Source organism: Ruegeria sp. SAZA006, from assembly GCF_059613465.1.
The window spans coordinates 1-55554 of sequence record NZ_JBXWSO010000016.1; the positions used below are offsets into that span (position 1 = coordinate 1).

Sequence of the window (55554 nt, forward strand, 5' to 3'; positions counted from 1 at the left end):
TTCGGCTTCGGCTTCGGCTTCGGCTTCGGCTTCGGCTTCGGCTTCGGCTTCGGCTTCGGCTTCGGCTTCGGCTTCGGCTTCGGAAGGGCTTTGTTCAACCCGATCTTCCGGGTCAAGCGTGTAGGCGTCAGTCTTGGCGTCGACCGCTTCGGGCACCTCATCGACCTTGGGGTCGTCGGCCGGTTTCTGGTCTGTGTCTTTCTTGGCAGCCACCGTCACTTCCCCCTGTCGATTCCCATAAAACCTGACGCGCAGACGCGTCCAAGTTAATCCGCGCCCATCGCACCCTCAAGCCGGATCGCGTATTTAACGAGTTTTTTCACGGCTTTCCGCATTTTCTTGGGCGTCGGGCGTTTGGCAATCCGCAAACGGGCAATCGCCAAGTTTTCAAGGGGCTCGGCGGTCGGGCCGCTCATCGCGGCGACCAAAAGCGCTGCCGGTCCGGGCCAAAGGTCGGCAAATTGTCGCGCGGTCCGCGGCGAGAACAAGGGCGCAATCACCGGGGCCGATCCGGCCGCAGCCGCCTGGGCCTCGGGCGTCAAAGGCAGCAGCTGCTGGCGATAGACCGGCTGTTCCCGCACGGTCAGGCCCAGTTCGGTCAGCCGGGCCGCGATGTTTCCCCGGCTGTGTTCGCCGCGCAAATGCAACAGCGGGCTGTCCGGGCGCTCTTTCAGCAGTTTGGCGACCAGTTCCTCGGCGGTTTCGCCGGCCATCCGGGCCGCCCACCCGGCCTGGCGGGCCGTTTCCGTGGTGGCCGGCCCCACGCAATAGGCAGGCAGATCCCGACGCACATCCTGCGCCGCGGCGGCCGCCACGCCATTTGCCGAGGTGAAGATCAGTCCCCGGATTCCGGTCGTGTCCACCGCCTGTTCCATCGGTCGGATATCCAGCAGCGGGGAATAGATCACCTGAACCCGCGACCGTACACGTTCGGGCAACTGCGCCACGAACCTCTCCGAGGCGGCGCGGGGGCGGGTCATCAACAGGTACACGGGCGGGCGTTCGGGCCTTGAGGATTGTTTGCTGCGGCGCGGGGTGATACCCCGCGACCAGATCATGATGCAATGGTTCAGGCCGATGGTGCAAACACTTACCGTTCTGGGATTGGAAAGTAGCTGCGATGACACGGCGGCGGCCGTGGTGCGGCAGACCGAGGGCGAACCGGCGCAGGTTCTGTCTTCGGTCGTGCATGGCCAGACGGAGCTGCACAGCGCCTTCGGCGGCGTGGTGCCCGAGATCGCGGCCCGCGCGCATGCCGAAAAGCTGGACGTCTGCGTGCAGCAGGCGTTGGAACAGGCGGGCCTGACCCTGCAGGACATGGACGCCGTGGCCGTGACCGCCGGGCCGGGGCTGATCGGCGGGGTCATGTCCGGCGTGATGTGCGCCAAGGGGATCAGCGCGGCCACCGGCCTGCCGCTGATCGGCGTCAACCACCTGGCCGGCCACGCGCTGACCCCGCGCCTGACGGACGGGATCGCCTTTCCCTACTTGATGCTGCTGGTGTCCGGCGGGCATTGCCAATACCTGATCGCCCACGGCCCCGAGCGGTTCACCCGGCTGGGCGGCACCATCGACGACGCCCCGGGCGAGGCATTCGACAAGACCGCGCGCCTGCTGGGCCTGCCCCAGCCCGGCGGCCCCTCGGTCGAGGCCGAGGCGCACGATGGCGACCCCAAACGCTTTCGCTTCCCGCGGCCGCTGCTGGACCGGCCCGGATGCGATCTGTCCTTTTCCGGGCTCAAGACCGCCTTGATGCGGATGCGCGACCAGATCGTGGCCGAAAAGGGCGGGCTGACGCGTCAGGACCGCGCCGATCTGTGCGCCGGGTTCCAGCAGGCGGTCGTGGATACGCTGGCCGAAAAGACCCGCCGTGCCATCGCCTTGTATCTTGAAACCAACCCTGCCGAGCCAGTGATCGCAGTGGCCGGGGGCGTTGCCGCCAATACGGCCATTCGGTCCGCGTTAGAGTCTGTTTCTGCGGATGCCGGCGCACGGTTCACCGCCCCTCCGCTGCACCTGTGCACCGACAATGCAGCAATGATCGCCTATGCCGGGCTGGAACGGTTCCGGCTGGGCGCGCGCGACGGGCTGGACCTGACCGCCCGGCCCCGATGGCCGCTGGATCAAACCAGCCCGGCCATGCTGGGCGGCGGGCGCAAGGGGGCCAAGGCATGAGTGTCTCGGTCCTTGGGTCGGGCGCCTTTGGCACCGCGCTGGCGATCTCGCTGGCGGGCAAGGGTCCGGTCGCCTTGTGGGCCCGGTCGGGCGAACAGGCGCAGACGATGCAGGCGACCCGCCGCAATGACACCCGCCTTCCGGGTGTCACCCTGCCCGACGCCATCACGGTGACCGCTGAAATCACGCTGGCCTGTCGGAGCGACGTGGTGTTGTTGGCTGTGCCCATGCAAAAGCTGCGCGATGTCCTGTCGGACCATGCGGCGGACTTGCAGGGTCGCACCCTTGTGGCCTGTTGCAAGGGTATCGAGCTATCCACCGGCCTCGGTCCGATTGCCGTGATCGAACAGGTGCTGCCCAGCGCCCGCACTGCATTGCTGACCGGGCCCAGCTTTGCCGATGACATCGCGCGCGGGTTGCCCACGGCGCTGACCCTGGCCTGCGGCGACGCAAAGCTCGGCGCCCGGTTGCAACAGGCGCTGACCACCGCCAACCTGCGGCTCTACCGGACCACCGACGTGACCGGGGCCGAGTTGGGCGGGGCGCTGAAGAACGTGATGGCCAACGCCTGCGGGGCCTGCATCGGCGCCGGTCTGGGGGACAGCGCCCGCGCGGCCCTGATGACGCGCGGCTTTGCCGAGATGCAACGCTTTGCCGCAATGCGCGGTGCCCGGCCCGAGACCCTGATGGGCCTGTCGGGTTTGGGCGATCTGGTTCTGACTTGCTCGTCCGAGCTGTCGCGCAACTTCCGGTTCGGCCTGTCGCTGGGCCGCAACGAGTCCTTTGACGCCGCGACCACCGTCGAAGGCGTGGCCACGGCAAATGCCATGGCCGCCATCGCGTCGGCCGAAGGGCTGGACATGCCCATCTGCCAGACGGTGGCGCAGCTCAGCCGTGGCGCCTACAGTGTTGCCGAGGCCCTGCAATCCCTGCTCAATCGCCCACTCAAGGAGGAATGACATGCTTATCGCCCTGATCGCCCGCGACAAGGACGGCGCCCTGCAGACCCGGCTGGACAATCGCGCCGCGCACCTGGCCTATATCGAAGAAACAGGCGTAGTCGCACAGGCCGGGCCGCTGCTGGACGGCGATGCCATGATCGGGTCGCTGGTCATCCTGGATGTCGAGAATCTGTCCGCCGCACAGGCCTGGGCCGACAACGACCCCTATGCCAAGGCCGGTCTGTTCAAGTCGGTCGAACTGATCCCGTGGAAGAAGGTCATCGGCTGATGGCGTATTGGCTGTTCAAATCCGAACCCTCGACCTGGAGCTGGGACCAGCAGGTCGCCAAGGGCGACGCGGGCGAGGAATGGGACGGGGTGCGCAACTATCAAGCCCGCAATTTCATGCGGCAGATGAAGCTGGGCGACCGGGGTTTTTTCTATCATTCGCAGAAGGACAAGGCGATCGTCGGCATCGTCGAGGTCTGCGCCGAGGCCCATCCCGACAGCACCACCGTCGACGATCGGTGGGACTGCGTGGACATCAAGGCGGTACGCCCCTTCGTCAAACCGGTCACGCTGGACCAGATCAAGGCCGATCCACGGCTGGCCGATATGGTGCTGGTCAAGAACTCGCGCCTGTCGGTGCAGCCCGTCTCGGATGCCGAATGGGCGGTGATCTGCGAACTGGGCCAGGCCCAGACGGATTGAGAAAAAAGGGAAGGCCCTGACGCTGCAGAACCTTCCCTACCCCGCGTGCTCCCTACTCACCACACGCAAAGAAATCTCTGGTTCTGACCGTCCTGGTCACGGGTTGAATGTAGCCCAAGGCGCCGCGGTTTTTCAAACATGAAATCAATAGATTATGATTCAAATGCAAAACGCCCGCCGAACCAGTCGGGCGGGCGTTTCCGAATGTCGCGGCGGGATCAGCCGTAGACGGACTCTTTGCCGAAATGCTTGGTCAGCATGTAATAGACCACCGCGCGGTATTTGTTGCGCTCGGACATGCCATAGGTCTCCATGACCTTGTTAATCGCTGCCATCAGCTCGGGACCATCCGACAGGCCCAGTTTCTTGATCAGAAAGTTGTTCTTGACGGTCTCCAGCTCACCTTCCTGGCTGGCGGCCACGGTCGCGGCATCCGCGTCATAGATGGCCGGGCCGCATCCAATGGTAACCTTGGTCAGCAGGTCCATGTCCGGCGTCACGCCGCATTTATTCTTCAGATCATCCGCGTATTTGGCGATCAACTCGTCACGTTTTCCCATTGTCCTCTCCTGTGTGGGTTGGGTTCCGGCCTTTGCGGCGCTGGCTGAACGGTAACGGCTGACAGCTTTTCAACAAAGGGAAAAATCCGACGGTTTCCCCCCAAGGCAGGGATACGCGCACCCGCGGGTTGATCATTGTTTCACTTTTATTTAACATTTTAGTTAATCATTGAGTCGAGGAGACCGCCATGACCATCGCCCTACCGAACGAAAGCGCCGAGTACCGAACCGCCCGAAATGCCCTGGTGGCCGCCGAAGCCGATCTGCGTGCGCGGGTCGAGGAAGTGGCCGCGCTGCGCCGGACCTTGCCCAAGGGCGGCCAAATCCCGCAGGATTATGCCTTTCGGGACCTCGAGGGCAATATTGCCCCGATTTCCAGCCTGTTCGGTGATCATGACACTCTGGTCGTGTATTCGCTGATGTTTGGCCCCAAGGCGCAGGACCCCTGCCCCATGTGCTCGGCCTTTCTGGACGGGCTGACCGGGCAGGTCGCACATCTGACCCGAAAAACCGCCTTTGCGGTCGTGGCGCAGAATACCCCGGATGCCATGGCTGCGCTGAGCCAGCGCATGGGCTGGCAGGATCTGCCGCTGTATTCCGCGCTGGATACAACGTACCAGCAAGACTATCTGGCCGAGACCGAGGACGGAAACCAGTTGCCGATTCTGAACGTGTTTCAACGCGATGCGCAGGGAATCCACCATTTCTGGAGCTCCGAGCTGTTCTTTCAGCCCAGCGACTGGCATCCACGCCATGTCGATACAGCCTGGCCCCTGTGGAACATTCTGGACCTGACGCCGCAGGGGCGCGGCGATTTCGTTCCGCCGCTCCGCTGATCGCAACAAAAAAGGCGGCCCGGATGGCCGCCTTTTCCGCGAATTTCTGACGGATCAATACCGGTAGTGCTCGGGCTTGAACGGGCCTTCGGGCGTGACGCCGATGTAGTCCGCCTGTTCCTTGTCCAGCTTGGTCAGCTTGACGCCGATCCGGTCCAGATGCAGGCGTGCGACCTTCTCGTCCAGATGCTTGGGCAGGATATAGACCTTGTTCTCGTACTGGTCGCCTTTGGTGAACAGCTCGATCTGGGCCAGGACCTGATTGGTGAACGAGGCCGACATCACGAAGGACGGATGACCGGTGGCATTGCCGAGATTCAGCAGACGGCCTTCGGAAAGCAGGATGATGCGGTTGCCCGAAGGCATCTCGATCATGTCCACCTGGTCCTTGATGTTGGTCCATTTGTGGTTTTTCAGGCTGGCCACCTGAATTTCGTTGTCGAAATGGCCGATATTGCCGACGATGGCCATGTCCTTCATCTCGCGCATGTGCTCGATGCGGATCACGTCCTTGTTGCCGGTGGTGGTGATGAAGATGTCGGCGGTCGAAACCACGTCTTCCAGCAGAACCACCTCATATCCGTCCATGGCGGCCTGCAGGGCGCAAATCGGGTCAACCTCGGTCACTTTCACGCGGGCACCGGCGCCACGCAGGGACGCGGCCGAGCCTTTGCCCACGTCGCCATAACCGCAGACCACGGCAACCTTGCCGGCCATCATCGTGTCGGTGGCGCGGCGGATGCCATCGACCAGCGATTCCTTGCAGCCGTACTTGTTGTCGAATTTCGACTTGGTGACGCTGTCGTTCACGTTGATCGCCGGGAATGGCAGGTGGCCGTCCTTGACCAGCTGATACAGGCGGTTGACGCCGGTGGTGGTTTCCTCGGACACACCCTTGATCTGATCGCGCACCTTGGTGAACCAGCCCGGGCTTGCGGCCATCCGCTTCTTGATCTGCTCCTTGATGACCTCTTCCTCTTCCGAGGACGGGACGGGGATGATGTCCTCGCCCGCTTCGGCGCGCGCGCCCAGCAGGATGTACAGCGTGGCGTCGCCGCCATCATCCAGGATCATGTTCGGGCCATCTTCGAACAGGAAAGACTTGTCGAGATAGTCCCAGTGCTCTTCCAGAGTCTGACCCTTGATGGCAAAGACCGGAATGCCCGCCTCGGCGATGGCCGCCGCCGCGTGGTCCTGGGTCGAAAAGATGTTGCACGACGCCCAGCGCACGTCCGCGCCCAGCGCGACCAGCGTCTCGATCAGAACGGCGGTCTGGATCGTCATGTGCAACGACCCGACGATGCGCGCGCCCTTCAGCGGCTTGCTGTCGCCGTATTCCGCACGCAGAGCCATCAGGCCCGGCATTTCGGTTTCCGCGATATCCAGTTCCTTGCGGCCGAACCCGGCCAGTGAAATGTCTTTGACGATGTAGTCGCCAGCCATCAGATGCTCCATTCCGATCAACAACGGTTTGGGCAGCCCCTAACACCGTTGGGGAAAAGTGGCAACGTGGATGGCGATTGGGGCGTGGGCGTCAAATCAACTGGGCGCTCCTTCGGCCGGGGCCCTGGGCGTCACTTCGAAGAAATCGGTGCCAGCGGCGACAATGCAACTGATTCCGTTGGCGTGAGTCATCAACACGGTATAGGTGCCGCTTTCGCGCGAGGCCCATACCTCCATGACCGTCTGACCGCCCCGCGTGTTCTGCAATCCGCCAAAGGCCAGCTCTTCGGAATAGATCTGCTGCAGCTTGGCGATTACATCCGCGCGCAGGGCGCAGTTTTGGGCCAGTGCAGGCGGCGCGGTCGCAGCCATTCCAAAGACAAGGGCCATTCCCAATAAACGCTTGAACATGACAAGCTCCTTTCGGTTCGGGTTTCGATCCGAGAGGGGCATGCTGGGAGGAGCACGCGCCCCCCTCAGACCTAATGTCGTGATCCCTGGCTGCCGGTTCAAAGCACGATTGCTCAAGAAACTGTTGGCAGCCGGTGATCAGGATGGCTTAAGCATAGCACAAAACCGTGTTTCAGGCACGTTCGGCACAAGGGGGCATGGCAGAATGGCAACACGACCCAGGGCATGGCAACGGATGCTGTCAGGCCGCAGGCTGGACCTGCTGGACCCGACGCCGGTGGATATCGAGATCGAGGATATCGCCCATGGGCTGGCTTTCGTGGCGCGCTGGAACGGCCAAACGGCGGGTGATTTCGCCTATTCCGTGGCCGAGCATTCCCTGCTGGTCGAAGAGCTGTTCGGCCGGATCACCCCCAAGGCGCCGGTGAAATGGCGGCTGGCGGCGCTGCTGCACGATGCACCGGAATATGTGATCGGCGACATGATCTCGCCGGTGAAGGCCGCGGTCGGCCCCGGCTATGGCGCGCTGGACGACCGACTGGCGGCGGCGATCCACATCCGCTTCGGCCTGCCCGCCGCGGTGCCGAAAACGGTGAAACGTCAGATCAAGAAAGCCGACAAAATCAGCGCGTGGATGGAGGCCACCCAAATCGCGGGTTTTTCCGAGGCCGAGGCAACCAAGTTCTTCGGCCGACCGGACGCGGCGGTGATAGAGGGATTGCAGATCACGCTCAGGCCACCGGTTGAGGTTCGGCAGGCATATACGGCGCGGCATGCGGAGCTGCTGGCGGAGCTTTGAAACTCGAATGGCAACAGAATCTTACTTGCCCCCAGCCGCATATTTGCCTCTGCGGCGCCCACGCAGTCCGTGTGTCTAAACTCCGAAGAACGGCCACATTTACTCAATATCGTACCGCAGAGAAGACACTGCTTGAGCCAAAAAGAGCGGCTCCAGCGTTCGTCGGTTGACAGAAGAACGGCACCGTCAGTCTAATGAGGCGCAACCGAGCCGAGTGATCGTCGTTGTATGAAACGCCTCAGAATTGGAACTTCGGATCTACCGCGCGCATTCCGGCTTCTGTGTTTATCCACGATAATGTTGCTGGGAGCGGCTTCATGCGGCCGCCCGCCGGAATTGGTAGGGATCGATAATCCAAGACTTCCTGCATCTGAGGTAGAAGAGGCCAAGCGCCAAACAGTCTTCATTGCCACGACGCGTCAAGCGTCCGGTGCAGAAGGGGTCTTCTTTTCCGGTGACCGCGGTGAGGGCTTGGGCTTGGCTTCAGTAGTCGTCACCATCCCGCCAATTCACAAAGCAGGGAAAATTGAAAGAGCCAGCTCTCTGCCACCTATTGCCTCAAAGCACTTCACCATAGTTGAACCAAAAGTCTATGTTTCAGAAGCCGCCTTTGTTTCTGAAATTGACAATCAATTACTGAACCTCAGCGTTTCCGACAGAAACGTTCTTGTCTTTGTGCACGGCTACAATACGACCCTGAGCGATGCCATCCTTAGATTGGCGCAGTTTGTCGAGGATACCGAGTATGACGGGATCCCCGTATTGATGTCATGGGCGTCTGCTGCAGAGACTCTGAAATACGTCTACGATATCAACAGCGCCCTGGCTGCCAGATCAGACTTTTTGAAAGCCGGTGAGATCATTTCGCGATCACAGGCTCAACAATTTGACATACTCGCGTTTTCGATGGGAGCGTTCCTTACGATGGAAGCCATCTCGCAAGCCGAAATTGCTGGCGAGTTCAATCCCAACAAGAAAATCCGAAACATAATTCTGGCGGCACCCGATATCGATTTGGCGGTATTCGAAAGCCAGCTCTCAACTATCACCCACGACAATCAGAAGATCTTTGTTCTCGTATCCTCGGACGACGGAGCCTTGAGTTTTTCGAAGTTCATTTCTGGCGGAGTCGACCGTGTTGGCGCGGCCGATGCCGCCGAACTCGCAAGGTCAGGAGTCACCGTTATTGATCTCAGCCAAGTCCAGGACTCTCAAAGCACAAGTCACTCGAAATTTGCTGCGTCCCCTGAGGTTGTTCGAATTGCTGGTGAAGCAATCCGCACAAGCAGACGGACCGGTAGGCGTTCCACTACAGAACTTCAGGACCTTATTGGCGAAGGTTCAGTGGAGGTTGTAGGCGAACCTTAATTTCTTGATTTCCCAAGCCTGTTGCCAGAACAGTGCCGATCGGCAAAACGCTACCGCGGGCTGCGTTTCGCCAGGATCCGCTGCAAGGTCCGGCGGTGCATGTTCAGGCGCCGCGCGGTTTCCGAGACGTTGCGGTCGCACAGCTCATAGACCCGCTGGATGTGCTCCCACCGCACCCGGTCGGCGCTCATGGGGTTTTCGGGGGGCGGGGGCAGTTCGTCGCCCTTGGCCAGCAGCGCGTTGGTGATGTCGGTGGCGTCGGCGGGTTTCGACAGATAGTCGGTCGCGCCGATTTTCACCGCCGCCACGGCAGTCGCAATTGCACCGTATCCGGTCAGAACCACCACCCGGCTGTCGGGGCGCTTTTCCCGCAGCACCTCGACCACGTCCAGCCCGTTGCCGTCCTCGAGCCGCAGGTCCACCACGGCAAAGGCGGGCGGGCGGGCGGTGGCGATCGCGCGGCCGGCGGCGACGGATCCGGCGGTTTCCACCTCGAACCCGCGCTTTTCCATCGCCCTGGCGAGACGTCTCAGAAACGGCTCGTCATCATCCACCAGAAGCAGGGATTTGTCGGGGCCGATGTCAAGCTGAGCACTGTCTGCCATAGTGTGGTCTTTCTGCTATTTCATGCCGATATGCTTTGAGATGAGTAATAGCAGCGCCACACCAAAGGTCAAACCGACGGTTACTCTGCCGCTTGGTCCACAAAGCAGGCAACGGTGTCGGCCATCTGCTCGGCCGTCGCGTCGCGTTTGAAAAACTCGAGGAACCCGTCCTGCGGCGTGACGAGGTAGGTAAATGTCGAATGGTCGACGAGGTAATACTCGTCGCTCTTGTCCTGGGCCTTGTAATAGGTCTTGTAGGCCTGGCTCGCGGCCTTGACCTGTTCCGGCGCACCGGTGAGACCAATCATCTTTTCATGCAGGTTGTAGGCAAAATCACCCACAACGTCGGGGGTGTCCCGGTCCGGGTCCACCGAGATGAAGATCGGAGTGACCGAATAACCGCGCTCGGTCAGCAGGTCGACGGCCTCGGCGTTGCGGCTGGTGTCCAGCGGACAGACGTCGGGGCAGAAGGTATAACCAAAATAGATCAGCGAGGGCTCGGTGATCACGTCTTTGTCGGTCACGATTTCACCCTTGGAGTTGATCAACTCGAACGGGCCGCCGATGGTTGCGGTGCCGCCTGCAATCTGGCTTGACCGGCACTGGGCAAACTTGTCGTCCGAACCGCCGCCGCGCGTCATCAGCCACATGGCGCCCAGGCCCACGGCCAACACGACGGTTGCAAGAATGGCATAAAGGCGGGTCATGGCGAAATTCCTGACACATGGGGTTGTTGATCGGTTCGGCCGGGACACCTATCAAGTTGACCAGCGGACGCAACAGGACATAATCGCCCGATGACGGATTCCAACACCAGCCTCTGGCGCGGACAGGAACGCAGCAGCTGGATCCGGCTGCGCACGCTGATCCTGCTGCGGTGGGTGGCAATCATCGGCCAGATCACGGCCATCACCGTGGCCCAGCAGACCTATCACGTCCAGCTGGAGCTTGGGCTGTGCTACCTTGCCATCGGTGTTTCGGTCATGGGCAACCTGACTGCCATCCTGCTGTTCCCGCAGAACAAGCGCCTGTCGGAATTCGAAAACTTCCTCATGGTGATGTTCGACCTGCTGCAGCTGGCTTTCCTGCTGTATCTCACAGGCGGTCTGAACAACCCGTTTGCCCTGCTTTTGCTGGGTCCGGTGACGATTGCGGCCAACGTCATGAGCACCCGGTCGACCCTGATCATCGGGGGCGCCGCAATCGTGCTGGCGACGCTTCTGGCCCAGTTTCACCTGCCGCTGCGCACCGATCTTGGCCTTGTGCTGGACATCCCCGACATCCTGCTGTTCGGCAACTGGGCCGCCATCGTGATCGCGATCGTATTCATCGGCGCTTACTCGCACCGCATCAGCGCCGAGGTGCAGTCGATGTCCGAGGCGCTGGCCGCCACCCATATGGCCCTGGCGCGCGAGCAAAAACTGACCGACCTCGGCGGCGTTGTCGCCGCCGCCGCGCACGAGTTGGGGACGCCACTGGCCACCATCAAGCTGACCAGCTCGGAACTGATCGAAGAATTGGACGACCGCCCGGACCTGAAAGAAGACGCCGCCTTGATCCGCGAACAGGCCGACCGGTGCCGGGACATCCTGCGCGACATGGGTCGGGCCGGCAAAGATGACCTGCACCTGCGCCAGGCACCTTTGTCCGCCGTGATCCACGAGGCGGCCGAGCCCCATATACACAGGGGCAAACAGGTACATTTTGACGAAGGCCCCGGGCCTGACGGGGATGTCCAGCAGCCCTCGATCCTGCGCAAGCCCGAGATCATTCATGGCCTGCGAAACCTGATCCAGAACGCCGTGGACTTTGCCCGAGCGCAAGTCTGGGTCGAGGCCGAATGGACGCCGGACCGGATCACCGTCAGCATCATGGATGACGGGCGCGGTTATCCGTCACACATCATTGGCCGTATCGGTGACCCGTTCATGCGCCGCAGACGCGCCGAAAGCGATCTGCGCACGCGCCCCGAATACGAGGGTATGGGGTTGGGCCTATTCATCGCAAAAACGCTCTTGGAGCGCAGCGGCGCCGAGTTGAAATTTGCAAATGGGTCCGACCCTTACCAGGCGGTGACGGACCAGGCCGAGCGACGCGGTGCGATCGTGCTGGTGACATGGTCGCGCAAGCTGATTGATGCACAAACAGGCGACAACCCGGTGCCGTCCGGCGTGAACGAACGGTTCCAGGTCTGAGTTAAGACACCGTTAACCATTTCGGCGCAAAGTCGGGTCCGGTTTGTTTTTGGGGTAGGCGGCACTGTGGCCGACTGGATCATGCTTGCGGCGATCAGCCTGGTTTCGTCGGGCTTTGCCCTGCAGTGGCTCATGCCGCGCCGTCCGCGGCGCGGTGACAATTTCGGTTTGTCTGCGCCGGCTTCGTTGCTGGATGCGGTGTTTCTGTTCAACGGAAGCCGCCTGATCAGCCACTCCGACATCGCCCTGTCCGGGTTCGAGGCAGTGAATGACTGGGATGATCTCAGGCGCCTGCTGCAGCGCGACTTTCCGGCCTTCCCCGAGACTTACGAAACCGTCCGCCAGCAGGGCAATATCGTGGTTTCGGCCATAGATTGTACGGTCGAGCGCGAGGTTCGGTGTGAATGGATCGACGGCATCGTCCGGGTGCAGTTGCGTGATTTGACCGGCATCACCGAACCGGCAAGGAGGGATCCGAACGATCCGATCCGCCTGGCCATGGACCGCGCGCCCTACCCCGTGTGGCTTCTGGATCATGCCAACAAGATAAGATGGTGCAACGCCGCCTATGTTGCACTGGCCCGCAAGGCGCGTGGGCAGGACACGGATCTGACCCAACCCATGTTCCCTGAACTGACCGAAGAAGCGCGGCCCGGCAAGAAGACCCGCGTCTCAATTCCGGTGAAGGATAGCAGCAACAAGCTGTGGTTCGATCTGACGCGTGTGGAACTGGACGAAGGTCACCTGCATTATGCGGTCGACGTAAACGCCATTGTCGAGGCCGAGACCGCCCAGCGCAAATTCGTCCAGACGATGACAAAAACCTTCGCGCAGCTGTCGATCGGCCTGGCAATCTTTGATCGAAACCGCCAGTTGGCACTGTTCAACCCCGCCTTGATCGACCTGACTGCTTTGCCGCCCGATTTCCTCAGTTGCCGGCCGAATATCTCAAGCTTTTTTGACCGCCTTCGGGATCAGCACATGATGCCCGAACCCAAGAACTACCGCAGTTGGCGCCGGCAGATGAACGATCTTCTGGAGGCGGCCGAGGACGGAAACTACCGGGAAACCTGGTCACTGCCGTCGGGCTCAGTCTATTCGGTCAGCGGCCGCCCCCATCCCGACGGCGCCGTCGCCTTCCTGTTCGAGGACATTACGGCCGAGATCACCCTGACCCGCCGGTTCCGATCCGAGATGGACCTTATGCAGTCAATCCTCGACAAGCTCGCGGATGCCGTCGCCGTGTTTGCCGATGACGGGACGCTGGCCTTCACCAACTACGCCTACCAGCTGCTGTGGGGCGACTCGGACGAGGTCGGCTTTGAACCAGCCACGGTTCTGGACGTTACACGCCAGTGGCAGTCGCAATGTCAGGCCAATCCAATTCTGGGTGACATTCGGGACTTCGTGGAAATGCGCAACAACCGGGTCGAGTGGAGCTCGGATCTGTACAAGCGCGACGGCACCCGGCTCTTGTGCACGGTCAGCCCAATCCAGAACGGCGCAACCATCGTCCGGTTCACGATCGAACACGCGCTTGGAGAAACGCCGGGTATGTTGCAGATCACCGCCTGAACCGGGTTGCAGAGGGTTCGGGCCCCGTTCATTGTGGCGCCATGAATTCGCCCGCTTCGATCACTCTGACATCACCGGAAGAAACCGCCGATCTGGCCAGCCGCCTGTCCGCCCATTTGGCGCCCGGGGACATTATTTTGCTGGACGGCCCAATCGGCAGTGGCAAAACCCATTTTGCACGCAATCTGATCCAATCGGCACTGCCTGTGCCCGAAGATGTGCCATCGCCCACATTCACGCTGGTTCAGGTTTACGATGGCAAAGTCGGCGAAATCTGGCACTCCGATTTGTACCGGCTGACTTCGGTGGATGAGATCGAGGAATTGGGCCTGACCGAGGCCTTTGACACGGCGATCTGCCTGGTGGAATGGCCTGACAAGCTGGGTCCGCTGCAGCCGGCCTCGGCCCTGTTGGTGCAGTTTCATGCCGACCCTGCTGCCGAAGAAACCCGACACCTGACCCTGACGTGGTCCGACCCCAAGTGGACCGAAAAATTGAAGAGGATCGCATGACCAACCGCGCAGTTCTAGCCGAGGCGCTGATCGCACGGACCCCTTGGGCCAAAGCCTCTCGCGCACCGCTGGCCGGAGACGCCTCGAACCGCCAGTATGAACGTCTGACCGACCCGGACACGGGGCAAACCGCCGTTTTGATGGACGCGCCCCCGGACAAGGGGGAAGACGTGGAGCCCTTTGTCAGGGTGGCAAAATACCTGCAGTCCGTCGGTCTGAGCGCGCCCGAGATTCTTGCCGAGGACGCCGAGAACGGGTTCCTCCTGCTGGAGGATTTCGGCGACGATCTGTTTGCCCGCCTGATCGAGAAGCAACCGGAGGTCGAGCGTGAATTGTACGAGGCTGCAACCGACGTTCTGGTCCATCTGCACTCTGGGCCCCTGCCCTCGTTGGACAGCTATGACCCGTCCCTCATGGCGGAATTGTCGGCCCTTGCCTTCACCAAATATGCCCAAGGGATACAAGGCGCCTATGACGTAGACGTCCGCGATCGTTTTCAGCATCGGTTCGCTGACATATTGCTGCAGGAAACCTCGGGTACGCGGGTGGTGACCCTAAGGGACTACCATGCCGAGAACCTGATCTGGCTGCCTAAGCGCGACGGGGTTCGCCGGGTCGGCCTGCTGGATTTTCAAAGCGCAATGCTGTGCCATCCCGCCTATGACCTGATGTCGTTGCTGCAGGATGTCCGCCGCACTGTCCCGGCCGCAATCGAGATGAGCATGGTCAACCGCTACATCACGGCAACAGGTGTGGATGACCACGATTTCCGCACGGCGTACAGTGTCCTCGGCGCCCAACGCAACCTGCGGATACTGGGCGGATTTGCCCGCCTCGCCACCGACTATGGCAAACCGCATTACGTGGATCTTATCCCGGCGGCCTGGGGTCATCTGATGCGCGATCTCGAGCATCCGGCGCTGGTCTCGGTCGCGGATTTGGTTCGGCAGGCGCTGCCATCCCCAACGCCCGAAAACCTTGCAAGGCTGAGGGCCGGATGACCGATACACCCGAGGCCATCATGCTGTTTGCCGCCGGTTTCGGAACCCGAATGGGCGCGTTTACCCGCACCCGGCCCAAGCCGCTGATCCCGGTGGCCGGGCGGCCGCTGATCGACCATGCGCTGGACCTAGCGGGCGCGGTACGGCCGCGCCGGGTGGTCGCGAACCTGCACTACATGGCCGATCAGCTGACCGATCATTTGGCGCCACGTGGTGTTCTGCTGTCACACGAACAGCCGGAAATCCTGGAAACCGGCGGCGGGTTGCGGGCGGCCTTGCCGCTGTTGGGTCCGGGGCCGGTTTTCACGATGAACACCGATGCGATTTGGTCCGGGCCCAACCCTTTGGAATTGCTGCAGTCGGCCTGGGACCCGACGCGGATGGACGCACTGTTGATCTGCGTGCCGATCGAACAGACGATCGGACATACAAGCCCCGGAGATTTCAGGATCGACCCCCAAGGCCGGCTTGCACGCGGGCCGGGTCACGTCTATGGCGGCATTCAGATCCTAAAGACCGACGGCCTAACAGACATTCCGGAAAAAGCGTTCTCGCTCAATGTCTTGTGGGACCGGATGCACCGCGATAGCCGGCTGTTCGGTCTGCAATACCCCGGGCGCTGGTGCGATGTGGGCCGCCCCGAAGGCATCGCCCTGGCCGAGGAGATGCTGGCCGATGTTTGAACCCAGCGCCAACCCCCGGGTCTTTGCGGTGCCGCCCGGCGCGGATTTTCCGCAGGCGCTGGTGCGCGGCCTGCGGGCGCGCTGCGACGGCCACCCGCCCGAGGCGCTGGCCCACGTACAACTGGTGCTGAACACCCGCCGCATGGCCCGCCGCGTGCGCGATCTGTTCGATCAGGGCCCGCCCTGCCTGTTGCCCCGCATTTCGCTGGTGACCGATCTGGGCGAAAGCGTCGATCTGGATCAGGTGCCGCCCGCCGTGCCGCCCTTGCGTCGCCGGCTGGAACTGACGCAGTTGGTGTCCCGCCTGCTGGACCAGCAACCGGACCTGGCCGCGCGGTCGTCGCTGTTTGACCTGTCCGACAGCCTCGCTGCCCTGATCGAAGAGATGCAGGGCGAGGGCGTCCCGCCCGAGGCGATCCGGCAACTGGACGTGACCGACCTGTCGGGCCATTGGGCACGGGCGCAGGCCTTCATCGGCATAGCCGACCAGTTCCTGAAGACCGAGGATGGCAGCCTGGACGTGCAGGCCCGCCAACGCCGCGTGGTCGAGAACCTGATCGCCCGCTGGCAGGACGCGCCGCCGCAACACCCCGTGATCCTGGCCGGTTCCACCGGCTCGCGCGGGACCACGCTGATGCTGATGCAGGCGGTGGCGCAGCTGCCGCAGGGGGCGCTGATCCTGCCGGGGTACGATTTCGACCAGCCCGCCCACGTCTGGGAACGGTTGGATTCGGCAATGACCTCGGAGGATCACCCGCAATATCGGTTCCGCAAGCTGATGACCGAACTGGGGATAGGGCCGGATCAGATCGCAGCCTGGACCCCGGACCAGCCCCCCTCGCCCGCGCGCAACCGTCTGGTTTCATTGGCATTGCGTCCGGCCCCGATCACCGATGCCTGGATGAGCGAAGGCCCGCAGTTGCGCGACCTGGATGCCGCGACGCGCGACATCACCCTAGTTGAGGCGCAATCACCCCGGGCCGAGGCGCTGGCCATCGCCCTGCGCCTGCGGCAGGCGGCCGAAACCGGCCAGACCGCCGCCCTGATCACCCCCGACCGGATGCTGACGCGCCAGGTCAGCGCCGCGCTGGACCGCTGGAACATCCTGCCCGACGACAGCGCCGGCCTGCCGCTGCAACTGTCTCCGCCGGGCCGGTTCCTGCGTCACGTGGCCGGGCTGTTCGCGCGCCGTCTGGATGCCGAGGCGCTGCTGACCCTGCTGAAACACCCGTTGTGCCAAAGCGCAGGCGACCGCGGTGCCCATCTGCTGCACAGCCGCGATCTGGAACTGCACCTGCGCCGCAATGGCCCGCCCTTTCCCGACAGCGACAGCGACAGCCTGACAGGTTTTGCCGTCGAAAAAGACGTGCCCGACACGTGGGTCCGGTGGCTGATCCGCAATTTCTGCGACCAGCAGATCAGCGGCACCCTGCCCCTGACCGACTGGGTGCAGCGCCTGCGCGATCTGGCCGAAGCGATTGCTGGCGCCGGAACCGGCGGCGCGGGCGAGTTGTGGGACAAAAACGCAGGCCAAGCGGCGCTGGCGGTGATCTCGGGCCTTGCGGACGAGGCCGAGCACGGCGGCGAGATAACGGCGCTGGATTTCGCCGATCTGCTGGGCGCGCTGCTGGCCGGGCAAGAGGTCCGCGACCGCGACGCGCCCCACCCGCGGATCATGATCTGGGGCACGCTCGAAGCGCGCGTCCAGGGCGCCGACCTGCTGATCCTGGGTGGGCTGAACGAGGGCAGCTGGCCCGAGGCCCCCGTGCCCGACCCCTGGCTGAACCGCCAGATGCGCGACCGTGCCGGCCTGCTGCTGCCGGAACGGCGCATCGGCCTGTCGGCCCATGATTTCCAGCAGGCCATCGGCGCGCCCGAGGTCTGGCTGACCCGCGCCGTCCGCTCGGATGATGCCGAGACCGTGCCGTCACGCTGGCTGAACCGGTTGACCAACCTGTTGCAGGGCCTGCCGGATCAGGGCGGCCGCGCGGCGCTGGAAAAGATGCGCGACCGGGGCAAGACATGGCTGCGCTGGTCCGAGATGCTGGAACAGGCGCCCCGGATCGCCGCCGCACCACGCCCCTCGCCGCGCCCGCCGGTGGCCGCGCGCCCGCGCCGTCTGTCGGTGACCGAGATCAAGCGGCTGATCCGCGACCCATATGCGATCTATGCCAAGCACGTCCTGCGCCTGAAGCCGCTGGACCCGCTGGTGCAGGCGCCCGACGCCCTGCTGCGCGGCATCGTAATCCACGAGATCCTGGAACATTTCGTCAAGGACAGCGTGCTGGACGGGGCGCTGCTGACCCGCGACAACTTCCTGAAACGGGCCGAGGCACTGCTGGGTGAGCATGTCGCCTGGCCCACCGCCCGGAAACTGTGGCTGGCGCGGCTCGAGCGGATCGCCGACGACTTTCTGCGCGCCGAGATCAGCCGCCGCAGCGACGGCGGCCCGATCGCGTTCGAGGCCAAGATGTGCCTGACGCTGGAACCGCTTGGGTTCACCCTGAATGGCCGCGCCGACCGGATCGACCGCAACAGCCGCGGCGCCCTGACCATCATCGACTACAAGACCGGCACGCCGCCCTCGGAATCGCAGCAGGCCAAGTTCGACAAACAGCTGCTGATCGAAGCCGCGATGGCCGAGCAGGGCGGGATCGACGGATTTGACCCGATGGCCGTGGCCAGCGCCGTGTTCATCGGTATGGGCGGCACCTACAAAGAGGTCCCGGCACCCTTGGACAAAGAGCCGCCCGACAGGGTTCTGGCCGAGCTGAAAGAGCTGATTTCCACCTATTTAGAGCCTGATCAGGGTTTCTCCTCGCGCCGGATGATGCACAAGGACAGCGACGTGGGCGACTATGACCACCTGGCGCGGTTCGGCGAATGGGACCGCACCGCCGAAACCAAGCCCGAGGATCTGACATGACCCCGCGCGACGAAGCGACCGAACGGCAGGTTCAGGCGGCGCGGCCCGATGCGTCGACCTGGCTGGCGGCCAATGCGGGCTCGGGCAAGACGCGGGTTCTGACCGACCGCGTGGCGCGGCTGCTCCTGGACGGCGTTCAGCCGCAGCACATCCTGTGCCTGACCTACACCAAGGCCGCCGCCAGCGAGATGCAGAACCGCCTGTTCAAACGGCTGGGCGAGTGGGCGATGCTGGACGACGCCACGTTGCAGCGGCAACTGACCGAACTGGGCGTCGAAGGGGTGATCGACCCCGACCGCCTGGCCCGTGCCCGCACCCTGTTCGCGCGCGCGATCGAAACGCCGGGCGGTTTGAAGATCCAGACGATCCACTCGTTCTGCGCCTCGCTGCTACGGCGGTTCCCGCTCGAGGCCGGGGTCAGCCCGCAGTTTTCCGAGATGGAAGACCGCGCCGCAACCCTTCTGCGCGAGGAGATCGTCGAGGATTTCGCCGAAGGCCCGCAGGCCCGCCTGATCGAGGACGTGGCCCGACACATCACCGATACCGGCTTTGACAAGCTGACCGCCGCGATCGCCCAGAAGCGCACCCTGTTCACGCCCGCGCTGCAATGGCCCGACCTGCTGGCCCGTTTTGGCCTGCCCGAGGGGTTCGACGAGGACGCGCTGCTGGCGCAGGTGTTTCTGGGCGGCGAAGTCGAGCTGATCCGTTCGATCCTTCCGGCGCTGGCGGGCGGCGGCAAGACCGACGCCAAGGCGGCCGAGAAACTGTCGGGCTTCACCGAACCCGCCTTGGGTCAGTTGCCGGTGCTGGAAGATGTGTTCCTGACCGGCAAATCCGCCAAAGAGCCCTTTACCGCCAAGATCAACAGCTTTCCCACCAAGGCGCTACGCGAGCGGGTTCTGGCGGGGCAGATGGATCCGCTCGAGGCATTGATGCGGCGGGTCGAAGCTGCAAGGGAAGGGCGACTGGCGCTGGCAGCCGCACGCAAATCTCTGGTGCTGCACCGCTTCGCGGCGGCCTTCCTGCCGGAATATGAGCGTCGCAAGCAACTGCGCGGCTGGCTGGATTTCGACGACCTGATCCTGCGCGCGCGCCTGTTGCTGAACGATCCGGCGGTGGCCGCTTGGGTTCTGTACCGGCTGGATGGCGGCATCGACCACATCCTTGTGGACGAGGCGCAGGACACCAGCCCCGATCAATGGGATGTGGTCGAGAAACTGGCGCAGGAATTCACCAGCGGCGAGGGCGCGCGGTCCGGGGTCGAGCGGACGATCTTCGTGGTTGGCGACAAGAAACAGTCGATCTATTCCTTCCAGGGGGCAGACCCGCAGGCCTTTGACCGGATGCAGGCCGAGTTTGGGCGGAAACTAAATGAATCAGGCTCAAAACTGTGGGATTGGACGCTGGAATACTCGTTCCGCTCCTCCAGCGCCATCCTGTCGCTGGTCGATATCCTGTTCGAAAACCGCGCCGATGCGGGGTTTCAGAAAGAGTCCCAGCACCGCGCCTTCAAGGCCGATCTGCCCGGCCGGGTCGATCTGTGGCCGGTGGTGGAAAAGGTCGAGGATGCGGACGAGGGCGACTGGACCGACCCGGTCGATCGGCCCGCGGCGCAGCATCACACGGTGATCCTGGCCAACCAGATCGCCGCGCGCATCAAGGCCATGATCGACGCCGGCGAAACCATCCCCGAAGACGGCCCCACGCGCGGCACATTCGTGCGCCGCAAGGTGCGGCCGGGGGATTTCCTGATCCTGGTTCAGCGCCGCTCGGACTTGTTTGCTGAGATCATCCGCGCCTGCAAGGCCCAGGGTTTGCCGATCGCGGGGGCCGACCGGCTGAAGGTGGGAGCGGAACTGGCGGTCAAGGATCTGGCCGCATTGCTGAGCTTTCTCGCCACGCCCGAGGATGACCTGTCGCTGGCCACGGTGCTGAAATCGCCGCTGTTCGGCTGGTCCGAGCAGATGCTGTTCGACCTGGCCCATCGCCGGCAGGAAAGGTACCTGTGGGCGGCGCTGCGCCAACGGGCCGAGGATTTTCCCGAAACGCTGGCTGTGTTGAACGATCTGCGCGGGCAGGTGGACTTTCTGCGCCCCTATGACCTGATCGAACGGGTGCTGACCCGCCATGACGGACGCCGCAAACTTTTGGGCCGTCTGGGCGCCGAGGCCGAGGACGGCATCAACGCGCTGCTGTCGCAGGCGCTGGCCTATGAACGGTCGGACATTCCCAGCCTGACGGGTTTCCTGGTCTGGATGCAGACCGACGACCTTGAGATCAAGCGCCAGATGACCGGCGTGGGCAACATGATCCGGGTGATGACAGTGCATGGCTCGAAAGGATTGGAGGCGCCGATCGTGATCCTGCCGGACACCGGCAAGCGGCAGCCGCCCCGCGATGCCGAGATCATGGTCGCAGACGGCACGCCCTTGTGGAAGGTGCCCGCCGACCTGTCGCCCGACCTTATCGCCCGCGCCCGCGAAGACGCGCGCCAACGCGAGGAGAACGAGCGGCTACGGTTGCTGTACGTTGCGCTGACCCGGGCCGAGAAATGGCTGATCGTGGCGGCTGCCGGCGATCTGGGTCGGGACGGGTCCAGCTGGTACCAGCTGGTCGAAGAGGCGATGGGCCGGGCAGGGGCCACCGAGATCCCCGGAACCGGCATCCGCCGTCTGGCGCATGGCGATTGGGAGGATCTGCCACTGGACCATCGCCCGACCCCGGAACCGGTGCGGGATACCCCGCCGGACCTGTTCCACCAGCCCGCACCCGAGCCGATACCCGATCTCGAAACGCTCAGCCCGTCCGATCTGGGCGGGGCCAAGGCCCTGCCGGGCGAGACCGGGCTTGAGGAAGAGGCCGCCAAGCTGCGCGGCACCCGCCTGCACCTTCTACTCGAACATCTGGGCCAGGCGCCGCGCGACCGGTGGGATCAGCTCTGCGCCCGGCTTCTGCCGGATATGCAGGACGGTGACCGACGCGACCTTCTGGCCGAGGCTGCGGGCGTACTGACCGCGCCGGACCTGGCCCCCGTCTTTGCCCCGGCCGCGCTGGCCGAGGTGCCCGTCTCGGCCACTCTAGACGGTCGTCGGATTCATGGGGTGATCGACCGGTTGATCGTGACGGATGACGTGGTGCAAGTCATTGATTTCAAATCGAACTCCACGATTCCCGATCGGGCCGAGACCTGCCCCGAGGGCCTGCTGCGGCAGATGGGCGCCTATGCCGCCGCGCTTTCGCAGATCTATCCTGGCCGCGAGATCCGCACCGCGATTTTGTGGACCCGGACGGCGCGCCTGATGTGGCTGCCACACGATCTTGTGACAGATGCGCTGGTGCGGGCCCAGATATCTTGACCTCCCCAATGGGCGCACCTACGTTCGACTCCCAACCGCATGTCATTCAGGAGACAGAATATGTCGACCGTAGCCGTAACCGACGAAACCTTTGACGCCGAAGTCAAGAACTCGGACGTCCCCGTCGTGGTGGATTTCTGGGCCGAGTGGTGCGGACCCTGCAAGCAGATCGGACCCGCTCTGGAAGAGCTGGCGGCCGAATATGGCGGCAAGGTCAAGATCGCCAAGGTCGACGTGGACAGCAACCCCAACTCGGCCGCAGCCATGGGTGTGCGCGGTATTCCCGCGCTGTTCATTTTCAAGGACGGTCAGGTGGTTTCGAACCGCGCAGGCGCTGCCCCGAAGGCCGCCCTGCAAAGCTGGATCGACGAATCCATCTGATACCGAACGGAACTCAAGAAAGAAGGCGCTCCTCATGGGGCGCCTTTTTTGTGCATGGCCTGCGCAAAAAGAAAAAGCCGCCCGGAAATCCAAGCGGCCATTCGTCTTTAGTCGAATTCGGTCTGAATTCAGATCTTGGCGATATCTTCGCGGACCAGACCGATATCTTCCAGCTGGGCATCGCTCAGTTGCGACAGCAGCTTGCGGGTCTTGCGGGCGGTGTTCCATTCGGCGACAGCTTCGAAAGCGTGCGAGATGCCGTCCACTACACGCAGGATGGTAGCTGCTCCGAGCGGCGCATGGATGTTTGCGGTGGTTGCCATTTGCGCATTCCTTTTTTGAAACAGCCGACCCTGTGTCGGTTGTAAGCCTCATCTAGTCTTGCGACAGGCGACTCACAATTGCTGGTCCGACAACCCCGTGATGCACGGATTGCATATCTTTTAGGCAGTTTGAGAACGGGTTGCGCGGATCGCGCCTCCGGCCCATATAGGGCATCAACGGATACGGAGGCTTGAATGGCGGAGAACGACTTTCCCGGTTGGCACGGCACCACGATCATCGGCGTCAAGAAAGGCGGCCAGATCGTCATCGCGGGTGACGGGCAGGTCAGCCTGGGCCAGACCGTGATCAAGGGCACCGCCCGCAAGGTACGGCGCCTGTCGCCCGGCGGGTTCGAGATCGTCGCCGGGTTCGCCGGATCGACCGCCGATGCTTTCACGCTGCTGGAACGGCTGGAAGCCAAGCTGGAGGCCACGCCCGGTCAACTGGCCCGCGCCTCGGTCGAACTGGCCAAGGACTGGCGCACCGACAAGTACCTGCAAAAGCTTGAGGCGATGCTGATCGTCACCGACGGCCGAGACCTGTTCGTGATCACCGGGGCCGGGGACGTGCTCGAGCCGGAACATGACGTGGCGGCGATCGGGTCGGGTGGCAACTTTGCCCTGGCAGCCGCGCGCGCGATGATGGACAGCGACAAGTCGGCCGAGGAGGTTGCCCGCGAGGCCATGGCAATTGCCGCGGATATCTGTGTCTACACCAACGGCAACCTGACGGTTGAGAGCATTTCGGGCTAGGGGTCAGGCCAGCAGGGCCGAAATCTCCTTGCCCTTCCACCGGCGGTGCATCCCGATCAGCCCCAGAATGGCCGAGGCGATCACGATGTAATAGGGCAGGCGGATATCGAAGCTCATCAACCCGCCGCCGATCAGCGACATGATTCCACCCGCTAGGCAGAACACAGCCGTGGTCACGCCCATGACCCAGCCCTGATCCGCCTCGCTGACCGACGAGGAAAACAGGCCCAGGAGGGTCGGGTAGGCCACGCCGAACAGGAAATAGAACAGGAACACCGGCACATAGCTGAGCACGCCGCTGGGGCTGAAGGCAAAGGCAAAGCCGCAGATCACCATGACGATCAGCGAAACATAGATGATGTTGTGCTTGCTGAACCGTTCCTGCGCGGGTTTCACGAGAAACGTACTGGAGAAGGCCAGCGCAACACCGATGACGACCATCGCCATGCTGCCACCGATCACGCCATAACCAAAGGCGCTGGTCAGGAAATTGTCCACAAACACGTAGAAGGTGACGTTCGCGATCATGAAGAACGCGTAGACGGGCAGGATCTTCAGAACCATGGGGTGGCCGCGCACGGCAACCAGGCTGTCGGTCACGTCGCGGGGGCGAAAGACGAAGGGCTCGCGTTCGGTTCGGGTATCCTTGAAGAAGAACAGCACCAGCAGGATCGCGATGAGCACCAGGACAAACGCGCCGTAGAATGGGGTCTTGAGCGTGGCAACGCTGCCCAAAAGCGCCGCATCCGACAGGACCGCTCCGATGATCGGGCCGCCGACCAGGCCAAAGCTGACCCCTGTCACGATATAACCCATGTTCCGGTCACGATCGGCCGCATCCGTGCTGCCGTCGATCATGGCCGCCTGCGCGATTGGTTGGTTTCCGGCCGTGAACCCGGTGATCGACCGGCCCACGATCAACAGGATCAGGCTATTGAGATACAGCGCCGCAATCGTGATCGCATAGCCAGCCAGCGCGCCACCCAGGCAGATCAGAAGTGCATTCTTGCGCCCGATGGAATCCGAGACCTTCGAGACATAGACGACGCCCAGAAACCAAGACAGGAAGAAACACCCGATCACCAGACCGTAGTAGAAGTGACGGCTGCCCATTGACGTGCCTTCCGGCAGAAAGCCCGATTTCGTCTCCATGATCAGCGAGTTGATGATCGGAAAAACCAGCCCTTAGCCGATCAGGTCCACGAACACCACGAACAGCAGGGTTATCTTGGCAATCTTGGTCATTTCACTCTCCGGGTCCCGCGCACATTCCGCCAACCCTATCAGAGCACACCGAAATCTCCCAACATGGAGGTCAGGAAAGAATTGCATTGGCGCCGGGTCATTGTTAACCAACGCGGCCAAATGTGCGGTCTCGGTTGTTTTTGCCGACCCCGTGCTTACCTAAGCCGCAGCTGACTGCCGACCATCGAAAGGACTGCCCTGTGACCGACCTGACCCCGCGCGAGATCGTCTCGGAACTGGATCGTTTCATCATCGGGCAGAAGGATGCCAAGCGCGCTGTCGCCGTGGCCCTGCGCAACCGCTGGCGGCGCAAGCAGTTGGCGGATGACATCCGCGACGAGGTCTATCCCAAGAATATCCTGATGATCGGGCCCACCGGCGTGGGCAAAACCGAGATCAGCCGCCGCCTGGCCAAGCTGGCGCGCGCGCCTTTCATCAAGGTCGAAGCGACCAAATTCACCGAGGTCGGCTATGTCGGCCGCGATGTCGAACAGATCATCCGCGATCTGGCCGATGCCGCGATCATCCAGACCCGTGAATACATGCGCGAAGAGGTCAAAGCCAAGGCGCATCAAGCCGCCGAGGACCGTGTGATCGAGGCCATCGCCGGCTCGGACGCCCGCGAGAGCACCCGCGAGATGTTCCGCAAGAAGCTGAAATCCGGCGAGCTGGACGACACGGTGATCGAACTTGAATTGGCCGATACGTCCAACCCGATGCCGATGTTCGACATTCCAGGCCAGCCGGGTGGACAGATGGGCATGATGAACCTGGGCGACATTTTCGGCAAAGCTTTCGGCGGGCGCACCGTCAAGCGCCGCATGAGCGTTGCCGAAAGCTATGACATCCTGATCGGAGAAGAGGCCGATAAGTTGCTGGATGACGAGGCCGTCACCCGCGCGGCACTGGAATCGGTCGAGCAGAATGGCATTGTATTTCTGGACGAGATCGACAAGGTCTGCGCTCGCGCAGAAACCCGCGGCGGGGATGTCAGCCGCGAAGGCGTGCAGCGCGACCTACTGCCCCTGATCGAAGGCACGACCGTCTCCACCAAGCACGGCCCGGTCAAGACCGACCACATTCTGTTCATCGCCAGCGGCGCGTTCCATATCGCCAAGCCTTCGGACCTGTTGCCCGAACTGCAGGGGCGTCTGCCGATCCGGGTCGAGCTGCGCGCGCTGACCGAAGAGGATTTCGTGCGCATCCTGACCGAGACGGACAACGCGCTGACCCGCCAGTATACGGCTTTGATGGGCACCGAAAACGTCACCGTCAGCTTTACCGAAGACGGGATCGCCGCGCTGGCCCGGATCGCCGCCGAAGTGAACCAGAGCGTCGAGAATATCGGCGCCCGGCGCCTTTACACCGTGATGGAACGCGTTTTCGAAGATCTGTCCTTTGTCGCGCCTGACCGTGCCGGCGCGGAAATCGTGGTCAACGCGGCCTTTGTGGATGAAAACCTTGGTGAGCTGACCAAATCCACGGACCTGAGCCGTTACGTTCTGTAACATGATCAGCCGGTTTTTGCCGGTTGGTCCTGCGCAATTATCTGGACGCGTCGGCAGGTTACGCTATGCGTAGCACGTAACTGTTGGTCTGGGATCGTTCCGTGCTGCGCTATCTGATCATTTTCGTCACGGTTTCCGTTTTGGGAGGCTGCGTTGACCGATCCATCTCGGTCACCTTGCCCGAAGCGTTGGACGTCGGCACGGCGCAGACCGTGTTCGCGGCGACCACCCGCGCACGCGAGGCCGATGGCTCTTACGGGTATCGTCGCGCTGACCGCCTGCAATTCCTCGAAACCACCGTCTCGATCCCGCCGAACCACCGCCCCGGGACGCTTGAGTTTTCCTATTCGGACCCGACCCCGAGCCGGCAATTCGTTTTGGCCGGTGTGCGAGAATTTCCGTCCGAGCAGGATCTGAAAGCACGGCTGAACGGCGCCAAGGAAGTTACGATTTTTGTTCATGGCTACAACGCCACCCAGACCGAAACCGTTTTTCGCGCGGCTCAGTTGGCTCACGACATCGGCCTGCCTGGCAAGACGTTGGTCTATTCCTGGCCCAGCCGAGGGTCCGGATCGGGCTATGCCTATGATCTGGACAGCATGCTGTTTGCCCGCGACGGTCTGCAACAAACCATCTCTACGCTGAAATCCCTGGGCGTCCCGCGCGTGCTGATCGTTGCGCACTCGATGGGAGGCGCGCTGACCATGGAGATGATGCGCCAAGCCGAGCTGCGCGAGCCGGGCTGGTCGCGGCGCAATCTGGAAGGTGTGTTGCTGATCTCGCCCGATCTCGACGTTGACGTGTTCCGGTCGCAGATGGCGGTGATCAAATCTCCGCCCGAGCAATTTGTGATCATGGTCTCGCGCAAAGACAAGATCTTGAACGTGTCCGGACGCCTGCGCGGAACTGCCAAGGGTGAGCGGCTGGGCAACATCAGCTCGACCGAGAAGCTGGCGCAGTACCCGGTCAGCATCATTGACACCACGGCCTTCAACAAGGATGCGGAATCCTCGCATTTCGTAGCCGCCACATCTCCGGCACTTCTGTCGATTCTCAACGCGGCGGGCCGGGTCAGCAGGACCTTTGGCCGGGATCAGGGTGGTATTGATCTTCTTGTGCCGCCGGCCGTGCGAAACGATGCCGGCGCGACTGAGGTTGTTCTGACCGAAACCGGGCAGGTGCGGGTCAGCACTCCGTGATTGGGCGCGGGGTCCGCCTTTTCCTTGCGGACAATGCTCCGTGGTTGGGCGCGGGGGTCTTGCTGACCTTCATGTCCAGTTTCGGGCAGACCTTTTTCATTTCGATCTTCGCCGGTCAGATCCGGGCCGAGTTCGGCCTCAGCCACGGCGCATGGGGCGGTCTTTATTCCTTGGGTACGACTGTTTCCGCGATTGTCATGATCTGGGCCGGAGGGCTGACAGACATCTATCGTGTCCGAGTGCTGGGCCCGGCTGTCCTGCTTGGGCTTGCGTGTGCCGCGCTGGCGATGGCGGTCAATCACTGGGTGATCCTGTTGCCCGTGGTCATCTTTCTGCTGCGTCTGTTCGGCCAGGGCATGTGCAGCCACATTGCCATGGTTGCGATGGCCCGGTGGTTCACGGCCACGCGGGGCAGGGCGCTCTCCATCGCAACGCTGGGATTTGCCGTCGGCGAAGCCTTGCTGCCCGTGCTGTTCGTCGCCGCCATGGCCTTTATCGACTGGCATTTTCTTTGGGCGCTCTCCGCCGCCATCGCGTTGTTGGGAATACCCGCGTTGATGCGAATGCTGCGTCAGGAACGGACACCACAAAGCCTAGCCCGGGAAACCAGCGCGACCGGGATGCTTGGGCGGCACTGGACCCGGCGCGAAACGCTATTGAACCCGCTTTTCTGGTTCATGATGCCGGCGCTCATGGGACCTTCGGCATTCATTACTGCGTTCTTCTTTCACCAGGTCCATCTGGCGCAGACCAAGGGCTGGGCCCATATCCAACTGGTTGCGTTGTTTCCGGTCTATACCGGGGTGTCGATCTTGGCGATGTTCGCCTCGGGCTGGGCGTTGGACAGATGGGGCACGGCGCGGATGATGCCGTTCTATCAGATTCCGATGGCTGCCGGGTTTGCCCTGTTTGCGTTTGTCCAGACAATCCCCGGCGCCGTAATCGGTTTGTCCTGTCTTGCCATTTCGGTCGGCGCCAACAGTACGCTGCCCGCCGCGTTCTGGGCCGAGTTCTACGGCACCCGTCACATCGGCGCGATCAAGGCGATGGCTGCCGCCGTCATGGTGCTGGGGTCTGCTGTCGGGCCCGGCCTGACTGGCGGGTTGATCGATCTGGGCGTGCCGCTCAGCACGCAGTTCCTGTGGATCGCCTGGTTTTTCGTGGCAACGTGCGGCATAGTCTGGATCGGTATTCACAGGGCCCGGCGGCTGCTTTAGCGGACCCGCCTCAGATACACGTAGTAAGCCCCATCACCGCCATGGCTGATATGGGCGGGACTGACCTGAAGAACCGCTTGGGCCAGCGGCGGCAAATTCAGCCACTGAGGCACCTGGTTGCGCAGCACACCGCGGGGCGTCGGGATCGGGCCGGGTTCGTCTCTGTCCTTGCCTTTGCCGGTGACCACCAGAACCAGTCGTTTTCCCGATGCCTGCGCCGACAGGATGAACCGGATCAGAGCAGGATGGGCCGTATCGACCCGCATTCCGTGCAGGTCCAGCTTGCCTTCGGGCTTCAGCTTGCCGCGTTTCATCCGCGCAAAGGCCTTGCTGTCCATCTGTACGGGTGCGGCGCGCAGGCTGTCGCCGATTGCGGGCTTCAAGCTGTGGCCGCGCCCGTTTGCAGGTGCATTCTGACCCAGTTCAAAGGCGTCTATCCGCGCTTTGGGGGTTTTTCGCGGCTTGGGTTTCGGCAATGTCGATGGGTGAACGGATTGGGGAATCTCCGGGTGCAGCCGCTCGGTCTGCCGGGTCACCTTGTGCCACAATTCAATCTCGTCTTCGGTCAGCTTGCGGCGGGTCATCAGAACTCATCCGGCAGCATGGCATAGGCGCGTTGGATCGGCAGCAGAACGATCATGCGGCCGGGATCCTTGAGCTGGCCCGCTGCCTGTCCTGCGGCGTCCCCGGTTCCGAAAAAGATGTCGGCCCGTTGTGCGCCCTTGATTGCCGAGCCGGTGTCCTGTGCGATCATCAAGCGCCGCAGCGGAGTCCTGCCGTCTTTTTCGACCCAGACTGGCGCGCCCAGCGGGGTATAGGCCGGATCCACGGCGATGCTGCGCATTGCGGTGATCGACCGGTTCATTGCGCCCAAAGGACCGCGGTCTGCAGCCACCCGCGAAACCTCGCGGAAAAATACGTAGGACGGGTTGTGCATCAAAAGCTCGGCCCCAATCTCGGGGTTCTTGCGCACCCACGACTGGATCATCCGGGCGCTCACATCATGCGCACCCAGAATACCGCGCCGGACCAGTTCAACCCCAACCGACCGATATGGGTGGCCGTTGGCCCCGCCATATCCAACACGCACGGAACTGCCATCCGGCAAACGGATGCGCCCCGAGCCTTGAATCTGTAGAAAAAACAACTCGACCGGGTCATCGACCCAGGCGATTTCCAAGCCCCGGCCTTTCATCACGTCGCTGGTCAGCAGTTCGCGCCGGCTGAGCCATTGCCCGGCCTCCCGCGCCTCGGGCGGCATCTTGTAGACCGGGTATCTGTAGGTTTCAGTCCGCGTCCGCGAGCCGTTCAATTCCGGTTCAAAATATCCGGTGAACAGCGGGGCCTTTTCGTCCTCGATCAGGATGGGCCGGAAGAACAATTCGAAAAAGGCGCGCGCGGCATCGGGCTCGTATGTCCCTGCGGCTGCACACAACGAACGCCAGTCCGGATCGTCCAGATCCCCGCACGTGTCCAGAAAAACGGACAAGGCCGCGCCGTGGTCATCCTCGGCCCAGCCGTCAAGGTCAGCAAATGACAGGATGGATCGCGTCGCCTCGGCTCCGGCGGCATTGGCGGCGGTCAGAACCGCCACCAGCATCAGCGACCGGAGCGTTCCGATCATGCGTCCGTGGCGACAAGCAGCCAGTTCGGATCATCCGCGCCCATGACGCGGGCGAAAGTCCAGCTGTCCTTCTGGCGTTTGATCGTGTTGGGGCTGCCTTCGATGATGTCACCGCCCCGGTCACGCACGACCGACGTCAGCTCGCCGACGAACCGCACGGTGATCTCGGCGCGGTTGGAATCCTTGTCGAATTGGGCATCCACCAGACCCATCTCACGCACACCGATGAACTCAGCCTCGATCGTCAGGCCCTTGTCCTCGCGATCGGCGACAACCGAGACGAAGGTTTCGAACACTTCCTCGGACAGGAAGGGCTGGATTTCATCCAGGTTGCCCCGCTCGAACCCCATGACGATCAGCTCATAGGCGCCACGGGCGCCCTGCAGAAACTCGCTGACCGAAAAGCTCGACTCGACGCGCTTCATCGCAGCCAGCGTCTGCGCCAATTCGCTGTCTTCGGGGACATGGTCGGTAATGTCACGATCCGGACCGCCGTCGATCACTTCGAAATCACGACGCGACTTCCCGGTGTCGGGTTGCTGCGGCACCGGTGGTTTTTCAAAGCCTTCGCGCGTGCCCAGCACGCTTCTGAGACGCAGGATCAGGAAGATGGCTATGCCAGCCAGCACCAGAAGCTGGATCAGGGGTGAGTTCATTTCGTCCTCTTTTCAGCACCGAGACTTTGTACACGCGGCCTCGTGTCACTATGTAGGTGACAGTTGGTGGCAAGTCCACAGCCCGGCCTATGGGAAAGGATAGCGCATATGTATCTGTTCTTGGCATTTTTATTGGTGCCGATCATCGAAATCGCCCTTTTTATCCAGGTCGGCGGTCTGATCGGCCTGTGGCCGACGCTGGCAATCGTGGTTTTGACCGCCTTTCTGGGTACTGCGATGGTGCGGACACAAGGTCGCATGGCGATGGGTCAGCTACAGCGCGCCTTTTCCGAACTGGACGACCCGACCGAACCGCTGGCCAATGGTGCGATGATCCTGCTGTCGGGTGTTCTGCTGATGACACCCGGGTTCTTCACCGACGCAATCGGCTTTGCGCTGCTGGTTCCCGGGGTGCGGGCCGCGGTTTTTCGGTATCTCAAGTCGCGGGTCACGATTACCCAGTTCCAGATGGGCCCCAGCCCGCAATACGGGGCGGCGCGCGATCCGTTCGGTGGGGATGACATCATAGATGGAGAGTATTCGGAAGTGCGCACAAAACCCGCGCAACCGTCGAAATGGGTGGAAGGGCCGCACCAGCATTGAGGTGCCCGGCCCAACTTGATAAGCAGTGGCGAATTTAAATTTTGGAGCGGATCCATGACCGAAGAAACCGCCGCCGGCACAACCCAGCCTCAGGCAGCCCCCCAAATCCAGATGCGCATTCTGGGACAGTTCATCCGGGACATGTCCTTTGAAAACGTGATGGCGCAAAAAGGCGTCTCGGGCGACGTGCAGCCCGAGATCTCGGTCCAGGTGAACCTGGATGCGAAAAAGCGCTCGGCAGACCACCAATACGAGGTGTCGATCAAGCTGAACCTCAAGTCCAAGGCCAAGGGTCTGGAGGACATCCTGTTCCTGTGCGAGATCGATTATTGCGGCCTGTTCCACGTGGAAGGTGTGCCGAATGATCAGTTGCACCCGTTCCTGATGATCGAATGCCCGCGGATGCTGTTCCCGTACCTGCGCCGCATCGTCAGCGACATCACCCGCGACGGTGGCTACCCGCCGGTCAACCTCGACAACATCGATTTCGTCGGCCTGTACCGCAACGAGTTGATGCGCCGTCAGGCCGAAGCGTCCGACAAAACCGAAGCGTGACTAGGCAACCCGCATCTGACCCAGGTCAGGTGCGGGACCACAGGGCGTTTTCGCCCAGCTTTTCGACAAATGCATCATGCGCAGCACGCTCATCCTCGGTAATCCGGGGCTGCAGTGGGTTGGGCCGTGGACCGGGGCGCCAGATGTCGCCACCGGTTGAGCTTTCGGCAGACGCCGAGGACAGGCCGAAATCGGGCTGCCGCCCGCCGATCAGTTCCAGATAGACCTCTGCCAGGATTTCCGAGTCGAGCAACGCGCCGTGCAGAACCCGGTTCGAGTTGTCGATGTTGAACCTCCGGCACAGGGCATCCAGCGAGGCGGGCGAGCCGGGAAACCTCTTGCGCGCGATCGCGAGCGTGTCCAGCGCCTGCTCTATCGGGATCGGAGGCAGACCCATCCATCCCAATTCGGCATTGAGGAACTTCATGTCGAATGAGGCGTTGTGGATCACCAGCCGCGCATCCCCCACGAAATCGCGGAAGGCCTGCCCGACCTTCGCAAAGACAGGTTTGTCCTTCAGGGTGATCTGGCCCGGTTCGGGAGGTTGCGGCGGCTCCAGCAGGTCAGGGCCGATGCCGTGCACGCCGAAAGCCTCGGCCGGCATAGAACGTTCGGGGTTGATATAGACGTGATAGGTCTCGCCAGTGGCGACGTGGTTCCACAGCTCGATGGCGCCGATCTCGACGATCCGGTCGCCGCTTTCGGGATCGAATCCGGTGGTTTCCGTATCCAGTACGATTTCACGCATCTACCAATCCTGCCCTGATCTGCCTGACCACATTCTGCACCTGTGCGCGGGCATGGTCCAGAGTGTCGGTGACGATCACGAAATCCGACCGCGCGCATTTTTCGTCATTCGGCATCTGCTTGGCGCGGATCTGCTCGAACTGCGCCTCGGTCATCGTGCCCCGCGCCATGACCCGGCGCTTCTGCTCGCCTGGGGGGATTGAAACGCAGGCCACCGCATCCATCTGCGCGTCGCCGCCGGTTTCGAAAAGCAGAGGAATATCAAAGACAAGGATGTCCGACTTGGCCGCCTGTCGAAACGCCTCGCGATCTCGGGCCACCAGCGGGTGGACGATGGATTCGATCCGTTTCAAAGCGGTCGGATCGGCGCTGATGATCCGTTTCAGGGCGTCACGGCTGACGGCCCCATCCTCGATCGCGTCGGGAAATGCCGCGCGGATCGGCGCGACCGCCGCGCCGCCTTCCGCATACAGCCGATGCACGGCGGCGTCTGCATCCCACACGGCGCAGCCTTCCTGCGCGAACAGGTCGGCGGTGGTGCTTTTGCCCATGCCGATCGACCCGGTCAGACCCAGAGAGAAACTCATGCCAGAACCGCTGCGCGGGTTTCTTCCGTGACCTCGGGGCGCAGGCCGAACCACCGCTCGAACCCCGGAACCGCCTGATGCAGCAACATGCCCAGCCCGTCGACGACCGTGCAGCCCGCAGCCTCGGCCTGTTCCAGAAGGCGGGTCTTCAATGGCGTATAGACCAGATCGGTCACCACCGTTCCCGGCTGCAACCCGTCCAAGGGGACGCGCAGCTCGGGCTGACCCTGCATGCCCAGCGACGTAGTGTTCACCACCAGCTCGGCGTTTTCGATCACGTTTCCGGCCTGGACCCAATCGACCACGGTGATGCGCTGGCCGAATTCATCTTTCAGGTGATCGGCGCGCGACCGCGTGCGGTTGGTCAGCAGGATTTCGGGCACGCCGGCCTCGGCCAGCGCCTGCAGCACCGCCCGCGCGGCCCCGCCCGCGCCGAACACCACCGCCGGGCCATCCTGCGGCACCCAATCCGGCGCACCCGCACGCAGGTTCTGCATAAACCCGTACCCGTCGGTATTGTCCGCGTGGATCGAGCCATCGGACCGGAACACCAGCGTATTCGCCGCCCCAATCACCGAGGCACGGTCCGACACATGATCTGCCAGCCGCATCGCGGCCTCTTTGTGCGGAACGGTGACATTGGCCCCGACGAACCCGGCCTTGGGCAAGCTGCGCAGGACCGTTTCAAGGTCGGCGGGCGCAACATCCATCGGCACATAATGGCCCGGCAAACCATAAGTCTTCAGCCAATAGCCATGCAGGGCAGGCGATCGGGAATGGGCAATCGGGTGTCCGATGACTCCGGCCAGTGGAATGCGGTTGTCGGTCATTGTTCGATCACCCCTCGGACCGCAAGAAAATTGAGCAGCTCCAGCAGGGGCATACCCAAGACGTTAAAATAGTCGCCGTCAATGCTGGTGAACAGGCGCACGCCTTCTTCTTCCAGCTTGTAGGCCCCGACCGCGTGGCGGATGCTGTCCCAGTTGCGCGCGACATAGCCCTTCAGATAGGCATCCGAACTGGCGCGCATCCGCAACCGCACCTGACCGACATGGCGCCAGACCGGTTCGCCATTCTGATAGATCACCGCTGCCGACAGCAGCATGTGGCGCTTGCCGCGCATAGCTTTCAACTGTGCCAGCGCGTCTTCGGGCGTTTTGGGCTTGGACAGCAGACGTCCATCGAAATCCAGAACCTGGTCACAGCCCAGAACCATCGCGCCGGGCGTCTTGTCACTGATCTTGCGCGCCTTGAGCTCGGCGAGAGCATCGGCGATGTCGCGCGGCGGGGCGCCCTCGGCCACAAGCGCGCGTTTGGCAGTATCCTCGTCCACGCGGGCGACCTGGACGGAGAACGGCACCCCGGCGTTGCGCAGCAACTGCGCGCGGATCTCGGACCCCGAGGCAAGTACGATGGGGACAGTCATGTGGAAAACCCCGTGGGCAAGTGGATCATTGGTCTTGAACGGTTTGTATGGTTTTCCGGTTGACACGCAAGCCCGCGATTTCGGCCTGAAACTTCCCTGAGTCGCTCAAAGACTGTCCGGTCGGGACAAGGATAACTCGGGATCTTGGGACTTCCTGTTCATCAAAAGATGTCCCTTGAGTTATCCCCAAGACAGGTCCGCGATGTATAATTTAACTATTTGTTTTTACTATGTAAAAAATGAAATCACCAGAATCAATCAGTTTTGGAATTTATTCATCCACCTGGGGAAAACTGGCGGACAAAACAATAATCCACGGATTTTGCCCACCCTACAAAACCATCATCCTTTCTCTTTTCTATTTTTTTTATTAGGGAGGGTCCGACCAGTACCGGGAAACCCGATGACCGATCTTCTCTTCACGCTGTACCCTTGGGTGAAATCGCTGCACATCATGGCGGTGATCTCGTGGATGGCGGGTTTGTTTTATCTGCCGCGTCTGTTCGTCTATCACGTCGAAAAGGCGCAGGCCGTCGACGGCGCGCCAGAGATCTTCTTTGAAATGGAAGAAAAGCTGCTGCGCGTGATCATGCGGCCGGCGATGATCGTAGCCTGGGTCTGTGGCCTCATCATGGTATTCACTCCCGGCATCGTCGGGTGGGACTGGTCCTGGCCCTGGGTCAAGGGCGCGGCGGTGATCGGCATGACCTGGTTCCATCACTGGCTGTTGGCCCGGCGCAAGGATTTCGTCGAAGGCCGCAACACGCTCACAGGGCGCCAGTACCGCATGATGAACGAGGTTCCGACCGTTTTGATGGTCATCATCGTTCTGGCGGTCATTCTGAAGTTCTGAGGGCCATTTCCGCACCGGTTTGACTCGGGCGGCGACCGGCCTTATGTAGGGATCAACCCATCCGTCCGGATGGCGCATCTTCCTGTTTGAAATTCAACGCTGTGCCGCACCCTTGCGGCCAAGGTCCGTATCATCATGACAACCGAATCCCTGAATCTGGCCGATCTGAAGGCCAAAAGCCCCAAAGACCTTCTGGCCATGGCCGAAGAGCTCGAGATCGAAAACGCCTCGACCATGCGCAAGGGCGAGATGATGTTCCAGATCCTGCGCGAACGCGCGGATGAGGGCTGGACCGTGGGCGGCGACGGTGTGCTTGAGGTGCTGCAGGACGGCTTCGGCTTTCTGCGCTCGCCCGAGGCGAACTATTTGCCCGGCCCGGACGACATCTATGTCTCGCCCGAGATGATCCGCCAGCACTCGCTGCGCACCGGCGACACGGTCGAGGGCGAGATCAAGGCCCCCGAAGAGAACGAGCGATATTTCGCGCTGACGAAGGTGACCAAGATCAACTTCGAAGACCCGGAAAAGGCGAAACACAAGATCGCCTTTGACAACCTGACGCCGCTCTATCCGGACGAGCGGCTGAAGATGGAGATCGAGGACCCGACCATCAAGGACAAGTCGGCCCGGGTGATCGACCTGGTTGCGCCGATCGGCAAGGGCCAACGGTCGCTGATCGTGGCGCCGCCGCGGACCGGTAAAACGGTGATCCTGCAGAACATCGCGCATTCGATCGAGCGCAACCATCCGGAGTGCTACCTGATCGTCCTGCTGATCGACGAGCGCCCCGAAGAGGTGACCGACATGCAACGCTCGGTGAAGGGTGAGGTGGTATCCTCGACCTTTGATGAACCGGCGACCCGCCACGTGGCCGTGTCCGAGATGGTGATCGAAAAAGCCAAGCGCCTGGTCGAACATAAACGAGATGTTGTTATTCTTCTCGACTCGATCACAAGACTTGGTAGGGCATTCAACACCGTGGTCCCGTCATCCGGCAAAGTTCTGACCGGTGGTGTGGACGCCAACGCCCTGCAGCGGCCCAAACGATTCTTTGGTGCGGCGCGCAACATCGAAGAGGGCGGTTCGCTGACCATCATCGCCACCGCGCTGATCGACACCGGCAGCCGGATGGACGAAGTGATCTTTGAAGAATTCAAGGGCACCGGCAACTCGGAGATCGTTCTGGATCGCAAGATCGCAGACAAGCGGGTGTTCCCGGCGATCGACATCCTCAAGTCCGGCACCCGCAAAGAGGACCTGCTGGTCGACAAGGGCGATCTGGCCAAAACCTTCGTTCTGCGCCGTATCCTCAACCCGATGGGCACAACCGACGCGATCGAGTTCCTGTTGTCCAAGCTGAAACAGACCAAGACCAATTCCGAGTTCTTCGACTCGATGAATACCTGATACGGTCTTGTAACCGACGCGAGGCCTTCGAATGGAAACGATATTCGCCTTGGCCAGCGCGCAAGGCAAGGCAGGGGTCGCTGTGATCCGCCTGTCAGGACCGCAATCGCACCACGCGGCCAAAGTTCTGTCGGGTGGAGATTTGCCGTTGCGTGGCATGTGCCTGCGTGAGTTGCAGGCACCTGACGGGTCGCGTCTGGATGACGGGCTGGTCCTGACCTTCCACGGTCCGTCCAGCTTTACCGGCGAAGATGTTGCCGAGCTGCAGATCCATGGCAGCACGGCTTCGGTCAACGCGGTTCTGCGCGTCCTGTCCGAAATGCCGGATCTGCGACTGGCTGAACCGGGCGAGTTCACCCGGCGTGCTCTTGAAAATGGGAAGATGGACCTTGCCCAGGTCGAAGGCCTGGCCGATCTGATCGACGCAGAGACCGAGGCCCAGCGCAAGCAGGCTCAGACCATTCTGGCTGGCGAGTTGGGCGACCTGGCGGAACGGTGGCGGCGGGATTTGATCCGGGCGGCCTCATTGCTGGAGGCGGTCATCGATTTTGCCGATGAAGACGTGCCAACGGATGTGTCACCCGAAGTCCGATCGCTTGTGAATGCTGTCATGGCGGATCTGGAGCGGGAGGCGAAGGGCGTGAGGATTGCCGAGCGGATCCGCTCCGGCTTTGAAGTGGCTATCGTCGGCCCACCGAACGCGGGCAAGTCGACCTTGCTGAATGCGCTCGCGGGCCGGGAGGCGGCAATTACTTCGGAATATGCTGGCACCACCCGCGACATAATCGAGGTGCGGATGGACTTGGCAGGTCTGCCGGTCACGTTGCTGGATACGGCCGGGTTACGCGAAACCGAGGACCATGTAGAGGGTCTTGGGATTGCTCTGGCCAGAAAGCGGGCGGAAAATGCCGACCTTCGCGTATTTCTGACCGAGGACCCCGAAGCGTTGGGAATCGGTATGCAATCCGGCGACATCCAGGTACTGCCGAAATCCGACCTTCGTTCAGATGGGACCGAGGGTGTGTCGGGGAAGACAGGTCAGGGAATCGATCGCCTGATTCACAACATATCGGTAGTTTTGAGAGACAGAACCGCCAGATCTGGTATTGCCACCCGGGAACGCCATCGTGTTGCAATGCTGAAATCCTCGGCCGCTCTGTCCGAAGCACTCAGGGTTCTGGATTCTGGCCCGGACCTGTACGATATTGCAGCAGAAGAGCTGCGGACCGCCATCCGCGCGTTGGAGTCTTTGGTTGGTCGGGTAGATGTGGAAAATCTGCTGGACGAAATATTCGCCAGCTTTTGTTTGGGTAAATGAGGAGTGTTTCACGTGAAACATTCGGAGTTTGACGTCGTCGTTATCGGAGCGGGACATGCAGGGGCCGAGGCGGCCCACGCTGCGGCGCGGATGGGTGCGCAGACAGCTTTGGTGACATTTTCGGAAACCGACATCGGTGTCATGTCTTGCAATCCAGCGATCGGCGGACTTGGAAAAGGCCATCTGGTTCGAGAGATCGACGCGCTGGACGGCGTTATGGGACGGGTTGCAGACCGGGCGGGAATTCAGTTTCGCCTTCTGAACCGTCGTAAAGGGCCGGCTGTTCAAGGGCCCCGTGCGCAGGCCGACCGCGCGCTGTACCGGGCTGCAATGCAACAGGAAACAATGGCGCGCAAGAACCTCGAGGTCATTACCGGAGAAGTCATAGATTTCCGAATGGACGGCCATCGCGTTGCCGGGGTGGTTCTGTCTGACGGATCTGAAATTCCGGCGAAAGCGGTTATACTGACCTCGGGAACGTTTCTGCGGGGTGTGATCCATATTGGCGATGTTCAGAGGCCCGGAGGCCGTATGGGCGACAGGCCGTCTGTGCGACTGGCTGAGCGTTTGGATAGCTATGACCTGCCGATGGCGCGGCTGAAAACAGGAACGCCTCCTCGACTTGATGGACGCACGATCGACTGGGACGGATTGGAACGACAGGATGGTGATGATGACCCGACCATGTTCTCATTTCTGTCCATAACACCGGTGGCGCCGCAAATCTCTTGCGGAATCACTCATACGAACGCGCGAACCCATGAAATCATCGAAAAGAACCTGACCCGTTCCGCGATGTATGGAGGGCATATCGAGGGAGTGGGGCCGCGATATTGCCCTTCGATCGAAGACAAGATCGTTCGGTTTGCGGACAAGGACTCCCATCAGATTTTCCTGGAGCCTGAGGGGGTCAATGACCACACCGTGTATCCAAACGGGATTTCGACTTCGCTGCCTCAGGATGTCCAAGTGGAGTACGTCCATTCCATCAAAGGCCTTGAGGCGGCAGAGATCTTACAGCCGGGTTATGCCATCGAATACGACTATGTGGACCCGCGTGTGTTGAAAGCGTCCTTGGCCTTACCTGAGATCCCGGGACTATATCTTGCGGGGCAGATCAACGGAACCACAGGATATGAGGAAGCGGCCGCTCAAGGCTTGGTCGCGGGCCTGAATGCCGCGCTGGAAGTTCAGGGGCGAGATGCAATTCATTTTACCCGAGCTAACAGCTATATTGGTGTGATGATTGACGATCTGACCACACGGGGCGTGGCGGAACCGTATCGGATGTTCACCTCGCGCGCCGAGTTCCGTCTGTCCTTACGTGCCGACAATGCGGATCAACGCCTTACGCCGCAAGGCCTGGAAATTGGGTGTATATCGGATCATCGTCGCCTGGCTTTTGAAATAAAAATGGAAAAGCTGGGCGCTGTGAAGTCAGTACTAACCGAAAGGACTTATACCCCCAAGGAAATTCGCGCAGCTGGCATCGAAGTGAATCAGGATGGTAACCGCAGGGACGGAATGGCAATCTTGGCTTTTCCGAACGTGTGCTTCGAGGACCTTGTGCCGCTGATCCAGCAGCTGGACGGTGTCGACCAAGACACCCGTCGGCAGATCGAAAGGGACGCGCTATACACCAACTACATAGCTCGGCAACAACGAGATGTCGAAGCCATGAAGCGCGACGAAACCCATGCCATACCTGCGGATTTTGACTATTCCTCGCTCACAGGCCTTTCGAATGAGTTGAAGCAGAAGCTGTCAACCGCGCGACCAGCAAACATTGCCCAAGCGAGCCGCGTGGAGGGTGTTACACCTGCTGCTTTGACCTTGGTACTGGCGAAACTCAGAAGCAGTCAGAGAGCAAAAAAGGCATGAACGGCGACTCGTGCGCTTCGCCCGATGGCTTGAATGTTTCACGTGAAACATTCAAAAAGCTGTCAATCTTTGTCAATCTACTGCGAAAGTGGAATCCGAAGATAAACTTGGTTTCGCGCAGCACTCTGCCTGAGGTTTGGTCGCGGCACGTAAAGGACTCGATCCAGGTCTTTCATTTGGTTGAGCCAAAGAATCACTGGGTCGACCTGGGCAGCGGTGGCGGATTTCCCGGGCTGGTCTGCGCGATACTGGCCTCTGAAACATCGCCCGAGACGGAATTTGCCCTGGTTGAGAGCGATCAGAGAAAATCGGCGTTTTTGCGGACCGTCATTCGAGAAACCAAGGCCAACTGCTCGGTGATTTCAAAGCGGATCGAGGTTGTGGATCCCTTGGGCGCTGATGTCCTGTCCGCAAGGGCACTCGCGGACCTGACGACCTTATTGTCATTTTGTGACAGGCATTTAAAGGAAGATGGGGTGGCCGTGTTTCCCAAAGGCGCCACCTGGAAAAAAGAAATCGACGCGGCACAACGGGAATGGAATTTTACCACGGAGACAGCTAATAGTTTAACTGACCCCCAGGCTGTCATCCTGAAGATCAAAGGAGTCTCACGTGGTTGATCTGTCGCGCCCTGCAGGACCTCGTATCATGGCAGTTGCCAATCAGAAGGGTGGGGTTGGCAAGACTACGACAGCGATCAATCTGGCGGCTGGTTTGGCCGAGGCGGGATGCAAGGTTCTGGTCGTGGATCTGGACCCGCAGGGAAACGCGTCCACCGGGCTTGGGGTCGAGGATCGTGATTGGACCACGTATGACTTGATCCTGGACGAGGCACCCTTGGAGGCCGTCGTGCAGGAAACCGAAATCGAAAACCTCAGTATCGTTCCGGCTACGGTTGACCTCAGCTCGGCAGACATTGAGCTGATCTCGAATGAAAAACGCAGCTACTTGCTGCACGACGCGCTCAGGCAACCGGCAATCGACAAGTTCAGTTTTGATTTCGTTCTGATCGACTGCCCGCCGTCCCTCAATCTGCTGACAGTCAACGCGATGGTGGCGGCGCATTCGGTTTTGGTTCCGTTGCAAAGCGAGTTCTTTGCACTGGAAGGCCTGTCGCAACTGATGCTGACGATTCGAGAGGTTCGCCAGACCGCGAATCCAGACCTCAGAATCGAAGGTATTGTGTTGACCATGTATGACAACCGCAACAACTTGTCCCGGCAGGTCGAAAAGGATGCGCGTGACAATCTAGGAGAGATGGTATTTAAAACCAAGATACCCAGAAATGTCAGGGTCAGCGAAGCGCCGTCATTTGCACTTCCGGTCCTTCAATATGACTCGGGGTCTCTGGGGGCGATGGCGTACCGGCATCTGGCACGCGAAATCATGCAAAAGAACAAGAAAGTGGCTGCCTGAGCGGCTGTCAGGAGGGCGAAGTGAGCGCCAGAAAAGGAAAACCTCGCGGATTGGGGCGCGGCTTGTCCGCCTTGATGGCGGATGTATCACAGGATCCTGAAGGCCGGGTCACGGCTGAACCACGTCGGCCGGACTTGAAGGTTCCGATCGAGAAGCTGCGGGCAAACCCGAATCAGCCGCGCCGTACATTCTCGCAGGATCAACTGGACGAGCTTGCTGCCTCGGTCAAAGAGAAAGGGATCATCCAGCCCCTGATCGTTCGCCCGGTTGGCGGCGGAGAATATGAAATCGTCGCGGGTGAGCGCCGCTGGCGCGCCGCGCAGATGGCGCAGTTGCACGACATTCCGGTCATCGTGCGCGAATTTGACGACACCGAAGTTCTGGAAGTCGCCATCATCGAGAATATCCAGCGGGCTGATCTGAACGCCGTGGAGGAGGCCGCTGGCTTCAAGCAATTGATGGATCGGTTCGGCCACACCCAGGAAAAGCTGGCCGAAGCCCTGGGCAAGAGCCGCAGCCATATTGCCAACCTTCTGAGGCTGCTTTCACTGCCAAGTGACGTTCAAGCCCTTGTTATTGAGGGTAAACTTTCGGCCGGACACGCGCGCGCCCTTATCACGGCGGAAAATCCGTCCGAACTGGCGAAAATTGTCGTAAAAGACGGCTTGTCAGTCCGCGCGACCGAGGCACTGGTCAAGAAGCAACAACAGGGCGACAAGGATCGTCCCGCACCGCGGTCGCGTGACCTGAATGCAGGTAAGGACGCGGATACGCGGGCTTTGGAAAAAGACCTTTCTGCGATTCTGGCGATGAAGGTGGTCATCAACCACAAGCCCGGAACCGAGACCGGGCAGTTGGTGTTGACCTATGAAAACCTGGATCAACTGGATGATCTGTGTGCCAAGCTCAGCCGTTAGGGCGTGACCAGATAAAGATCATCACCGCGCCCAAGGTCACGGCCTGAATAATCAGGACATGGCTGGGCACAGAGACTAGAACCGACAAACCAAAGACGGCGGCAACCGACAGGGTCGCCGCCTTTTTTGCGGCTGGCCGGATCGCGCCCGAGGTTTGCCAATCAAGGATCAACGGGCCGAAGGTTCGGTGAGACATCAGCCAGTTGTGCAGCCGGGAAGAAGAGCGCGCGAAACAGAAGGCGGCCAGCAATAGGAACGGAACGGTGGGAAGCAGGGGCAGGGCAACACCGATCATGGCCAACGCAACGCAGAGCAATCCCAGTGTGGCCCACAAATAGTGCATGTCTAATCCAGCAACTCACGGATCACCGCATTGAGAACCGCGCGGCCGTCAGCAGTGGCGGAAACGCGTGGCCCGTCTTGGGTGATCATTCCGATGTCTTGCAGGTAGTCCAGTTTGGGTTGCGGCAAAGGGTGGCCGGACAGGCAATTGAAACGGTCCATATCTAGACCTTCAGTCAAGCGAAGACACATCATGAGGTATTCGTTCGCTTGTTCTTCGTCGGTCAGGGGGGTCCGCAGCTTTTCGCCATTTCCTTGCGTAGCGGCATTCAGCCACGCGGTCGGTGCCAGATGGGTTTCGGTTGCGATCCGTTGGCCATCTACCGTGATCCGCCCATGGGCACCCGGTCCGATGCCGACATAATCGCCATAGCGCCAATAGATCAGGTTGTGCCGCGACTCGGCCCCGGGAACGGCGTGGTTCGACACCTCGTAGGCGGGCATGCCGTGGGCTTCGCAGACCTCTTGCGTGGCCAGGTACATGTCGGCGGCGTTGTCGTCCTCGGGCAGGCCACGCAGCTTGCCGACCGAGTAGCGGTCGCCAAAGGCAGTGCCTGCCTCGATGGTCAGCTGGTACAGTGACAGATGGTCGATCGCCATCGACAGCGCCTCGGTCAGCTCGGCGCGCCAGGCTTCAGGCGTTTGGTACTGGCGGGCATAGATCAGGTCGAAGCTGACCCTGTCGAAACAGGTGCGGGCAATGTCGAAGGCGGCGCGTGCCTCGGCCACGCTATGGATGCGGCCCAGCCGCCTCAGATCTTCGTCATTCATCGCCTGAATGCCCATCGAGATCCTGTTCACGCCCGCATCGCGATAGGCGGCGAACCGTCCGGCCTCGACCGAGCCGGGATTGGCCTCGAGCGTGATTTCCATGTCATTGGCGGGTCGCCACAGGCTGCGGGCGGTGTCGATCACGGCGGCGACGGTTTCGGGCGCCATCAGCGATGGGGTGCCGCCGCCAAAGAAGATCGTGTTCAGAACCCGGTCGGGGGTTTCAGTGGCCGAGCGCTTCAGCTCGGACAGATATTCGTCAAGCCATTGTTTTTGATCAATATTTCTGGAAACATGGCTGTTGAAGTCGCAATAGGGGCACTTGGCCTCGCAAAAGGGCCAATGCACGTACAGGCCAAAGCCCCCGTTGCGCCAATCATCCGCCAAAGCAGCCTTTCACGAACAGTTCCACCGCGCGACCACGGTGGCTGATCTTGTTCTTTTCCCAGCGATCCATCTCGGCAAAGGTAATGTCGAATCCGTCAGGGACGAACATCGGATCATAGCCGAACCCGTCCTTGCCACGGATCGGCCAGACCAGATGACCGGGTGCGACGCCCTCGAACACCTCGTCATCGCCGTCGGGCCAGGCCAGAACCAACGTACAGCGGAACTGGGCGGTGCGTGGATGCGGAGCGTTGCGCGCCTCAAGCTCGGTGTGGGCGCGGGTCATGGCCATCAGGAAATCGCGGCCATTTCCGGTTTCGGCCCAGTCGGCGGTGTACACGCCCGGCGCGCCATCCAGCGCATCGATGGTGATGCCGGAATCGTCGGACAGGGCCGGCAGACCAGTGGCCTGTGCGGCCGCGTGGGCCTTGATGCGCGCGTTGCCGACGAACGTGTCCTCGGTCTCTTCGGGTTCGGGCAGGTTCATCTCGGCCGCGCCCACGACGGTCACGCCAAAGGGCTCGAGCAGATGGGCCATCTCCTCGAGCTTGCCTTTGTTGTGCGTGGCCACCAGCAGCCGATCACCTTCGAACCGGCGGGTCATGCGGTGGCGGCCTTTTGCGCGGCCACCAGCTCGGACACGCCTTTTTCGGCCAGTTCCATCAGCTGATCCATCTGCGCGCGGCTGAAGACCGAACCTTCGGCGCTCATCTGCACCTCGATCAGCTTGCCCGAGCCGGTCATGATGAAGTTTCCGTCAACGCCGGCTTCGCTGTCTTCGGGATAGTCCAGGTCCAGAACGGGCTGGCCGGCATAGATGCCGCAGGATACGGCGGCGACCGGATCGACCAGCGGGTCCGTGATCACGTCGCCGGCCTTCATCAGCTTGTTCACCGCCAGCCGCAGCGCGACCCAGCCGCCGGTGATCGAGGCGCAGCGGGTGCCGCCATCGGCCTGCAGTACGTCACAATCGACGGTGATCTGGCGTTCGCCCAGGGCGACGCGGTCGACCCCGGCGCGCAGGGCACGGCCGATCAGGCGCTGGATCTCGACGGTCCGGCCACCCTGTTTGCCGCTGGCGGCCTCGCGCCGCATCCGGGTGTTGGTCGCGCGGGGCAGCATACCGTATTCGGCGGTGACCCAGCCCAATCCCGACCCCTTGATGAAGGGCGGCACGCGATCTTCGATCGTGGCGGTGCACAAAACATGGGTGTCGCCGATCTTGATCAGGCAGGAACCTTCGGCATGTTTGGTAAACCCGGTCTCGATTGAAACCGGGCGCATTTCGCTTAAATCTCGTCCAGAGGGTCGCATGAGATATCCTTTGTCTGCTGGCTTGGGGATAACGCCCGGCATGGCAGCGATGCAACCCCGATTGACCTTTCTGTTGGCAGCTATTTAATGGCCACCCAGCAAGGGAACCACCGATGAGTGAAGCGAGCAAAATTCTGGACGAGTTGAACGACCGGTCGCGGGAAGTGTTTCGCCTGATCGTCGAAAGCTATCTGGAAAGCGGCGAGCCTGTCGGCAGCCGCACCCTCAGCCGGTCGCTCAGTGAAAAAGTCAGTGCGGCAACGGTTCGCAATGTCATGCAGGATCTCGAGTTTCTGGGCCTTTTGGGCAGTCCGCATGTCAGCGCCGGCCGGGTGCCCACACAGGTCGGGTTGCGCATGTTCGTCGACGGCCTGCTGGAAGTTGGCGACCTGGGCGAGGACGACCGCAAGAAGCTGGATGAGACACTGGGCAGCAATTCCGGTGATGTCAGCGGTATGCTGGATCGCGTCGGGGCTGCCTTGTCGAACGTCACGCATGGCGCGTCGCTGGTGCTGACACCCAAGCACGAATCTGAAATCAAGCATATCGAGTTCGTTTCCCTGGGCCATGACCGGGCCCTGGTGGTTTTGGTTTTCGCAGATGGCCATGTGGAGAACCGGCTGTTCACGCCACCACCGGGTCAGACGCCCAGTTCGATGCGTGAGGCGGCCAATTTCCTGAACGCCCTGATCGAGGGCCGGAAACTGTCTGATGTGCGCCGGATGATCCAGACCGAAATCGCAGCGCGCAGGCAAGAGATCGACGTGCTGGCCCGCGAGCTTGTGGAAAGCGGCCTTGCGGCCTGGGAGGGTGAGGCGTCGGACTCGGCGCGTCTGATCGTGCGCGGGCGGGCGAATCTGCTGGGCGAAACCGGTCAAGAAGAGGAGCTGGAGCGAATCCGGGTCCTGTTTGACGATCTGGAACGCAAGCGTGACATTGCCGAATTCCTCGAATTGACCGAGGAAGGCGAAGGTGTGCGCATTTTTATCGGTTCCGAGAACAAACTTTTCTCACTTTCGGGTTCCTCTTTGGTGGTGTCTCCTTATATGAACGCTGATCGAAAGATAATCGGCGCCGTTGGCGTGATCGGGCCGACCCGTCTGAACTATGGGCGGATCGTGCCGATCGTGGACTACACGGCGCAACTGGTTGGGAAGCTGATTTCCGATCGGAGCTAGAGGGTAAAAGATGGCAGAGCCGAAGAACGAAGACTTTCTGGACGACATTGCAACTGCCGAGGCGGAAGAAATGGCCGAGGAACTGGCCGAGATCAGCGAAGAAGCGCTGGAACTGGATGCCCTGAAGGCCGAGCGCGACGAGTTGCGCGACAAGTTCATGCGCGCCCTGGCGGATGCGGAAAACGCACGCAAGCGTGGCGACAGGGCCCGCCGCGAGGCCGAGCAGTATGGTGGGTCCAAACTGGCGCGCGACATGCTGCCGGTCTATGACAACATGAAACGAGCGCTCGAGGCGGCTACGGACGAGCAGAAAGAAGTTGCAGCCGGCCTGATCGAAGGTGTCGAGCTGACCATGCGCGTGTTGAAGGACGTATTCCAGAAACACGGGATCGAGGTCATCACACCCGAAGTTGGCGACAAGTTCGACCCGAACCTGCACGAAGCCATGTTCGAAGCCCCGGTGCCGGGCACCAAAGCGGGCGAGATCATCCAGGTCTCGGCCGAAGGGTTCATGCTGCATGACCGCCTGCTGCGTCCGGCGCAGGTGGGGGTCAGCTCGACCCCGGCCAGCTGACGGGCCAGTACTTCAATGACAATTGAATGGGGCGGTCAGGATCTGGCCGCCTCTTTCAGTTTGTAGATCAGGTCCAGTGCTTCGCGCGGGGTCAGCTCGTCCGGCTGGATCTTGTCCAGCATATCGGTGACCGGTGAGGCCTTCGCAGCCGGTGGCGGCGGGGGCGGTGCGGCGGAAAACAGCGGCAGATCATCGATCAGCGCTTTTTGCTTGCCGCCCTCGCGCTCGGTCTTCTCCAACTGGTCTAGAACCACACGCGCGCGCTCGACGACCGAAGCCGGCAGGCCCGCCAGTTGCGCGACCTGCACGCCATAGGATCGGTCGGCCGCGCCCTTGTGGACCTCGTGCAGGAAGATCACTTCGCCCTCCCATTCCTTGACCGCGACGGTGGCGTTTTCGACGCCCTCCAGCTTGCCGGCCAGCGCGGTCAGTTCGTGGTAATGCGTGGCGAACAACGCCCGGCAGCGGTTGGCGGCGTGCAGATGTTCCAGCGTGGCCCAGGCGATGGACAGGCCGTCATAGGTGGCGGTGCCGCGCCCGATTTCATCGAGGATCACCAGCGCCCGGTCATCGGCCTGGTTGAGGATCGCCGCGGTTTCGACCATCTCGACCATGAAGGTCGACCGGCCCCGCGCCAGATCGTCGGAGGCGCCCACGCGGCTGAACAGCTGGCTGACCAGCCCAATATGGGCGCGTTCGGCCGGAACGAAACTGCCCATCTGTGCCAGCAGCGCGATCAGTGCGTTCTGGCGCAGGAAGGTCGATTTACCGGCCATGTTGGGGCCGGTCAGCAGCCAGATGGCCGCACCGTCCTCGGCGCTGAGGTCGCAGTCATTGGCGATGAAGGCATCACCGGATTGCTGGCGCAGCGCGTGCTCCACCACCGGGTGGCGGCCCGCGACGATGTCGAAGGCGCGCGAGCTGTCCACCTGCGGGCGGCACCAGTTCTCGCCCCGGGCCAGATCGGCCAGCGCGGTGGTCAGGTCCAGCTCGGCCAGCCCGCGCGCGGCTTGATTGATGCGGGCAGCCTGCGCCAGAATCTCGCCAGAAAGCCTTTGATAGAGCCGCTTTTCGATCTCAAGCGCCAGGTTGCCGGCGTTCAGGATGCGGGTTTCGATCTCGCTGAGCTCAACCGTGGTGAACCGCACCTGGTTGGCGGTGGTCTGGCGGTGGATATAGGTCTCGGAAAAGGGCGGGTTCAGCATCTTTTCGGCATGGGTGGCCGTGGTTTCGATGAAATAGCCCAGCACGTTGTTGTGCTTGATCTTCAACGAGGCGATGCCGGTGTGCTCCGCGTATTTCTGCTGAAACCCGGCAATGACCGAGCGGCCTTCGTCACGCAGGGTGCGGGCCTCGTCCAGCTCGGCGTCGAAACCGGGCGCGATGAAGCCGCCATCCCGCACCAGCAGGGGCGGGTCGGCGACTAGCGCCTGATCCAGCAGGTCGAGCAGATCGTCGAAGCCCACGAGGTTCTGCACCGCGGTTGCCAGCAGCACGGGCAGGTCCTGACCGGCGCAGATCGCGGCAATCGCCTGCGCCTGCGCCAGCCCGTTGCGGATGGCGGCCAGATCGCGCGGGCCGCCGCGCTCCAGCGACAGACGTGACAGGGCGCGGTCCAGATCGGGCGTCTTGCGCAGCGCCTCGCGCAGATCGGCGGCGATCAGGCTGTCCTGGGCGGCAAAATCGACCGCGTCCAGCCGCGATTGGATCACATCCAGATTGCGCGAAGGGCTGGACAGGCGTTGTTCCAGCAGGCGCGCGCCGCCCGGGGTCACCGTGCGATCCACCACCGACAGCAGCGATCCGGCCCGCCCGCCCGACAAAGATCGTGTCAGTTCCAGGTTCCGGCGGGTGGCCGCGTCGATCTGCACGACGCGATCCTCGGATTCCTTCATCGGCGTCTGCAGTAGCGGCAGTTTGCCCTTCTGCGTGATTTCCAGATAGTCGATCAGCGCGCCCATGGCCGAGATCTCGGCCCGGCCAAAGCTGCCGAACGCGTCCAGTGTGCCCACGTGAAACAACCCGCAGATGCGTTTTTCCGCCGCAGTGCTGTCGAAACTGGCCCGCCCGATGGGGGTGAGTGCGATGCCCAGGTCTTGGACCGTCTCGCGCAGATTGGCCTCGGCGCCATCGGCCACGATCAGCTCGGACGGGGCCAGCCGGGCCAGCTCGGGGCTGAGGCGGACCGAGGTCAGCGGCATCACGTGAAACGCCCCGGTCGAGATGTCGGCCCAGGCCAGCGCGGCCTCGTCGCGCACCTCGGCATAGGCGGCCAGAAAGTTGTGGCGGCGGGCCTCCAGAAGGGCGTCCTCGGTCAGGGTGCCGGGAGTGACAAGGCGCACCACATCGCGCTTTACCACCGATTTAGAGCCTCTTTTCTTGGCCTCGGCCGGGCTTTCCATCTGTTCGCAGACGGCGACGCGAAAGCCCTTGCGGATCAGCGTCAGCAGATAGCCCTCGGCCGAATGTACCGGCACGCCGCACATGGGGATGTCTTCGCCATTGTGCTTGCCGCGCTTGGTCAGGGCGATGTCCAGCGCCTCGGCGGCGTTCACGGCATCCTCGAAGAACATCTCGTAGAAATCGCCCATGCGGTAGAACAGCAGGGCGTCTTTGTGGGCCTCTTTGATTTCCAGGTATTGCGCCATCATCGGCGTGACGTTGGACAAGGCTGCTCCCCTCTGGCGTATTCCGGCGCGACCTTACAAATCCCCCAACCGCGACGAAAGGTGAAATCGCATAGTCGTTGAGGCGCGCTCCCGCCTGCGGTAAGAGGCGAAAAGCCCCGAAGTCATGGAACCGACCGTCACAATGCCCAAAGCGAAGATCACCAAAGAAGAGGCGCTGGCCTTTCACCTGGAACCCACCCCCGGCAAGTGGGAGGTGCAGGCCACCGTTCCCATGACCACGCAGCGCGATCTGTCGCTGGCCTACAGCCCCGGCGTGGCGGTTCCTTGCGAGGCCATCGCGGAAAACCCCGAGACCGCCTATGACTATACCAACAAGGGCAACCTGGTGGCCGTGATCTCGAACGGGACGGCGGTTCTGGGGCTGGGCAATCTGGGCGCGCTGGGCAGCAAGCCGGTGATGGAGGGCAAATCCGTCCTGTTCAAACGCTTCGCCGACGTGAACTCGATCGACATCGAGCTGGACACCGAGGACCCCGACGAATTCTGCCGCGCGGTGCGGCTGATGGGGCCGACCTTCGGCGGCATCAACTTGGAAGACATCAAGGCGCCCGAGTGTTTCATCATCGAGCAGCGCCTGAAGGAAGAGATGGACATCCCCGTCTTTCACGACGACCAGCACGGCACGGCGGTGATCTGCGCGGCGGGGCTGATCAACGCGCTGCACATCTCGGGCAAGAAGATCGAGGATGTGAAGATCGTCCTGAACGGGGCCGGAGCGGCGGGAATCGCCTGTATCGAACTGCTCAAGGCGATGGGTGCCCGGCATGAAAACTGCATCGTCTGCGACACCAAGGGCGTGATCTATCAGGGCCGGACCGAGGGCATGAACCAGTGGAAATCGGCCCACGCGATTTCGACCGAGCTGCGCACGCTGGAAGAGGCCATGAAGGGCGCCGACGTGTTCCTGGGCGTATCCGTCAAAGGCGCGGTCACGCAGGAGATGGTTGCCAGCATGGCCGACAATCCGGTGATCTTCGCCATGGCCAACCCCGATCCGGAAATCACCCCGGAAGAGGCGCACGAGGTGCGCGTTGACGCCATCGTGGCCACCGGACGCAGCGACTACCCCAACCAGGTCAACAACGTTCTGGGCTTTCCCTACCTGTTCCGCGGGGCGTTGGACATCCACGCCCGCGCCATCAACGACGAGATGAAGATCGCCTGCGCCCACGCGCTGGCCCGGTTGGCGCGCGAGGATGTGCCCGACGAAGTGGCACTGGCCTATGGCAAATCGCTGACCTTCGGGCGCGACTACATCATTCCCACGCCGTTCGATCCGCGTCTGATCCATCGGATTCCGCCCGCGGTTGCGAAGGCCGGGATGGACACAGGCGCGGCCCGGCGGCCGATCATCGACATGGAGGCCTATGAGCTGAGCCTCAAGTCGCGCATGGACCCGACCGCCAGCATTCTGCGCGGCCTGAACGCCCGGGCCCGTGCGGCACAAAACCGGATTGTCTTTGCGGAAGGTGACGACCCCCGCGTTTTGCGTGCGGCGGTGATGTATCAACGGTCAGGATTTGGCAAAGCCCTGGTGGTGGGCCGGCACGATGACGTGAAAGCCAAGCTCGAGGCCGCTGGTCTGGGTGACGCGGTGCGTGAATTGGAGGTGATCAACGCCGCCAACACGCAGCACCTGCAAACCTACAAGGACTTTCTCTACAAACGCCTGCAGCGGCGCGGGTTCGATGGCAAGGACGTACATCGCCTCGCGGCCCGCGACAGGCATGTGTTTTCCGCGCTGATGCTGGCCCATGGGCACGCCGACGGGTTGGTGACAGGCGCAACACGGAAATCGGCGCATGTTCTGGACCAGATCAATCACGTATTCGACGCCGACGCTGCCCATGGCGCCGCCGGGATCACCGCGCTGTTGCACAAGGGCCGGATCGTGCTGATCGGCGACACGCTGGTGCATGAATGGCCCGACGAGAACGACCTGGCGACGGTTGCCGAACGCGCCGCCACGGTTGCCCGTCATATGGGGCTAGAACCGCGGGTGGCGTTTGTAAGCTTCTCGACCTTTGGCTATCCGGTGTCCGAACGGACCGAAAAGCTGTACAAGGCCCCGCAAGTGCTGGAGGCGCGCGGCGTCGATTTCGAATACGAAGGCGAGATGACCGTCGACGTGGCGCTGAACGCCCACCAGCAAGAGGCCTATCCCTTCTGCCGCCTGACCGGGCCGGCCAACATCCTGATCGTGCCCGCGCGGCACTCGGCCTCGATTTCCACCAAGCTGATGCAGGAAATGGCCGGAGCCACGGTAATCGGCCCGATCCTGACCGGCATCGACAAGCCGATCCAGATCTGTTCGACCGGCTCGACCGCGAATGACATTCTGAACATGGCCATCCTGGCCTCGTGCGACATGGCGTGATCCGATGGCGATCTGGAACCTGGGCTCGATCAATGCCGACATGGTCTATGCGCTGCCGCACCTGCCGGCGCCGGGTGAAACCCTGGCGGCCAGCGGGTTGCAGCGGTTTCTGGGCGGCAAGGGCGCGAACATGTCTGTTGCAGCCGCGCGGGCCGGGGCGCATGTGCGCCATATTGGCGCCGTGGGGGCCGACGGGCTGTGGGCGCGCGACCGGTTGACCGAATACGGGGTCGACACGCGGCACATCGCGCAGGTCGATCAGCCCACGGGCCATGCGATCATCGCCGTGGATGCGCAGGGCGAGAACCTGATCATCCTGTACCCCGGTGCCAACCACGCGATCGGGGCCGATCAGGTTTCCGCCGCGCTGGCAGACTCTGACACGGGCGATCTTATGGTGTTCCAGAACGAAACTATCGCACAGGTCGAGGCCGCGAAGCTGGGCCGCGAGCGGGGTCTGACAGTGTGCTATGCCGCAGCCCCATTCAGCGCGCCGGCGGTGCAGGCGGTGCTGCCCTATCTGGATTTCCTGATCCTGAACGAGGTCGAGGCTGCCCAGCTGCAACAGGCCACGGGGATGGCCCCGTCCGATCTGCCGGTCGAGCATGTCATCGTCACGCTGGGGTCAAAAGGGGCCCGATATCATCAACGCGGGCAGGCGGCGGCGAAGTTTCCCGCCCACAAGGTCAAGGCCGTGGACACGACCGGGGCCGGGGACACCTTTACCGGATATGTCCTGGCGGGAATGGACCGGGGGATGCCGATGGCTCAGGCCATCACCCAGGCCAACCGGGCGGCCGCGCTGATGGTGATGCGGCCGGGCACGGCAGACGTCATTCCCGATCTGAAAGAGGTGCGCGAGGCCGGGCTGGGTTAAGATCCGGCAAACGGCGCGGCGCTGCCCCACAGCTGCCGGACCCGCGCATCGCGGCCGCAGGCCTTGCGATACGCCTTGTAGGCATTCAGCTGGCGTTTCGGCCCGAACCGGGTGAATACCAGCTTTTTGCCCTTGTAGTAATCCTGATGATAGGCCTCGGCCGGATAGAACGCCCCAAGCGGCAGGACCGGAGTCACGATGGCCTGACCCAGCGCACGCTGCGCTTCGGCCTTGCTGCGTTCGGCCAAAGCTTTTTCGCCTGTGTTAGAGACGAAAATCGCGGTGCGATAGCTCTCACCCCGGTCACAGAACTGGCCACCGGCATCGGTGGGGTCGACCGAGCGGAAAAACAGGTTCAGCAGGGTTTCACGGGAAACGCGGGCCGGATCGAAGGTGATCTGCACCGCCTCGTAATGGCCGGTGCCGCCGCTCGTGACCTGGCTGTAGGTGGGGTTCGGAGTTGTGCCGCCGGTATAGCCCGAAACCGCGTCGATCACGCCGGGCACGGACTCAAAATCAGCCTCGACGCACCAGAAACAGCCGCCCGCCACGGTCAGCGTCTCGGCTCCGGCCGCCGGGGCCGGCTGAGCGCGCAGGATCAGCGCCAGCGCAATCAGTGCAAACAGAAGGGTCAGTTTGATCTGGTCGAGGCAACGGGTCATGGCGGATCTCCTTTCCGCCTCAGGCTGCCGCGCAACGGGGCGGCTGACAATCGGCTGAAACCGTTTGTCACGCGGTGGTGAGCCGAGTTTATCGCCTAGCCCAGCAATTGCCCCAGCTTCATCGCGACACCCATGTCGCCCGAGATCTTGAGCTTGCCCATCATCACCCCGGTCATCGGGTTCAGCTTGCCGGTCAGCAGTTTGCCCAGATTGTCGCGCGAGATGCGGATGGTGCAATCGGTCTCGCGGTCCTGGGTGGTGGCCGTGTTGTCGGCCAGCACGATCACGCCATCGGCGCCGCAATCGAATTTCAACGAGCCGTCAAAGCGCTTGTCGGCCAGTCCCTTCTGGATTCCCTCGGCGATCTCCTGCAGCATCCCTGCCTCCCTATTTCGCACTTGCGTTCGGGGTGACAGAGGGCAGGGGCCGGGGCAAGCGTGACCTTACGGGAAACCGCTCAGCCCAGGGCCTGATGCGTGCGCGGGCAGGGCTGCCCGTCGTAGAACGCATCCAGAACCGCCTGGAATTCAGGCGGAGCATCGGGCACGGCGGCGAACAGGGTCATGGACGACCGCAGCTTCTTGGCATCCACCTTGCCCAGAATTTCGGCCGGGTCCTTGCCCGCGTGGGTCAGCATCAGCCGGGCCACCTCGGTCAGGCGGCGGCGCAGTTCGGGGTGAGCCAGATAGGCGGCAGCCTCGTCCAGATCCTCGATCCCGTAGAGCTGCGCCATGTGCGACTGGCCCAACTCGGCCAGTTGCGGAAAGACGAACCACATCCAGTGGCTGGTCTTCTGCCCCTGTTCCAGTTCGCGCAGGACATCGGACCAGACCGTGTCCTGCGCTTCGATGAACATTTCCAGTTCGTCGTTTATGCCGTCATCCTCGGTCACTTGGACAACCGCTTGTCGCGTGCCGCCAGCAGCTTGAGCCGTAGCGCGTTCAGCTGGATGAAGCCCGCGGCGTCTTTCTGGTCATAGGCACCGGCGTCTTCTTCGAAGGTCACATGCGCCTCGGAATACAGCGAATGATCCGACCAGCGGCCCACGGTCGAGGCCAGACCCTTGTACAGCTTCACGCGAACGGTGCCGGTGACATGTTCCTGGCTTTTGTCGATGGCGGCCTGCAGCATCTCGCGCTCGGGGCTGTACCAGAAGCCGTTGTAGATCAGCTCGGCATATTGCGGCATCAGCTGGTCCTTCAGGTGCATCGCGCCGCGGTCCATGGTGATGGACTCGATGCCGCGATGCGCCTCCAGCAGGATGGTGCCGCCCGGTGTTTCATAGATGCCGCGCGACTTCATGCCCACGAACCGGCCCTCGACCAGATCGAGACGGCCGATGCCGTGCTTGCCGCCGTATTCGTTCAGCTTGGTCAGGATGGTGGCGGGACTCATCGCCTCACCATTGATGCTGACCGGGTCGCCTTTTTCAAAGCCGATCTCGATATATTCGGGTTCGTTCGGGGCGTCCTCGGGGTGGACGGTGCGCTGATAGACATAGTCGGGCGCCTGAACGGCGGGGTCTTCCAGAACCTTGCCCTCGGACGAGGTGTGCAGGAGGTTCGCATCGACCGAGAAGGGTGCCTCGCCGCGCTTGTCCTTGGCGATCGGGATCTGGTGCGCCTCGGCAAATTCCAGCAGCTTGGTGCGGCTGGTCAGGTCCCACTCG

General features: G+C 62.0%; 56 protein-coding genes and 1 pseudogene (1 of these 57 only partly in view). 32 read left to right on the forward strand and 25 right to left on the reverse strand.

Features of this window, described 5'->3' with window-relative positions:
* A pseudogene (locus AC2FNZ_RS15135) lies at window positions 1-213 on the reverse strand (hypothetical protein); the annotation flags it as partial.
* Between the two features lie 53 nt (window positions 214-266).
* Complete coding sequence (locus AC2FNZ_RS15140) at window positions 267-980, reverse strand: uroporphyrinogen-III synthase (RefSeq protein WP_496841141.1); 714 nt, start codon at window positions 978-980, stop codon at window positions 267-269.
* A 97-nt stretch (window positions 981-1077) separates the two neighbouring features.
* Here AC2FNZ_RS15140 and tsaD point away from each other — a divergent pair, with 97 nt between their 5' ends.
* The 4 genes from tsaD to AC2FNZ_RS15160 are packed head-to-tail and all read left to right on the forward strand — an operon-like array spanning window position 1078 to window position 3827.
* Window positions 1078-2175, forward strand: a complete 1098-nt coding sequence (gene tsaD, locus AC2FNZ_RS15145) for a tRNA (adenosine(37)-N6)-threonylcarbamoyltransferase complex transferase subunit TsaD (RefSeq protein ID WP_496841142.1) — start codon at window positions 1078-1080, stop codon at window positions 2173-2175.
* Window positions 2172-3134 (forward strand): NAD(P)H-dependent glycerol-3-phosphate dehydrogenase, encoded by a 963-nt coding sequence (locus tag AC2FNZ_RS15150; RefSeq protein WP_496841143.1) that lies wholly within the window; start codon window positions 2172-2174, stop codon window positions 3132-3134. The genes tsaD and AC2FNZ_RS15150 overlap by 4 nt, the downstream gene beginning before the upstream one ends.
* A gap of 1 nt (window position 3135) precedes the next feature.
* Window positions 3136-3405 (forward strand): YciI family protein, encoded by a 270-nt coding sequence (locus tag AC2FNZ_RS15155; RefSeq protein WP_093963861.1) that lies wholly within the window; start codon window positions 3136-3138, stop codon window positions 3403-3405.
* Window positions 3405-3827 carry an EVE domain-containing protein gene (locus tag AC2FNZ_RS15160; protein WP_093963862.1) on the forward strand — a complete coding sequence of 141 codons (423 nt, stop codon included), beginning with the start codon at window positions 3405-3407 and terminating at the stop codon, window positions 3825-3827. Before AC2FNZ_RS15155 ends, AC2FNZ_RS15160 begins: the two co-directional genes overlap by 1 nt.
* Before the next feature lie 218 nt (window positions 3828-4045).
* On the opposite strand, the gene AC2FNZ_RS15165 is transcribed toward AC2FNZ_RS15160, so the two are convergent.
* Window positions 4046-4387 (reverse strand): DUF2853 family protein, encoded by a 342-nt coding sequence (locus tag AC2FNZ_RS15165; RefSeq protein WP_093963863.1) that lies wholly within the window; start codon window positions 4385-4387, stop codon window positions 4046-4048.
* A 188-nt stretch (window positions 4388-4575) separates the two neighbouring features.
* Here AC2FNZ_RS15165 and AC2FNZ_RS15170 point away from each other — a divergent pair, with 188 nt between their 5' ends.
* A complete protein-coding gene (locus AC2FNZ_RS15170; RefSeq protein WP_496841144.1) occupies window positions 4576-5223 on the forward strand; it encodes a DUF899 family protein in 648 nt (215 codons plus the stop codon).
* Window positions 5224-5277: 54 nt separating this feature from the next.
* Here AC2FNZ_RS15170 and ahcY read toward each other — a convergent pair whose 3' ends face one another.
* Window positions 5278-6666, reverse strand: a complete 1389-nt coding sequence (gene ahcY, locus AC2FNZ_RS15175) for an adenosylhomocysteinase (protein ID WP_496841145.1) — start codon at window positions 6664-6666, stop codon at window positions 5278-5280.
* Between the two features lie 96 nt (window positions 6667-6762).
* A complete protein-coding gene (locus tag AC2FNZ_RS15180) occupies window positions 6763-7077 on the reverse strand; it encodes a hypothetical protein (RefSeq protein WP_093963865.1) in 315 nt (104 codons plus the stop codon).
* 205 nt (window positions 7078-7282) lie between these two features.
* Between AC2FNZ_RS15180 and AC2FNZ_RS15185 the strand changes: the two genes are divergently transcribed.
* Together AC2FNZ_RS15185 and AC2FNZ_RS15190 are read left to right on the forward strand one after the other, a co-directional pair.
* Window positions 7283-7876: an HD domain-containing protein gene (locus tag AC2FNZ_RS15185; protein ID WP_496841146.1), complete on the forward strand. Its 594-nt coding sequence runs from the start codon at window positions 7283-7285 to the stop codon at window positions 7874-7876.
* Window positions 7877-8104: 228 nt separating this feature from the next.
* The gene (locus tag AC2FNZ_RS15190) at window positions 8105-9244 is read left to right on the forward strand and encodes an alpha/beta hydrolase (protein ID WP_496841147.1); all 1140 of its coding nucleotides are present in this window, start codon (window positions 8105-8107) and stop codon (window positions 9242-9244) included.
* A 50-nt stretch (window positions 9245-9294) separates the two neighbouring features.
* On the opposite strand, the gene AC2FNZ_RS15195 is transcribed toward AC2FNZ_RS15190, so the two are convergent.
* Both AC2FNZ_RS15195 and AC2FNZ_RS15200 read right to left on the reverse strand, forming a co-directional pair.
* A complete protein-coding gene (locus AC2FNZ_RS15195) occupies window positions 9295-9849 on the reverse strand; it encodes an ActR/PrrA/RegA family redox response regulator transcription factor (protein ID WP_093963867.1) in 555 nt (184 codons plus the stop codon).
* Between the two features lie 80 nt (window positions 9850-9929).
* Window positions 9930-10556, reverse strand: a complete 627-nt coding sequence (locus AC2FNZ_RS15200; protein WP_496841148.1) for an SCO family protein — start codon at window positions 10554-10556, stop codon at window positions 9930-9932.
* A 90-nt stretch (window positions 10557-10646) separates the two neighbouring features.
* Here AC2FNZ_RS15200 and regB point away from each other — a divergent pair, with 90 nt between their 5' ends.
* The 8 genes from regB (at window position 10647) to trxA (ending at window position 22478) form a co-directional block, all read left to right on the forward strand.
* Window positions 10647-12044 (forward strand): sensor histidine kinase RegB, encoded by a 1398-nt coding sequence (regB, locus tag AC2FNZ_RS15205; RefSeq protein WP_496736456.1) that lies wholly within the window; start codon window positions 10647-10649, stop codon window positions 12042-12044.
* A gap of 66 nt (window positions 12045-12110) precedes the next feature.
* The gene (locus AC2FNZ_RS15210; protein ID WP_496841149.1) at window positions 12111-13619 is read left to right on the forward strand and encodes a PAS-domain containing protein; all 1509 of its coding nucleotides are present in this window, start codon (window positions 12111-12113) and stop codon (window positions 13617-13619) included.
* A gap of 41 nt (window positions 13620-13660) precedes the next feature.
* On the forward strand, window positions 13661-14131 hold the full coding sequence (tsaE, locus tag AC2FNZ_RS15215; protein WP_496841150.1) for a tRNA (adenosine(37)-N6)-threonylcarbamoyltransferase complex ATPase subunit type 1 TsaE: 471 nt from the start codon (window positions 13661-13663) through the stop codon (window positions 14129-14131).
* The gene (locus AC2FNZ_RS15220) at window positions 14128-15132 is read left to right on the forward strand and encodes an aminoglycoside phosphotransferase family protein (RefSeq protein ID WP_496841151.1); all 1005 of its coding nucleotides are present in this window, start codon (window positions 14128-14130) and stop codon (window positions 15130-15132) included. Before tsaE ends, AC2FNZ_RS15220 begins: the two co-directional genes overlap by 4 nt.
* A complete protein-coding gene (locus AC2FNZ_RS15225; protein ID WP_496834675.1) occupies window positions 15129-15815 on the forward strand; it encodes a nucleotidyltransferase family protein in 687 nt (228 codons plus the stop codon). The genes AC2FNZ_RS15220 and AC2FNZ_RS15225 overlap by 4 nt, the downstream gene beginning before the upstream one ends.
* On the forward strand, window positions 15808-18741 hold the full coding sequence (addB, locus tag AC2FNZ_RS15230) for a double-strand break repair protein AddB (RefSeq protein ID WP_496841152.1): 2934 nt from the start codon (window positions 15808-15810) through the stop codon (window positions 18739-18741). Before AC2FNZ_RS15225 ends, addB begins: the two co-directional genes overlap by 8 nt.
* Complete coding sequence (addA, locus tag AC2FNZ_RS15235) at window positions 18738-22097, forward strand: double-strand break repair helicase AddA (protein ID WP_496841153.1); 3360 nt, start codon at window positions 18738-18740, stop codon at window positions 22095-22097. The genes addB and addA overlap by 4 nt, the downstream gene beginning before the upstream one ends.
* Window positions 22098-22157: 60 nt before the next feature.
* A complete protein-coding gene (gene trxA / locus AC2FNZ_RS15240) occupies window positions 22158-22478 on the forward strand; it encodes a thioredoxin (RefSeq protein WP_093963876.1) in 321 nt (106 codons plus the stop codon).
* A gap of 128 nt (window positions 22479-22606) precedes the next feature.
* On the opposite strand, the gene AC2FNZ_RS15245 is transcribed toward trxA, so the two are convergent.
* Window positions 22607-22801: a DUF1127 domain-containing protein gene (locus AC2FNZ_RS15245; RefSeq protein WP_093963877.1), complete on the reverse strand. Its 195-nt coding sequence runs from the start codon at window positions 22799-22801 to the stop codon at window positions 22607-22609.
* Window positions 22802-22996: 195 nt separating this feature from the next.
* Here AC2FNZ_RS15245 and hslV point away from each other — a divergent pair, with 195 nt between their 5' ends.
* Window positions 22997-23554 carry an ATP-dependent protease subunit HslV gene (gene hslV / locus AC2FNZ_RS15250; RefSeq protein ID WP_093963878.1) on the forward strand — a complete coding sequence of 186 codons (558 nt, stop codon included), beginning with the start codon at window positions 22997-22999 and terminating at the stop codon, window positions 23552-23554.
* Between the two features lie 3 nt (window positions 23555-23557).
* On the opposite strand, the gene AC2FNZ_RS15255 is transcribed toward hslV, so the two are convergent.
* Complete coding sequence (locus tag AC2FNZ_RS15255; RefSeq protein ID WP_496841154.1) at window positions 23558-24706, reverse strand: MFS transporter; 1149 nt, start codon at window positions 24704-24706, stop codon at window positions 23558-23560.
* Window positions 24707-24999: 293 nt separating this feature from the next.
* Here AC2FNZ_RS15255 and hslU point away from each other — a divergent pair, with 293 nt between their 5' ends.
* The 3 genes from hslU (at window position 25000) to AC2FNZ_RS15270 (ending at window position 28723) form a co-directional block, all read left to right on the forward strand.
* Complete coding sequence (gene hslU, locus AC2FNZ_RS15260; protein ID WP_170340657.1) at window positions 25000-26307, forward strand: ATP-dependent protease ATPase subunit HslU; 1308 nt, start codon at window positions 25000-25002, stop codon at window positions 26305-26307.
* Between the two features lie 101 nt (window positions 26308-26408).
* Window positions 26409-27506 carry an alpha/beta hydrolase gene (locus AC2FNZ_RS15265; RefSeq protein ID WP_093963881.1) on the forward strand — a complete coding sequence of 366 codons (1098 nt, stop codon included), beginning with the start codon at window positions 26409-26411 and terminating at the stop codon, window positions 27504-27506.
* Between the two features lie 71 nt (window positions 27507-27577).
* Window positions 27578-28723: an MFS transporter gene (locus AC2FNZ_RS15270; RefSeq protein ID WP_496841155.1), complete on the forward strand. Its 1146-nt coding sequence runs from the start codon at window positions 27578-27580 to the stop codon at window positions 28721-28723.
* On the opposite strand, the gene AC2FNZ_RS15275 is transcribed toward AC2FNZ_RS15270, so the two are convergent.
* Genes AC2FNZ_RS15275 through AC2FNZ_RS15285 form a run of 3 tightly spaced genes read right to left on the reverse strand, consistent with a single transcriptional unit; the run spans window position 28720 to window position 31003 of the window.
* A complete protein-coding gene (locus tag AC2FNZ_RS15275) occupies window positions 28720-29307 on the reverse strand; it encodes a Smr/MutS family protein (protein ID WP_496841156.1) in 588 nt (195 codons plus the stop codon). The genes AC2FNZ_RS15270 and AC2FNZ_RS15275 overlap by 4 nt on opposite strands.
* Window positions 29307-30347 (reverse strand): murein transglycosylase A, encoded by a 1041-nt coding sequence (gene mltA, locus AC2FNZ_RS15280; RefSeq protein ID WP_496834668.1) that lies wholly within the window; start codon window positions 30345-30347, stop codon window positions 29307-29309. Before mltA ends, AC2FNZ_RS15275 begins: the two co-directional genes overlap by 1 nt.
* Entirely contained in the window at window positions 30344-31003 is a 660-nt protein-coding gene (locus AC2FNZ_RS15285; protein ID WP_170368987.1) for a Tim44/TimA family putative adaptor protein, read from the reverse strand. The genes mltA and AC2FNZ_RS15285 overlap by 4 nt, the downstream gene beginning before the upstream one ends.
* 108 nt (window positions 31004-31111) lie before the next feature.
* Between AC2FNZ_RS15285 and AC2FNZ_RS15290 the strand changes: the two genes are divergently transcribed.
* Both AC2FNZ_RS15290 and secB read left to right on the forward strand, forming a co-directional pair.
* The gene (locus AC2FNZ_RS15290; RefSeq protein WP_496841157.1) at window positions 31112-31606 is read left to right on the forward strand and encodes an FxsA family protein; all 495 of its coding nucleotides are present in this window, start codon (window positions 31112-31114) and stop codon (window positions 31604-31606) included.
* Window positions 31607-31660: 54 nt separating this feature from the next.
* The gene (gene secB, locus AC2FNZ_RS15295) at window positions 31661-32161 is read left to right on the forward strand and encodes a protein-export chaperone SecB (protein ID WP_475145577.1); all 501 of its coding nucleotides are present in this window, start codon (window positions 31661-31663) and stop codon (window positions 32159-32161) included.
* A 25-nt stretch (window positions 32162-32186) separates the two neighbouring features.
* Here secB and dnaQ read toward each other — a convergent pair whose 3' ends face one another.
* Genes dnaQ through AC2FNZ_RS15315 form a run of 4 tightly spaced genes read right to left on the reverse strand, consistent with a single transcriptional unit; the run spans window position 32187 to window position 34921 of the window.
* Window positions 32187-32909, reverse strand: coding sequence for a DNA polymerase III subunit epsilon (dnaQ, locus tag AC2FNZ_RS15300; protein ID WP_496841158.1), 723 nt, complete (start codon window positions 32907-32909; stop codon window positions 32187-32189).
* Complete coding sequence (coaE, locus tag AC2FNZ_RS15305) at window positions 32902-33495, reverse strand: dephospho-CoA kinase (RefSeq protein WP_093963889.1); 594 nt, start codon at window positions 33493-33495, stop codon at window positions 32902-32904. The genes dnaQ and coaE overlap by 8 nt, the downstream gene beginning before the upstream one ends.
* Window positions 33492-34325: a shikimate dehydrogenase gene (locus AC2FNZ_RS15310; protein ID WP_093963890.1), complete on the reverse strand. Its 834-nt coding sequence runs from the start codon at window positions 34323-34325 to the stop codon at window positions 33492-33494. The genes coaE and AC2FNZ_RS15310 overlap by 4 nt, the downstream gene beginning before the upstream one ends.
* Window positions 34322-34921: a Maf family protein gene (locus tag AC2FNZ_RS15315; protein WP_093963891.1), complete on the reverse strand. Its 600-nt coding sequence runs from the start codon at window positions 34919-34921 to the stop codon at window positions 34322-34324. Before AC2FNZ_RS15315 ends, AC2FNZ_RS15310 begins: the two co-directional genes overlap by 4 nt.
* Window positions 34922-35324: 403 nt before the next feature.
* Here AC2FNZ_RS15315 and AC2FNZ_RS15320 point away from each other — a divergent pair, with 403 nt between their 5' ends.
* The 7 genes from AC2FNZ_RS15320 to AC2FNZ_RS15350 all read left to right on the forward strand — a co-directional run bounded on the left by AC2FNZ_RS15320 (window position 35325) and on the right by AC2FNZ_RS15350 (window position 42713).
* A complete protein-coding gene (locus AC2FNZ_RS15320) occupies window positions 35325-35774 on the forward strand; it encodes a CopD family protein (RefSeq protein ID WP_093963892.1) in 450 nt (149 codons plus the stop codon).
* A gap of 135 nt (window positions 35775-35909) precedes the next feature.
* Entirely contained in the window at window positions 35910-37181 is a 1272-nt protein-coding gene (gene rho / locus AC2FNZ_RS15325) for a transcription termination factor Rho (RefSeq protein WP_093963893.1), read from the forward strand.
* A gap of 31 nt (window positions 37182-37212) precedes the next feature.
* Window positions 37213-38499: a tRNA uridine-5-carboxymethylaminomethyl(34) synthesis GTPase MnmE gene (mnmE, locus tag AC2FNZ_RS15330; RefSeq protein WP_496841159.1), complete on the forward strand. Its 1287-nt coding sequence runs from the start codon at window positions 37213-37215 to the stop codon at window positions 38497-38499.
* Window positions 38500-38511: 12 nt separating this feature from the next.
* On the forward strand, window positions 38512-40380 hold the full coding sequence (mnmG, locus tag AC2FNZ_RS15335; RefSeq protein WP_496841160.1) for a tRNA uridine-5-carboxymethylaminomethyl(34) synthesis enzyme MnmG: 1869 nt from the start codon (window positions 38512-38514) through the stop codon (window positions 40378-40380).
* Window positions 40377-41000 carry a 16S rRNA (guanine(527)-N(7))-methyltransferase RsmG gene (gene rsmG / locus AC2FNZ_RS15340; RefSeq protein WP_496841161.1) on the forward strand — a complete coding sequence of 208 codons (624 nt, stop codon included), beginning with the start codon at window positions 40377-40379 and terminating at the stop codon, window positions 40998-41000. Before mnmG ends, rsmG begins: the two co-directional genes overlap by 4 nt.
* Complete coding sequence (locus AC2FNZ_RS15345) at window positions 40993-41796, forward strand: ParA family protein (protein ID WP_093963896.1); 804 nt, start codon at window positions 40993-40995, stop codon at window positions 41794-41796. Before rsmG ends, AC2FNZ_RS15345 begins: the two co-directional genes overlap by 8 nt.
* Window positions 41797-41816: 20 nt before the next feature.
* Window positions 41817-42713 (forward strand): ParB/RepB/Spo0J family partition protein, encoded by an 897-nt coding sequence (locus tag AC2FNZ_RS15350; protein ID WP_496841162.1) that lies wholly within the window; start codon window positions 41817-41819, stop codon window positions 42711-42713.
* Here the strand turns inward: AC2FNZ_RS15350 and AC2FNZ_RS15355 are convergent.
* Genes AC2FNZ_RS15355 through rph form a run of 4 tightly spaced genes read right to left on the reverse strand, consistent with a single transcriptional unit; the run spans window position 42703 to window position 45527 of the window.
* Window positions 42703-43056, reverse strand: coding sequence for a YbaN family protein (locus tag AC2FNZ_RS15355; protein WP_093963898.1), 354 nt, complete (start codon window positions 43054-43056; stop codon window positions 42703-42705). The genes AC2FNZ_RS15350 and AC2FNZ_RS15355 overlap by 11 nt on opposite strands.
* 2 nt (window positions 43057-43058) lie before the next feature.
* Complete coding sequence (gene hemW, locus AC2FNZ_RS15360) at window positions 43059-44213, reverse strand: radical SAM family heme chaperone HemW (RefSeq protein WP_496841163.1); 1155 nt, start codon at window positions 44211-44213, stop codon at window positions 43059-43061.
* Window positions 44203-44817, reverse strand: coding sequence for an RdgB/HAM1 family non-canonical purine NTP pyrophosphatase (rdgB, locus tag AC2FNZ_RS15365; RefSeq protein WP_496841164.1), 615 nt, complete (start codon window positions 44815-44817; stop codon window positions 44203-44205). The genes hemW and rdgB overlap by 11 nt, the downstream gene beginning before the upstream one ends.
* A complete protein-coding gene (gene rph, locus AC2FNZ_RS15370) occupies window positions 44814-45527 on the reverse strand; it encodes a ribonuclease PH (RefSeq protein ID WP_005979825.1) in 714 nt (237 codons plus the stop codon). The genes rdgB and rph overlap by 4 nt, the downstream gene beginning before the upstream one ends.
* 113 nt (window positions 45528-45640) lie before the next feature.
* On the opposite strand from rph, the gene hrcA reads away from it, so the two are divergent.
* Together hrcA and AC2FNZ_RS15380 are read left to right on the forward strand one after the other, a co-directional pair.
* Window positions 45641-46705 (forward strand): heat-inducible transcriptional repressor HrcA, encoded by a 1065-nt coding sequence (hrcA, locus tag AC2FNZ_RS15375; protein ID WP_093963901.1) that lies wholly within the window; start codon window positions 45641-45643, stop codon window positions 46703-46705.
* A 10-nt stretch (window positions 46706-46715) separates the two neighbouring features.
* Window positions 46716-47279 carry a nucleotide exchange factor GrpE gene (locus tag AC2FNZ_RS15380; RefSeq protein ID WP_496841165.1) on the forward strand — a complete coding sequence of 188 codons (564 nt, stop codon included), beginning with the start codon at window positions 46716-46718 and terminating at the stop codon, window positions 47277-47279.
* Window positions 47280-47314: 35 nt separating this feature from the next.
* Here the strand turns inward: AC2FNZ_RS15380 and mutS are convergent, their stop codons facing one another.
* Window positions 47315-49930 (reverse strand): DNA mismatch repair protein MutS, encoded by a 2616-nt coding sequence (mutS, locus tag AC2FNZ_RS15385; protein ID WP_496841440.1) that lies wholly within the window; start codon window positions 49928-49930, stop codon window positions 47315-47317.
* A 160-nt stretch (window positions 49931-50090) separates the two neighbouring features.
* Here mutS and AC2FNZ_RS15390 point away from each other — a divergent pair, with 160 nt between their 5' ends.
* Together AC2FNZ_RS15390 and AC2FNZ_RS15395 are read left to right on the forward strand one after the other, a co-directional pair.
* A complete protein-coding gene (locus tag AC2FNZ_RS15390) occupies window positions 50091-52346 on the forward strand; it encodes an NADP-dependent malic enzyme (RefSeq protein ID WP_170340692.1) in 2256 nt (751 codons plus the stop codon).
* Between the two features lie 4 nt (window positions 52347-52350).
* Entirely contained in the window at window positions 52351-53223 is an 873-nt protein-coding gene (locus tag AC2FNZ_RS15395) for a ribokinase (protein ID WP_496841166.1), read from the forward strand.
* Here AC2FNZ_RS15395 and msrA read toward each other — a convergent pair.
* The 4 genes from msrA to AC2FNZ_RS15415 all read right to left on the reverse strand — a co-directional run.
* Complete coding sequence (gene msrA, locus AC2FNZ_RS15400; RefSeq protein WP_496841167.1) at window positions 53220-53885, reverse strand: peptide-methionine (S)-S-oxide reductase MsrA; 666 nt, start codon at window positions 53883-53885, stop codon at window positions 53220-53222. The genes AC2FNZ_RS15395 and msrA overlap by 4 nt on opposite strands.
* A 95-nt stretch (window positions 53886-53980) precedes the next feature.
* Window positions 53981-54262: an SCP2 sterol-binding domain-containing protein gene (locus tag AC2FNZ_RS15405; protein ID WP_093963906.1), complete on the reverse strand. Its 282-nt coding sequence runs from the start codon at window positions 54260-54262 to the stop codon at window positions 53981-53983.
* Between the two features lie 80 nt (window positions 54263-54342).
* Entirely contained in the window at window positions 54343-54741 is a 399-nt protein-coding gene (locus tag AC2FNZ_RS15410; protein ID WP_496841441.1) for a DUF1810 domain-containing protein, read from the reverse strand.
* A 32-nt stretch (window positions 54742-54773) separates the two neighbouring features.
* A protein-coding gene (locus tag AC2FNZ_RS15415; protein ID WP_093963907.1) for an argininosuccinate synthase crosses the window boundary here: on the reverse strand, window positions 54774-55554 show its 3' portion. The gene runs 446 nt beyond the window's last position; only the last 781 of its 1227 coding nucleotides appear in the window; the start codon falls outside the window, past its right edge; the stop codon is at window positions 54774-54776.

Excerpts from the sequence above, each read along its gene's own strand:
- AC2FNZ_RS15140 (WP_496841141.1), bottom strand. The coding sequence starts at position 980 with ATGACCCGCCCCCGCGCCGCCTCGGAGAGGTTCGTGGCGCAGTTGCCC.
- tsaD (WP_496841142.1), top strand. The coding sequence starts at position 1,078 with ATGGTGCAAACACTTACCGTTCTGGGATTGGAAAGTAGCTGCGATGAC.
- AC2FNZ_RS15150 (WP_496841143.1), top strand. The coding sequence starts at position 2,172 with ATGAGTGTCTCGGTCCTTGGGTCGGGCGCCTTTGGCACCGCGCTGGCG.
- AC2FNZ_RS15155 (WP_093963861.1), top strand. The coding sequence starts at position 3,136 with ATGCTTATCGCCCTGATCGCCCGCGACAAGGACGGCGCCCTGCAGACC.
- AC2FNZ_RS15160 (WP_093963862.1), top strand. The coding sequence starts at position 3,405 with ATGGCGTATTGGCTGTTCAAATCCGAACCCTCGACCTGGAGCTGGGAC.
- AC2FNZ_RS15165 (WP_093963863.1), bottom strand. The coding sequence starts at position 4,387 with ATGGGAAAACGTGACGAGTTGATCGCCAAATACGCGGATGATCTGAAG.
- AC2FNZ_RS15170 (WP_496841144.1), top strand. The coding sequence starts at position 4,576 with ATGACCATCGCCCTACCGAACGAAAGCGCCGAGTACCGAACCGCCCGA.
- ahcY (WP_496841145.1), bottom strand. The coding sequence starts at position 6,666 with ATGGCTGGCGACTACATCGTCAAAGACATTTCACTGGCCGGGTTCGGC.
- AC2FNZ_RS15180 (WP_093963865.1), bottom strand. The coding sequence starts at position 7,077 with ATGTTCAAGCGTTTATTGGGAATGGCCCTTGTCTTTGGAATGGCTGCG.
- AC2FNZ_RS15185 (WP_496841146.1), top strand. The coding sequence starts at position 7,283 with ATGGCAACACGACCCAGGGCATGGCAACGGATGCTGTCAGGCCGCAGG.
- AC2FNZ_RS15190 (WP_496841147.1), top strand. The coding sequence starts at position 8,105 with ATGAAACGCCTCAGAATTGGAACTTCGGATCTACCGCGCGCATTCCGG.
- AC2FNZ_RS15195 (WP_093963867.1), bottom strand. The coding sequence starts at position 9,849 with ATGGCAGACAGTGCTCAGCTTGACATCGGCCCCGACAAATCCCTGCTT.
- AC2FNZ_RS15200 (WP_496841148.1), bottom strand. The coding sequence starts at position 10,556 with ATGACCCGCCTTTATGCCATTCTTGCAACCGTCGTGTTGGCCGTGGGC.
- regB (WP_496736456.1), top strand. The coding sequence starts at position 10,647 with ATGACGGATTCCAACACCAGCCTCTGGCGCGGACAGGAACGCAGCAGC.
- tsaE (WP_496841150.1), top strand. The coding sequence starts at position 13,661 with ATGAATTCGCCCGCTTCGATCACTCTGACATCACCGGAAGAAACCGCC.
- AC2FNZ_RS15220 (WP_496841151.1), top strand. The coding sequence starts at position 14,128 with ATGACCAACCGCGCAGTTCTAGCCGAGGCGCTGATCGCACGGACCCCT.
- AC2FNZ_RS15225 (WP_496834675.1), top strand. The coding sequence starts at position 15,129 with ATGACCGATACACCCGAGGCCATCATGCTGTTTGCCGCCGGTTTCGGA.
- addB (WP_496841152.1), top strand. The coding sequence starts at position 15,808 with ATGTTTGAACCCAGCGCCAACCCCCGGGTCTTTGCGGTGCCGCCCGGC.
- addA (WP_496841153.1), top strand. The coding sequence starts at position 18,738 with ATGACCCCGCGCGACGAAGCGACCGAACGGCAGGTTCAGGCGGCGCGG.
- trxA (WP_093963876.1), top strand. The coding sequence starts at position 22,158 with ATGTCGACCGTAGCCGTAACCGACGAAACCTTTGACGCCGAAGTCAAG.
- AC2FNZ_RS15245 (WP_093963877.1), bottom strand. The coding sequence starts at position 22,801 with ATGGCAACCACCGCAAACATCCATGCGCCGCTCGGAGCAGCTACCATC.
- hslV (WP_093963878.1), top strand. The coding sequence starts at position 22,997 with ATGGCGGAGAACGACTTTCCCGGTTGGCACGGCACCACGATCATCGGC.
- AC2FNZ_RS15255 (WP_496841154.1), bottom strand. The coding sequence starts at position 24,706 with ATGGAGACGAAATCGGGCTTTCTGCCGGAAGGCACGTCAATGGGCAGC.
- AC2FNZ_RS15270 (WP_496841155.1), top strand. The coding sequence starts at position 27,578 with ATGTCCAGTTTCGGGCAGACCTTTTTCATTTCGATCTTCGCCGGTCAG.
- AC2FNZ_RS15275 (WP_496841156.1), bottom strand. The coding sequence starts at position 29,307 with ATGACCCGCCGCAAGCTGACCGAAGACGAGATTGAATTGTGGCACAAG.
- mltA (WP_496834668.1), bottom strand. The coding sequence starts at position 30,347 with ATGATCGGAACGCTCCGGTCGCTGATGCTGGTGGCGGTTCTGACCGCC.
- AC2FNZ_RS15285 (WP_170368987.1), bottom strand. The coding sequence starts at position 31,003 with ATGAACTCACCCCTGATCCAGCTTCTGGTGCTGGCTGGCATAGCCATC.
- AC2FNZ_RS15290 (WP_496841157.1), top strand. The coding sequence starts at position 31,112 with ATGTATCTGTTCTTGGCATTTTTATTGGTGCCGATCATCGAAATCGCC.
- secB (WP_475145577.1), top strand. The coding sequence starts at position 31,661 with ATGACCGAAGAAACCGCCGCCGGCACAACCCAGCCTCAGGCAGCCCCC.
- dnaQ (WP_496841158.1), bottom strand. The coding sequence starts at position 32,909 with ATGCGTGAAATCGTACTGGATACGGAAACCACCGGATTCGATCCCGAA.
- coaE (WP_093963889.1), bottom strand. The coding sequence starts at position 33,495 with ATGAGTTTCTCTCTGGGTCTGACCGGGTCGATCGGCATGGGCAAAAGC.
- AC2FNZ_RS15310 (WP_093963890.1), bottom strand. The coding sequence starts at position 34,325 with ATGACCGACAACCGCATTCCACTGGCCGGAGTCATCGGACACCCGATT.
- AC2FNZ_RS15315 (WP_093963891.1), bottom strand. The coding sequence starts at position 34,921 with ATGACTGTCCCCATCGTACTTGCCTCGGGGTCCGAGATCCGCGCGCAG.
- AC2FNZ_RS15320 (WP_093963892.1), top strand. The coding sequence starts at position 35,325 with ATGACCGATCTTCTCTTCACGCTGTACCCTTGGGTGAAATCGCTGCAC.
- rho (WP_093963893.1), top strand. The coding sequence starts at position 35,910 with ATGACAACCGAATCCCTGAATCTGGCCGATCTGAAGGCCAAAAGCCCC.
- mnmE (WP_496841159.1), top strand. The coding sequence starts at position 37,213 with ATGGAAACGATATTCGCCTTGGCCAGCGCGCAAGGCAAGGCAGGGGTC.
- rsmG (WP_496841161.1), top strand. The coding sequence starts at position 40,377 with ATGAACGGCGACTCGTGCGCTTCGCCCGATGGCTTGAATGTTTCACGT.
- AC2FNZ_RS15355 (WP_093963898.1), bottom strand. The coding sequence starts at position 43,056 with ATGCACTATTTGTGGGCCACACTGGGATTGCTCTGCGTTGCGTTGGCC.
- rdgB (WP_496841164.1), bottom strand. The coding sequence starts at position 44,817 with ATGACCCGCCGGTTCGAAGGTGATCGGCTGCTGGTGGCCACGCACAAC.
- rph (WP_005979825.1), bottom strand. The coding sequence starts at position 45,527 with ATGCGACCCTCTGGACGAGATTTAAGCGAAATGCGCCCGGTTTCAATC.
- hrcA (WP_093963901.1), top strand. The coding sequence starts at position 45,641 with ATGAGTGAAGCGAGCAAAATTCTGGACGAGTTGAACGACCGGTCGCGG.
- AC2FNZ_RS15380 (WP_496841165.1), top strand. The coding sequence starts at position 46,716 with ATGGCAGAGCCGAAGAACGAAGACTTTCTGGACGACATTGCAACTGCC.
- mutS (WP_496841440.1), bottom strand. The coding sequence starts at position 49,930 with ATGATGGCGCAATACCTGGAAATCAAAGAGGCCCACAAAGACGCCCTG.
- AC2FNZ_RS15390 (WP_170340692.1), top strand. The coding sequence starts at position 50,091 with ATGCCCAAAGCGAAGATCACCAAAGAAGAGGCGCTGGCCTTTCACCTG.
- AC2FNZ_RS15395 (WP_496841166.1), top strand. The coding sequence starts at position 52,351 with ATGGCGATCTGGAACCTGGGCTCGATCAATGCCGACATGGTCTATGCG.
- msrA (WP_496841167.1), bottom strand. The coding sequence starts at position 53,885 with ATGACCCGTTGCCTCGACCAGATCAAACTGACCCTTCTGTTTGCACTG.
- AC2FNZ_RS15405 (WP_093963906.1), bottom strand. The coding sequence starts at position 54,262 with ATGCTGCAGGAGATCGCCGAGGGAATCCAGAAGGGACTGGCCGACAAG.
- AC2FNZ_RS15410 (WP_496841441.1), bottom strand. The coding sequence starts at position 54,741 with ATGTTCATCGAAGCGCAGGACACGGTCTGGTCCGATGTCCTGCGCGAA.